This is a genomic window from Corallococcus sp. AB032C (assembly GCF_003668935.1).
Taxonomy (GTDB): domain Bacteria; phylum Myxococcota; class Myxococcia; order Myxococcales; family Myxococcaceae; genus Corallococcus; species Corallococcus exiguus.
The window spans coordinates 1-57,671 of the sequence record NZ_RAWP01000054.1 but is presented as its reverse complement, the minus strand read 5'-3'; the positions used below and the strand labels follow the sequence as shown (position 1 = coordinate 57,671).

The window sequence follows — 57,671 nt, the reverse complement described above, 5'->3', positions numbered from 1 at the left end:
CGTGACGGTGTTGCCACCCTTGATCTCCTGCACCGTGGGCACGGCCACCAGCTCACGCAGGTAGGTCTCGAACTCCACCCGGACGTCCGCGGTCTGCTGGATGCAGGCGTCCTTGGCGTTGACCAGGTTCTGGCTGCCCTCGCGGTAGCTCAGGTCCGGGTTGCGGGACATGGCCTCCTCGAAGGTGTGGGTGCGGTCCTTCAGGGAGGAGTACAGGTTGACGTAGTCCACCAGCCGGTCGGACTCCGGGCGGTTCACGTCCCGGGCCTTGTTGAGGGGCGCGGAGGTGTCGTCACAGGTGAGCTTGGACAACGCCTCGACCCCGGGCGCGTCCTTCACCGCGACGCTGCGGGTGTCACGCTCCAGACGCTCGTCGGAGGTGATCTCCTTCACGCACCCCGAGGCGGACAGGAGGAGCATGGCTGCTGCAGTGGAAGCGGACAGGCGGCGCACGAACAATTGACGGCCTTTCAGCGTTGATTTCCCGAAGTTTGTAGCGATAAGGGCCCCCACCCGTCAACGACGCCCCCTGGGAGAATCGCCGGTGGACCTGCACTCCGAGAAGATCCTGATCCTTGATTTCGGGAGCCAGTACACCCAGCTCATCGCCCGCCGTGTGCGCGAGCTGGGCGTCTACTGCGAAATCCACCGCCCGGACCTACCCGCCGCCGACATCCGGCAGTTCGCGCCGAGGGGCATCATCCTCTCCGGCGGGCCGGCGTCCGTGGAAGCGCCCGGCTCCCCGCGCTGCGACCCCTTCGTCTTCGAGGCCGGCGTCCCCGTCCTGGGCATCTGCTACGGCCTCCAGCTCATCTCCAAGCTCCTGGGAGGCCGCATCGACCGGGGCGCCCACCGCGAGTTCGGCAGCGCGGCGGTGGAGGTCCTGAGCGCGCGAGGCCCCTTCGCGGAGTTCCGCCCGGGCGACCAGGTGCAGGTGTGGATGAGCCACGGCGACCGGGTGGACGAGCTGCCGCCCGGCTTCGAGGCCATCGGCCGCAGCGGCAACTCGCCCTTCGCGGCGGCGGCCCACAAGACGAACCCCTGGTACGGCTTCCAGTTCCACCCGGAGGTGGTCCACACGCCGCAGGGCAAGGCCATGCTGCGCGCCTTCCTCTTCAACGACTGCAAGGTCTCCGGCTCGTGGACGATGAAGGGCTTCATCGACGAGGCGGTGGAGACCATCCGCAAGCAGGTCGGTGAAGAAGGCCGCGTCATCTGCGGGCTGTCCGGCGGCGTGGACAGCTCCGTGGCGGCGCTGCTGCTGCACCGGGCGATTGGCCCCCGGCTCCAGTGCATCTTCGTGGACAACGGCGTGCTGCGTCAGGGCGAGCGGGCCCAGGTGGAGGCGCTCTTCGTGGACCGCTTCCACGTGCCGCTGAAGACGGTGGACGCGCGCGAGCGCTTCCTGTCGAAGCTGGCCGGCGTCACGGATCCGGAACAGAAGCGGAAGATCATCGGCCGGGAGTTCATCGCCGTGTTCGAGGAGGCCTCGCGCGACGTGCAGGACGCGGGCTTCCTGGCGCAGGGCACGCTGTACCCGGACGTCATCGAGTCCGTGTCCTGGAAGGGCCCGTCCGTCACCATCAAGAGCCACCACAACGTGGGCGGCCTGCCGGAGCAGATGAAGCTCAAGCTGGTGGAGCCCCTGCGCGAGCTCTTCAAGGACGAGGTCCGCGCCCTGGGCCGCGAGCTGGGCCTGCCGGACGAGATGGTCTCCCGTCAGCCGTTCCCGGGCCCGGGCCTGGCCATCCGCGTGCTGGGCGAGGTGAACGAGAAGCGCCTGGACCTGGTGCGCCGCGCGGACGCCATCGTGCAGGAGGAGATCCACAAGGCCGGCCTGTACAAGGAAGTGTGGCAGGCCTTCGCCGTATTGCTGCCGGTGCAGAGCGTGGGCGTGATGGGCGACGAGCGCACCTACGAGTCCACCTGCGTGCTGCGCGCCGTCACCAGCGTGGACGGGATGACGGCGGACTGGGCCCGCATCCCGTTCCCCATCCTGGAGAAGATCTCCTCGCGCATCACCAACGAGGTGCGCGGCATCAACCGCGTCGTCTACGACATCTCCTCCAAGCCGCCCGCCACCATCGAGTGGGAGTGAGGCGGTAGCGCTTCACGTCACCGCGCGCCGGATGGATTCCTCCACCGGCGACGTGTCCTCCGGGAGCCGGGCCAGGCTCAGGGGCTCCCGGGGCAGCAGTGGCGGCTGCGCCATGAAGCGCGGCCGCGTTCCTTTGTGGGGTTGGGCCGAGTGCACGAGGAAGGGGTGGCACAGGTACACCGTGCCCGCCTCGCCCGTGGCGAGGACCTCCCGCCGGTGGGCGGACTCCGCGAAGCCGTTGGCCGCGAGCTGACGGAGCGTGAGGCCTGCTTCGCCCGCCGGTCCCAGCAGCCGCGCGATGTCCTGGTGCGAGCCCACGCGGATGCGGGTGGGCGCGTCGTCCTCGCCCACGTCGGAGAAGAGGAAGAGCATCAGCAGCGCCCGGCCCTTGGAGGCGACGTTGGCGCGCCAGTCCATGAAGTCCGGCTTGTCGAAGTCGAACCCCACGTCGATGTGCCACCCCGCGTCGCCCGGATCCTCCGGGGAGGGGAAGCGCACGGGGAACGTGCCCATCGCCCCGAGCGGCAGCCACCGCCCGGCACCGACGAGCTCGTCGTACGCCGCGTGCAGCACCGGCGTGTTCGCCGCGTCCACGAAGGGCTTCTGGGTGTACATGCCCAGGCGGATGACGGGGCGGGTCCAGGTGGAGGGCCGGTCCGGGTCACACCCCGTGTCCCGCCAGAGGAGGGCCCGGGCTTCGTCCGCGACCTCCCGGGGGAAGGCCCCGTCGATGCGAAGGAACCCGTCCCGCATGAACTGCTCGGCGCGCGCGTCCATCTGTCTCCTGTCCCCGGGGGAAGTGCCGGGGCGCCGTGACCTCACTCCAGGTAGCCACTCTCCCTGACAAAGGTCTTCACCGCCGCGGTGTCCGCGTAGTCCAGCTCGATCATCCGCTGGAGCGCCGCCTGCTTGTCCGGGGCCTTCGCATGGTACGCCCGAGCGATGGCGTAGCCCACGTAGTAGCCCAGGTCCGCCACGCCGTCCGCGTTGTCCGGGCCCGACCAGAGCCACGGTGAGAAGCGCGTCGAGTCCTGGGCCTCGCGGAACCGCTCGCGCAGCTCCGCGTCGTGCTGGGGGCCGTAGGTGACGTAGGCCAGCGCGGGCAGCCGGCCGGTGACCTGCTCGGCCACGAAGTCCGCCACGCCCTCGTAGACGACCCAGTCCACCAGCACGTCCGCGGGGGCCTTCTGGCGCGTGTGCACGGCCTCGTGGGCGATGAGCAGGTCCAGGCCTTCATGGGGGCGGCTCTGGAAGTAGGCGCCCAGGCCCGCGCGCAGCTTCGGCGGCAGCTCGGACACGTCCACCCGCGCGTCGCCGGTGGCCAGCTCCGCGCCCAGGAGCACCCGGCCGTCCAGCGCGGTGCCGCTGGAGTTGAGGGCGCCCACGGTGAAGTACACCTCCGCGCTCCCCAGCCGGGGGTAGAGGGCCCGGAAGCGCTCCAGCGTGGGGGCCACGTGGGCCACGGCGTCCCGGGCGCGCGCCGTCAGGGGGCGCACGGACTCCCAGAACCGGGGGTAGTCGCGGATGGCGTCCACGTAGCCCTGCGCCGTGTAGCGCCTGGCGCGCATGAAGCTGTGCAGCCCGGGCGTGCCCCGGTCGACGTAGAGCGCCTGGAACCGGGCCAGCTGCCCGGATGGATCCGTCGTGGCCCGCACTGCGTCGTAGGCCTCCCAGAAGTGGTCCACGTCCACCGTGGAGACCACGTCCTGGACCGTGGCGGGCGCCGGCTCCACGGGCTGCCTCGCGGCGCAGGCCGGCAGCGCGAGGGCGGCGGCGAAGAGGGCAGGGCGGAGGCGCATGGAGTTCCTGGAATGGGGATGAACGAAGAGGCTGCCCGGAGCGAACCGGGCAGCCTCTGGGGTGCTTCAGGAAGCCAGGGGGAAGACTACCCCGCCGGGTTCGCCTTCACCGGCGCGACCTTGGTGCTGCCGGGGCGCAGCTCTTCCAGGACGCGGTTGGCGCCGTAGATCTTCTGGAGCGCCTCGATGATGGCTTCCGAGTGCACGGCCACCGTGCGGTTCACGGACTCGTCGAAGCCGTACTCGCCGCCCAGCGACTGGATGTTGCCGTCGAACACCAGGCCGACGACCTCCTGGTTCTTGTTCAGCACGGGCGAGCCGGAGTTGCCGCCGATGATGTCGTTGGTGCTGACGAAGTTCATCGGCGTGGTGCCGGTGATGACCTTCTCCGACTTCACCCACGACTTGGGCAGCGCGTACGGCTCCTGGCCCGTGGCGTGCTCGAAGGTGCCGGACATCTGGGTGATGGGGGCGACCTGCTGGCCCTCATCCGTGTAGCCCTTCACGGAACCGAAGGACACGCGCGGAGAGAAGGTCGCGTCCGGGTACTGGCTGGTGCCGTAGATGTCGAACTTCGCCTTGGCGACCAGCTCGCTGTTCTTCTTGATGATGGACTCGACGTCGTCCTCGAACTTCTTGCGGATGGCGCGGGCGTCCGGATCCGCCAGCAGGGCCAGCTGGACCATCGGGTCCTTGGACGCGTCCACGGCCTTCTTGCCGCCGTCCCAGAGCGCCTTGCGGGCCTTCGGGTCCTTCAGCGTCGTGCCCTTCACCACGCGGGTGGCGAGTTGCTCCGGGGACTCCTTGCCCAGCACCTTCTTCACGAACGGGTGCTTGGCGCCCAGCTCCTCACGCATCTTGGTGAGGCCGAACGTCAGGCGGGCGATCTCCAGCTCCGGGTAGATGGGCGCGGGGCTGAAGAGCTGCGCCTTGAGGGCGGTCAGGTTGGCGTCGTTGAACTCGCGCAGCCGCTGGCCGTTGTCCTTGGGCAGCTCGTCGCCGGCGCGCACCAGCGCCCGGGCGGTGTGGAACAGGCCGGAGGACAGCCCATTGCCCTGCTCGAGGAAGTTCAGGTCCTTGCGGAGGGTGATCAACTGGGCCTCCGCCTTGGCGATCTCGTCCCAGGCGGCGGCGTACTTCTTCTTCAGCTCGGGGTTCGCGTCGACCTTCTTGCGCAGCTCCTGCTCCGCGGCGACCTTGGAGGCGAAGAACTTCTTGTCGAGCAGCGCCTCGTGGCGGCCCTTGGACGCCTTCAGGCCGTTCTCCACGCCGAACAGGAGGTTGCTGGAGATGCGCTTCTGCTCGGGGCCGCGCTTCTGGAACTCGGTGAGCATGCCGCGCAGCTCGGAGAGGTACATGAGCGTCTTGGGCAGGGACACGTCGCGGGTGTACTCCAGCTCCGCGATGGTCAGCGCGCGCGAGGTGCGGCCCGGGTTGCCGGCCACGAACGTGAGATCGTTCTCCTTCGCGCCGCCCTCGGACCACTTGAAATAGTCCGGCGTCTTCACCGGCTGCTTGTCCTGGTAGACGCGCACGAACGTCACGTCCAGGTCGTAGCGGGGGAACTCGAAGTTGTCCGGGTCACCGCCGAAGAAGGCGATGGCGTGCTCCGGGGCGAACACCAGGCGCACGTCCTGGAAGCGGCGGTACTTGTACAGGTTGTACTTGCCGCCCTGGTACAGCGTGACCAGGTCGCAGCGCACCTTGTCGTCGCCGTTGGAGCAGGCCTTCTCCACCTTGGACATCTCGGCCTTCAGCGTGTCCGAGTACTGCTTGCCGGTCAGCGACGCGGTGGCCTTGTTGAGCTGCTCGGTGACGTCGGTGATCTCAACGAGCTGGTTCACCTCCATCGCCGGGCACTGCTTCTCCTCGGCCTGCGCCTTCGCGTAGAAGCCGTTGGCCAGGTAGTCCTGCTTCGCGGTGGACAGCTGCTCGATGCAGCCGCGCGCGCAGTGGTGATTGGTCATCACCAGGCCGTCCGGCGACACGAAGCTCGCCGAGCAGCCGCCAGCCAGACGCACCGCGCCCAGGCGGAGCTTGTCCATCCACTGCTGATCCGGCTGGAAGCCGTACTTCTCCTTCACCTTGGCGGCGGGGAAGTTGTTGTACGTCCACATGCCTTCATCGGCGAGCGCCGGAGCGGCACCCACGAGGGCGGCGATGACGACCAATCGCTTCATTGAATGGGATCCTTTCGGGCCGCGGGACGGAGCTCCGCGGGGACGGGGCGTTTGTGAGGGATGGCCCAGCGTCGGTCAAGCTGGGAAAACGCCTCCGCGAGTCGGTCAACGTACGAGCGACGAAACGATTCCTTGGGGAGCATCCAAGGGCGCGGATTCTCCACATCCGGCGACGACGCGCCGCGTCCGCCGCGGCAAGCCACCCTCCGTCGTGACTGAAGAATTCTTCAGCAGGAACCGGAAGCCGGCCAAATGGGTCACGGAGATGCCGGTATTCCCGCCGCGGCGCGTCCTGGCGGGCTCAGGCCGCGCGAGCGCGCGCCCATGCACCCGGCGTGGTGCCGAGCACGGCCCGGAAGTCCGCGATCAGGTGGGCCTGATCATAGTAGCCCGCACCGGCGGCGATGCTTCCCCAGTCCGGCCGTGCGCCCTGGCCAGTAGAGGCCTGAAGCGCGCGCTGGAAGCGCACGATCCGGGCGAAGGACTTGGGTCCCATGCCGAGCACGTCGTCGAACGCGCGGCGCAGGTGCCGTTCGCTCACGCCCAATGTGCGAGCCAGGTCCGCGACGCGAGGGAGTTCCCCAGGGCCGGAGAGCAGGCGGACACCGCGCCGCACGAGGTACGCGGCGGCCGGTTCATAGACATCGTCCCGGTGGAGCCGGTCCACGAGCGCGGCCTCCACCGTGCGCAGACGGGCCTGGGAAGACGGAGCTTCCGCGAGCGCTTCACGGAGCCGGGAGCCGTCCGCCTTGCCCCAGAGCGTGTCGATGGAGAGCGACCGGTGGGCCAGCTCCGACATGGGCAGGCCGAAGAAGGGGTAGGCGCCGCCGGGCTTGAACTGGATGCCCAGCGTGTCGGGCGGCACCTCCGAGGGCGCTTTGCGCACCACGTGTTCCCGGGGGCCCAGGGCGTGCACGTCACAGGTGGTGGAGGTGACGCGGATCACCAGCTCCACGGTGCCGTCCGGCACGCGGACGTAGTCGCCCGAAGAGGGACCACGCCAGAGCACGCGCACGCGCTGGACGAAGCGGGACAGGTCGGCCCGGGGGGCCAGCGCGTTGTCTGCGAGGGCGGCCATGCGGGAGGAAGCATGGGACGGACGGACCCTCGCTTCAACCCGGGGCCCGGGCAGGATGGCCGATTCCTCCAATCGGGCGGCGGGCCCGGTCCGTACCTTGCCGGACATGCGAATCCATCACCTCAACTGTGGAACCCTGTGTCCCGCCAGTGCCCGGTTCGTCACGGGCTCGGGCGGCCTGTTCGAGCGGGCCCGGATGGTCTGCCACTGCCTGCTGCTGGAGACGTCCCAGGGGCTCGTGCTCGTGGACACGGGTCTGGGGACCCGGGACGTGCAGGACGCGCAGGGGCGTCTGGGACAGCGCTTCGTGAGACGGAACACGCCCCGGTTGGACCCGGCGGAAACGGCGCTGGCCCAGGTGGAGCGGCTGGGCTTCCGGCGCGAGGACGTCCGGCACATCGTGCCCACGCACCTGGACCTGGATCACGTCGGCGGCCTGTCGGACTTCCCGGACGCCCAGGTCCACATCTTCGGGGACGAGCACGCCGCGGCGGTGGTGCCCCCGGTGGCGGGCGCGAGGCAAGGCTACAAGCCAGTGCAGTGGGCCCACGGCCCGAAGTGGAGCCGGTACGCGGTGGAGGGTGAGCGCTGGTTCGGCTTCGAGGCGGTGCGGCTGATTCCAGGCCTGGACGCCGAGGTCCTGCTGGTGCCGCTGACGGGCCACACCGCGGGCCACTGCGGCGTCGCGGTGAAGGGGCCCGGAGGCTGGGTGCTGCACGCGGGGGACGCGTACTTCAGCCACCACGAGGTGAACCCTGTGGCGCCGCGAAGCCCGTTGGGACTGGCGCTATTCCAACGGCTGTTCTCCGAGAACAACGCCGTGCGGCTCCAGAACCAGGAGCGGCTGCGAGGGTTGGTGCGCGCCCACGGGCACGAGGTGAAGGTGTTCTCAGCGCACTGCTCCGTGGAGTTCGATCGGATGCGAGCGGGCTGAGGCAACGCGGCAACACGGTAGCATGGAGGGACCTTGCGACGCGCTCTGCTCTTCGGCTCCCTCCTGTGGTCTCTGTCCTCCGCATCCGCCGCTGAACCCGCTCGGGTCCAGGTGCTGAAGGCCGCCCGCCTGTTCGATGCGAAGGCGGGGAAGATGATCACCCCGGGCGTGGTGGTGGTGTCGGAGGGAAGGGTGGTGGGCGTGGGCCCGAAGACGCCCGTGCCGGAGGGCGCGAGCATCGTGGACCTGGGCGACGCCACGTTGTTGCCGGGCTTCATGGACGCGCACACGCACCTGACGGTGGAGCCCGGTCCGGACTGGCGCAAGGATCTGGTCGACAGCTTCCAGCGCACCATCCCGGAGCAGACGTTGGACACGCTGCCGTGGGCCAAGGCGACGCTGATGGCGGGCTTCACCACCGTGCGCAACCTGGGCGCGGAGGACTTCATCGACGTGGGGCTGCGCAACGCGACCGCGCGCGGCATCGTGGTGGGGCCGCGCATCCTCGCGGCGACGTCCAGCCTGAGCTCCACGGGCGGGCACTGCGACTACGGCAATTCGTTCCGCAAGGGACTGCTGGCCCAGGACGCCAGCCGCGGCGTGGCGGATGGGCCGGACGCGCTGCGCGCCAAGGTGCGCGAGAACGTGAAGTACGGCGCGGACGTCATCAAGGTCTGCGCCACGGGAGGCGTGATGAGCCTCAACGCGGATCCGGACGCACCGCAGTTCACCCAGGCGGAGCTGGACGCGGTGGTGGACGAAGCGCACGCGCACCGGCGCAAGGTGGCCGCGCACGCGCACGGCGCGGAAGGAGCGAAGCGGGCCATCCGAGCGGGCGTGGACTCCATCGAGCACGGCACGTTGATGGACGATGAAGGCGTGGCGCTGATGAAGCAGAAGGGCACCTGGTACGTGCCCACGGCCTTTGCGTTCTTCGGAATCAAGGAGCTGGCGGATCAGGGCAAGCTCCCGCCGGACACGGTCGCCAAGCTGCGCGCGGTGGACCGGAGGCGGGAGCACGTGTTGCGCAAGGCGATCTCCTCGGGCGTGCGCATCGCCTTCGGTACGGACGCGGGCGTGTTCGCCCACGGGCGCAACGCGGAGGAGTTCGCGCTGCTGGTGCAGGCCGGCCTGACGCCCGCGGAGGCCCTGCGCACCGCGACGGTGAACACGGCGGAGCTGCTCGGGGTGTCGGACAAGCTGGGGACGTTGGAGCCGGGGAAGCTGGCGGACGTGGTCGCAGTGCCGGGCAATCCGCTCCAGGACATCCGAGTGACGCAGAAGGTCTTCTTCGTGATGAAGGAAGGCGTCATCCACCGCGACGACACAGCGACCGGTTTACGCACCGCGCCGTAAGGTTCACGGTCCGGAACGCCGGGCTGACCGACCGCGTCACGCTCCGGGCCAGCGCGCCCCCGGGCCGCGAGGACCGCGAACTTGTCCGACTGTCGGACAGCTTTTCATCGCCCGTCGAGCCAGCGCGCCCCGGGGCATCGGGCACCGCGAACTTGTCCGACTGTCGGACAGGTTTTGGCGCACGGCGCTCCGGGCGGGCGGTTCGGTCCGTGTGGGGTCAAAGGGGCTTGTCCTCCAAGAGGACGACACGGCGGCTGTTTGCGCAGCGCGCCATGGGGATCACTTCCGGATGAGGACGTCACTCAGCAGGAAATCGAGTGTGTCGCCCGTCAGCCAGCGTTCGCTCACGCCCGCGAAGTCCGGCTCCGCTTCGGCATCGGCCTGGCGCCAGAGGTCCTCCAGGCGGTAGCGCGCGGCGGTGCAGTAGATGTCCGCCAGCGCGTCGGCTTGAGGCTGTCCGCGTGAAGCCAGGGCCGACGCATGGGCCAGCGTCACGGACATCGTGAACAGCTCGTTGCAGAGCTGGTTCATCAGGATGAGCGTCCGCTGCCTCGCGTGCAGGGCTCCCGCATCCGGGTAGCGGTGCGACAGGTCCAGGCTTCGCTTCGCGAGCCGGTGCACCTCCCGAGCTGTGTGCTGGAGATGGTCGCGGTTGCGGGGGGACAGATGCTCTTCCACGGGGAGGGGAGCAGGCGGCGACTCCAGCTCCACTGCGTGCGCGGCCGTCGGGTAGTAGAGGGAGAAGAGGCCTTCCCTCGCGGCCTTGTGGTCCACCAGGAAGTCCACGCCTCCCGCAACCCGAAAGGCTCGGGCATCGCGCAGCGTGCGCTCCAGCGGGGCCGGTGCGGCGCCCCGGGCGGCCTTGCTTTCCGACGTCTCGTAGCCCTCGGCGGCGAGCAGCGACATTGTCCGGTCCGCGATGCGCGCGCACGTCAGGGACGCGATGTTCTTGGCCGCCACCTGTTCGAACCAGCGCAGGGGCAGTGTGTCCGCCGTCACGCCCGTGAGGCTCCAGCGGGCCACGCTCTCCATGGCGAAGACCTCCGCCGCCGTGGCGGACACCTGGCGCTGGATCTCGTCGAAGTCACCGAGCCTTCGCCCCTGCGCGAGCCGCCGGTGGAGGAACTCGCGCGACCACTGGAGGCACTTCTTGGAGAGCGCCATCGACGCGGCCACGATGATGTACATGCGCCCCAGGGCGCTGAGCGGCTCCAGCAACGGCGTGTTCCGCCAGTGCTCCTGCGACATCGCGAGCATCCGCTCCTTCGGCACTCGCACGTTGTCGAAGCTCAGCGAGGCGATGGGAAGTCCTCGCAGGCCCATCAGGCCGTGCTCGGCGCGGACGTGGAAGCCAGGGCTGGAGGTCTCCACGACGAAGAGGCTGATCTGCTCGCGGCCGTCTTCCTGGAGCGTGGCGGTGACGTTCAGCAGATCCGCGATGGAGCCGTTGCCGATGAAGACCTTCTCCCCGTTGAGGACATACGCCGTTCCATCCTCCGAGGGCACGGCGGTGGTGGACGCGCGCCGCACGGAGGCTCCGATGGGCTCTGTGTCCGCCCAGCCGGAGATGACTCCGTCTGCGACGCGGCCTCGGACGTAGTCCTTGAGCGGACCGTCCTGCACGGCTTCGATGATGGCTCCCGCGCCCAGGCCACTGTGGATGGCCAGCGTGTAGCCCACCGGCAGGCACACGCTCATCACGGCCTCGATGACGCGGAAGGTGTTCAGCATGGAGAGGCCCCGGCCTCCCAGCGCCCGCTCCACCTGGAGCTTGTAGTAGCCGCGTGAACGCAGGGCTTCGCGCAGCTCCGGCGGAATGCGGCCCGTGCGTTCAATCTCGTCCGGGTCCACGTGCGACTGGAGGAACTGTTCGACCTCCGCGATGACGGCGTCGCCTTGACGGCGTTCCTCCGCGTCCTGTTCGGGGAACGCGCGGACGAGGTCCCAGCGGAGCTTCCCCGCGAAGAGCTGGCCCAGGAAGCCCTCGCGGCTGCGGGTGGCGGGGTGCAGTGGCTCGTGGCTCATGGGGTCGGCGTCCTTCTGGTGAGGGTTTCCGCGATGAGGCGCAGGAGGGTGGACTTCGGTTCGGGATCCCGAAGGTAGAAGTGGCCACCGGGCAGCAGGTGGAGCGCGAAGGGCCCGGAGGTGTGGACGCTCCACGGCTCCAGCTCGGCGCGGTTCAGGTCGTCCTGGGTGCCGCCCGTGACGGTCATCGCGCAGGAGAGGGGGGCGCGGTCCTCGTGCCGGTGGGACTCCACGAGCTGCAGATCCGCGCGCAGGCCGGGGAGGATGAGCTCACGCAGCTCTTCGTCCTCGCGCAGTTCGTGGATCAGCTCGCCGTAGGTGGGCTCCAGGGCGGTGAGGAGCCCGGCCTCGTCCAGGTGGCTCGCGGGGATGCCTCGCGGTGGGAGCTGTGGGGCTGGAGCCGCGGAGAGGAACAGCGCATCGGGAGGCACGCGGCCCAGGTCGCGCAGTCGGCGGGCCGTCTCGAAGGCCACGAACGCCCCCAAGCTGTGACCGAAGAACGCGAAGGAGGATCCGAAGTCCACCGCGTGCACCAGCGCGTCCACCAGTTCGTCCAGCCGCGTGAACGGCGCTTCTTCCGCCCGAGCCCCGCGCCCCGGAAGCTGCACGCCCCAGACCTCGCTGTCCGGGAGCAGGTCCGCCCAGCGGACGTATTCGCCAATGGAGCCGCCGCTGTGCGGGAAGCAGTAGAGGCGCACGGAGGCTTCCGGGCGCCGGATGCGGCACGCGAGCCAGGGAGAAGTCGAGGTCATGCCGGGGAGGACTCCGCGATGAAGCGGGTCAGGCGGGCCACGGTGGGCGCGCGGAAGAGGGCCTTCACCTTGAGGGGCGTGGCGACATGCGGACGCAACCGCGCGATGACTTGCGCCGCCATCAACGAGTCGCCCCCCAGCGCGAAGAAGTTGTCGTGGAGCCCGACCCGGGCCAGCCCCAGGACCTCCGCGAATGCGGCGGCGACCCGGCGCACGACTTCGTCCTCGGGCAGCTCCGGCACCTCCATCATGAGTTCAGGTTCGGGTAGCGGTGACACCGACGTGGCCGGGAGCGCCACGGTCGCGGCTGCAGCAGGGGCTTCGACGAGGTAGCGCTGACGTTCGAACGGATACGTTGGCAGCGGCACCCGGCGACGGGCGACGCCTCCATGAAGTCCCTGCCAGGAGATCGCGACGCCCGCGCACCACAGGCGCCCCGCGGCTGTGAGCGCGCTGACTGCATCGGACGTGTTGTCCGCGGGATGGGGCAGGGTGGCCGCCGTGAGGTGTGGCCCTGCCGCGGGGTTCTGGCGCGCGAGCGTCGCCAGGGTCCGTCCGGGCCCGACCTCCAGGAACACGGCGGGCGGACCGGCGAACAATGTGTTCAGCGCATCGCCAAAGCGCACGGTGTGACGCAGGTGCGCAGCCCAGTACGCCGGGTCCACGGCCTCTTCCGCCGTGACCGCCACACCCGTGCGATCGGAGATCCACGTGAGCTGTGGAGGACGCCGTTCGACGCGCTGAACGCAGGCGGTGAACGCGGTCAGTGATGGCTCGACGAGCGGCGAATGTCCCGCGCCCGGAATGCGCAGCAACTTCGACTCCACTCCGCGCTCCATCAGTCGCGCCTGGAACGTTTCGATCTCCGCCACCGGCCCCGACACCGCGCACTGCGCCGGCCCGTTCACGGCCGCCAGCGCGAGTCCTCCGTGAAGCAGGGGCGCCAGCTCCGGCTCGGGCAACGGCACCGCCAGCATGGCGCCCGCGGGCAGACTCGCGAGGATGCGCGAGCGCTCCAGGACCAACCGCAGCGCGTCCTCCAGACGGAACACCCCGGCCACCGTGGCCGCGGCATAGGCCCCCAGGCTGTGGCCCACGACCGCGGAGGGCTGCACGCCCCAGCGCTTCCACAGCCGCGCCACCGCGTACTCGATGACGAACACGGAGAGCTGACCGGTGACGAACTCGCCCATCCGGGCGGAGGCCTGCTCCAGCGCGGCGGCATCCGTGGGATCCGGATGGAGCACCGTCCCCAAATCGAACCCGAGGAGCGGCGTCAGGTGCGCACGGCACGCGTCCACGGCCTCACGGAACGCCGGCTGCGAACCGTACAGCTCCCGGCCCATGCCCACGTGCTGCCCACCGTGGCCAGGGAACATGAACACCACCTGGCGCTCGCAGGCCTCGTGTCGTGCGGAGCCATCCTGTTCCGACAGGGCGCGAAGGACGTCCGGGGTGTCCTGGCCCACCGCGAACGCTCGGTGCTTGTGCGCGGCACGCCCCATCTGGAGCGTCCAGGCGACGTCACCCAGCTCCACCTCTGGATGCGCGCGCAGGTGGCCTTCGAGCCGCTCCACCGCGCGGGTCAGCGAGGCGGGACCGTGGGCCGACAGCACCATCAACCGCGGTGCGCGCGAACGCTCGGAGCCGGGCAGGGTGGGTGCCTCTTCCAGCACGGCGTGCGCGTTGGTGCCGCCAATGCCCAGCGAGCTGACGCCAGCCCTACGCGGATGACCGTGGGTGTCCCAGTCCCGCAGCTCCGTGTTCACGCGGAAGGGGCCGTGCTCGAAGTCGATCTCCGGGTTGGGCCGTTCGAAGTTCAGACTCGGTGGCACTTTCCGGTGCTCCAGCGCGAGCACCGTCTTGATGAAGCCCGCCACGCCCGCCGCCGCGTCCGTGTGGCCGATGTTCGTCTTCACTGAACCCAGCCAGCAGGACCGGGGCTCAAGTGCACCGAAGGCCTTCGTCAGCGCGGCGACCTCGATGGGATCACCCAGCCGGGTGCCGGTGCCATGCGCTTCCAGGTAGCTGATGCTCGCGGGGTCCACGCCCGCGGCATGCAGGGCGGTCTCGATGACGCGGGACTGGCCCTCCACGCTCGGCGCGGTGAAGCCGATCTTCCCGGCGGCGTCGTTGTTGACGGCGGTGCCTCGGAGGACGGCGCGGATGGTGTCCCCATCCTCCAGCGCATCTGCGAGCCGCTTGAGCACCACGATCCCCGCACCGTTGCTGCCCACCGTGCCCTGTGCCCGAGCATCGAACGCGCGGCAGCGGCCGTCCGGGGACAGCGGCCCGCCCTCGCTGTAGTGACCGAACCGGGGCGGCACATGCACCGACGCGCCCCCCGCCAGCGCGATGTCACAGTCCCCCGCGAGCAACGCCTGCGCGGCCAGATGGATCGCGACCAGGGACGTGGAGCACGCGGTCTGCACCGTGACGGCGGGCCCGCGAAGACCCAGCTTGTAGGCCACGCGGCTGGTGAGGAAGTCCACGCCCGTGGCCAGCCGGAGCTGCCAGTCACTGGCACCCGCGAGCAGGTCCCTGCGGGCCCGAAGCGCGGACAAGTAGTCCGTCTCACTGCCACCCGCGTAGATGCCAATGGCGCCCCGGTACCGAGCCGGATCATACCCGGCGTCCTCCAGCGCCTCCCGCGCGCACTCCAGGAACACCCGGTGCTGCGGATCCAGCATCAGCGCTTCCTGCGGCGACATGCCGAAGGACTGCGCGTCGAACCGGTCCGCATCCGTGACCAGCCCGAACGCGGGCACCGCCTCGCCCACGGTGCGCTCGGTGGGAGGTTCGGCACAGGGTTGGCCGTCCGGACCGAAGAAGGTGATGGATTCGACACCGCCAGCCAGGTTGGACCAGAACTCCGCCGCGTTGGCCGCACCCGGAAGCCGGCATGCCAGGCCCACCACCGCGAGGTGCGCCGAACGGTCCTCCTCCTCCAGCACGTCGAGCGACGCGCTCATTCTACTTCCTCCCGCGAGCGGTCCGACGACAGCCGCCCCTGACGCCCCAGCAGGCGCGCACGTCCACTGAGCCGTTGCTCCTGGCGCTGTGCCTGCGCGGCCGCGGCCTCGCCGCCATCGTCGCGGCCCTGGAGGTGCCCGGCGAGCGCACGAACCGTGGGGAACTCGAACAGCGTCACCATGGGGACGTCATGGCCCATGCGGTGCTTCAGGAGGTACTGCACCTGGGCCAGCAGCAACGAATGGCCACCGAGGTCGAAGAAGTTGTCCTCCGCGCCCACGTGCTCCAAGCGCAGCGTCTCGCACCAGATGGTGGCGATCCGCCGCTCGTGCTCGTTCGCGAGCGGGACCCGAGGCGCCTGGGTTCCAGGCGTGGGTTCGGGCAGCGCCCGTTCATCCACCTTGCCACCCTGAGTGAGTGGCAGCGCCTCCAGCTCCACGTACGCGGAGGGAATCATGTACGCAGGCAGCTCGCGCGCCAGGTGCTCACGCAGCCGCGCCGGTGTGGGCAGGGGCTGACCCGCGAGGGGCACCAGGTAGCCGACCAGTTGGGGTGCTCCGCCGGGAGGGCTCCACGCGCGGACGTGCGCCTCCGCGAGTCCGGGATGCGTGCGCAGGCGGACAGCGACCTCCGCGGGCTCCACGCGGAAGCCTCGGATCTTGAGCTGCGCGTCCATGCGGCCCAGGAACTCGAGCATCCCGTCCGGACGGCACAGGACGCGGTCGCCCGTGCGGTACATGCGCGCGCCTGGCTGTGCCGCGTATGGGTCGGGGACGAAGCTCGCCGCGGTGAGGGCCGGGCGGTTCAGATAGCCGCGCGCTACGCCCGCACCGCCGACGTACAGCTCTCCCGCGACGCCCGTGGGAACAGGTTGCAGCTCCGCGTCCAGGACGTAGGCCGTGGTCCCGTCGATGGGCTGGCCGATGGCGGGGCGTGTCTCGACGGGCCCCGAGGGCAGCACTTCGCCGGAGGTGGCTGTGACGGTGGTCTCGGTGGGGCCGTACTGATTGAACAGCCGCCACGGCAGTCCGGGCACGGGACGCGCGTGGAGCCGGTCACCGCCCGCGAGCACCGTGCGCAGTTCACATGACGCCGGCCATGGCAGAGCCAGCAGACGTTCCGCGAGCGCGGTGGGCAGGTCCGTGAAGGTGATGCGCTCGGAGAGGAGCCAGGCCTGGAGCCGTTCCGGGGACAGGCGCACGTCCTGTCCGGGGACATGCAACGTCGCGCCCGCGGTGAGGGCAGGCCAGAGCTCCGCGACAGATGGATCAAACGCGGGCGAGTAGAGCAGCGTGGTGCGGCTGCGCGGCTCCAATCCGAATGCGCGCCGATGCCACCCGACGAGGTGGGCCAGTGCGCCGTGCTCCACCACCACGCCCTTGGGGACGCCCGTGGACCCAGACGTGTACATGACGTAGGCCCGCTGTCCGGGCCGCACCTCCGTGGGCAGACCTCCCTGGGGCGTGCCGGGACCATGGAAGGACTCGATGCGCACGCGCTTCACCGTGGCAGGGAGTCGTTCCGCGAGCGGCCCGGTGGTGATCACCTGACGCACGCCAGCGTCACCCAGGATGAGCGCGATCCGTTCGGCCGGATGCTCTGGATCCAGGGGCAGGAAGGCGGCTCCGGACAGCATCACGCCCAGCTCGGCCGTCACGAGCTCCGGGCCACGAGGCGCGAAGACGCCGACAACCGACTCCACGCCCACGCCGTGCGCGTGAAGATGCTCGGCGAGCAGCGTCGCTCGCCGGACCAACTCCACGTAGGTGAGGGCGCCTGTCTCGTCGCGCACGGCCACGGCGTCAGGGGTCCGCAGGGCCTGAGCCAGGACCTGCTGATGCACGGGCGGATCCGCGCTGACGTGCTTGGTGGAGCCATTCGCGAGGAGGCCCTGTCGCTCCGCGTCCGCAAGCATCGGCAGTCGCGACACCGGCATGCCGGGACTGGCCACCGCGGCCTCGAGCAACCGGAGGAAGTGCGCGGCCATCCGCTCCATGGTCGAGCGGTCGAACAGGTCCCGGTTGTACTCCCAGATGAGCGAGATGCGCGCGTCACCGCGCTCGCGGTCGCCCAGGTGCCGGCCCGCGTGCGGAATGGCGACGACGTCCAGGTCGACCTTCGACGACCCATTGCCCCGCTCGAAGATGGTGCACGAGGCATCGCCCAGCCGGGGGCTCCGCACGGCCGAGTCATGGAAGCTGAACATGGCCTGCACGAGCGGATTGCGGCTGGGATCGCGCTTCACGCCCAGGCCTTCGATCAGCTTGAGGAACGGATACGTCTGATGCTCGGCCGCCGCCACGGTGAGGTCGCGCACCTGACGGACCAGCTCGCGGAATGATGGCGCGCCGGAGACGTCACACCGGAGGACCACGGCGTTGACGAACATCCCGATGACGTTCTCGATGTTCCGGACACCCGCCCGGGCCGCGAATGCCGAACCGATGCACAGGTCCTGCTCGCCGGTGTAGCGATGCAGCAGCGTGGCGAAGGCGGCGAAGAGGGCGTTGAACAGGGTCACGCCCTCCTGCTGGCAGAACGTGCGCAAAGCGCCGGGCAGGGCGGGCGGCAACTCCAACCGGAGCAGATCGCCATTGAAGGTCTGCACGCGGGGGCGCGGGTGATCGGTGCGCAGCGGCAGCACCTCCGGCGCACCGGCCAGCCGCGTCCGCCAGAAGTCGAGCTGGGCCTTCATGGCCGGACCATCGAGCGCCTCGCGCTGCCATGCCGCGAAGTCGCGGTACTGCACCGGAAGCTCCGGGAGCGGCGAGGATTCACCGCGCAGATACGCGTTGTAGAGCGCGTCCAACTCCCGCATCAGCACGGAGAAGGACACGCCGTCGTGGACGACGTGGTGTTCCACGAGGACCAGCTCGTGATCATCGGGATCCAGACGGACCACGGTCCAGCGCACGAGCGGCGGTTCGAAGAGCGACAGGGGCCGCCGTAGCTCCTGGCGGAGGGCCTCCTCACGCCGGTGTTCCCGCTCGACCGAGGGCAGCCCGGACAGGTCGATCAGCGGGACCTGCACCGGCGTCACGGGAAGGACGCGCTGCCACGGCCTACCGTCGACTTCCTCGTAGGTCGTCCGCAGCAGTTCATGTCGCCGGGTGATCTCCGTCAGCGCGCGTTCGAGCACCGGCAGGTCCAGCCCACCCAGCACACGGACGGTCGTCTGCGCCTGGTAGGAGATGCTGCCGGGAGACAGCTTCTGGAGGAACCAGACCTGCTCCTGTTGCACGGACAGAGGAGCCCGTTCGGGGTCGGCGGCGCGGACCACGGGAGGCAGCACGTCCTTCGAGGGCTCGGCGCGACGCGGCTCCAGCACGTTCGCCAGCTGGGAGATACGACGGTGCGCGAAGAGCTCCGTCAGAGACAGCGGGAGCCCCAGCACCTCCGCGACCCGCGCGGTGATCCGCGTGGCCAGCAACGAGTGGCCACCCAGCTCGAAGAAGTCGTCCTCGATGCCGATCCGCTCCAGGCGCAGCTCCTCCTGCCACACCTGGACGAGTCCACGCTCCAGCGCCGTGCGAGGCGCGACATAGGCGCTGCTTCGGGTCGCGTGGGCTTCGGGCGTGGGGAGCGCCTGGGCGTCGACCTTGCCGGTGGGGGCGAGGGGTAGGGCGTCCACGACGACGAAGGTCCGGGGCAGCATGGCCTCGGGGAGCCAGGTGCAGAGGTGCTCGCGGAGCTGCTCCGTCCCGGGGACAGCCCGAGCGTCCTTGGGCGCGAACCACGCCACGAAGAAGACGTCCTGGCCCTCGCTCCGCGCCATGACGTGCGCGGCTCCGACGTGCGGATGGGTCAGCAGCGCGGCGGTGATCTCCGCGGGCTCGATGCGGATGCCACGGACCTTCACCTGCCGGTCGGAACGGCCATGGAACTCCAGCGAGCCATCCGGCAACCGGCGGCCCATGTCCCCCGTGCGATACAGCCGTTCGCCGCCGAACCGGGAGAACGGATCCGGAATGAAGCGGTCCGCGGTCAGGTCCGGCGAGCCCACGTAACCACGAGCCAGTCCGGGGCCGCCGATGAACAACTCCCCGGTCTCGCCATCCGCCACGGGCCGCAGCTCCGGACCGAGGACATGCACCTCCACGCCACCGATGGGACGGCCAATGGAAGGCAGCCGTTCCCCGGTCGATGCGTCACCAGGAGGGACGACACCGGACGTGCTGTAGATGGTGCACTCGGCGGGGCCGTAGCCGTTCACGAGCTGGAATGGCAGCCCGGGCCTGGGGTGCAGGTGCAGCCGGTCGCCGCCGGTGAGGATCAGGCGCAGGGCGCAGGACTCGGGCCAGGACAGCGGGAGGACGCGTTCGGCCAGCGGCGTGGGAAGGAAGACGCAGGTGATGTCCCGAGCCAGGAGCCAGTCCTGCAGCCTCTGGGGCGACAGTCGGGTCTCCTCGTCGGGTGGCAGCTCCAGTCGAGCGCCCGCGGCCAGCGACGGAAGGAGCGTCATGACGAAGGCGTCGAAGCCGGGCGAGGCCACCACGCCAATGCGATCCGCGGGCGACAGCCCAAACGTGCCGAGGTGGTACTCGGTGAACGCGGACAGCGCCCGGTGGCTGATCATCACGCCCTTGGGCAGTCCGGTGGAGCCCGAGGTGTGGATCACATAGGCAAGGTGGTCCGGCTGCACGGTGACGCTCGGGTTCGCGTCCGGGAACGACTGAAGCTCCAGGGCCTCCAGAGCCAGGACCTGGATGCCGTCCGCCGCGAGCGGCTCCACGACCGGCCCCGAGCCGATGACAATCCGGGCCCCCGCCGAAACGGCCATGTATCGCAGGCGTTCGGGAGGGGCGGACGGGTCCAGGGGAAGCCAGGCCGCTCCGGCCTTGAGGACGCCCAGGACGGACGCGACCAGCTCCACGCTGCGCGGAAGGCAGACGCCGACGAGGACATCCGGTCCGGCGCCACGGGCGCTCAGCGCATGGGCCAGCCGGTTCGCCTGCGCATTCAGCGCGGCATGAGTGAGGGAGCGGATCCGGGAGGCAACGGCGATCTGGGAGGAAAGTTCGGTCGCTCGTCGCTCGACGAGCTGGTGGACGGGGGGCAGCAAGAATCCTCCAACCGGCGCCACACCCGTCCGAAGAAAATCAAGCGTTTAGCGGATTTGGGCCGTTTTCAGGATTTTACATGACCCGGTGACACACCGTGAGACACGGCGGTTGTTTCATGAGCCCGGGAGCCGCATGACGTGCTTCATGCCCCGCCTTCGTCGACGACCGCCTGGATGGCCTGCTCCAGCCAGCGGCGGGTGGAGGTGTTGCCCGACGCGGACAGGTGATAGCCGGGCATCAGCCGGCAGCTGATGAGAAAGCCGCTCCAGAGGATGTTGAGCCGGGCCGCGCGCCCCTCGCCATCCGGTGGGCCAAGCCAGCGCGCCAGCGGCTCCAGCGCCTTCTCCCGCAGCAGTTCGACCGTCGTCGCGTAGGCCTCGGGATCCGTCGCCGAGAGGATCAACATCGCCAGGGGCCCCGGTGCGTCCTCCGCGCCGAAGAAGAGCGACACCACCTCCTCGCCGAAGCGCCGACGCTCCACCTGCAACAGGGGAGTGATGTCGAGCACCTGCTCCAACGTCGCCCGGTACAGCCCCTGCTTCGAACCGAAGTAGCGGCCCACGAGCGAGGAGTTCACCCCCGCCAGGTCCGCGATGTCGCGCACCCCCGTGCTGGCGAAGCCACGCGTGGAGAACAGCGTCCGGGCGGCATCGATGAGCGCGGCACGCGTGCGCTCCGCGTCGCGTTGACGCGTCGACAACCTGGGATCGGAGGGAGGCGGGATGTACACGGCTGTTTACCTATCCAAGGAATTCGGGTATGTCCGGAGATGTACACGGCCGTGTACATCATATGCGGCCGCTCAGCCGAAGGGACGTGCGCGGATGACTGCGACGACGAAGGGCGAGCTGTCTTTCTCTCCAGAAGCGTTGAAGGAGAAATACCGGCAGGAGCGGGAAAAGCGGCTGCGCGCTGATGGCAATGCCCAGTATCGCCCCCTCCAGGGCGTCTTCGAGGACTTCGACAAGGATCCCTACGTCGAGCCCGGCTTCACCCGCCCGGCGCTGACCGAGCGGACGGATGTGCTGATCGTCGGCGGTGGCTTTGGCGGCATGCTGGCGGGTGCGCGCCTGCGTCAGGCGGGGGTGGAGTCCTTCCGCATCGTCGAGAAGGGGAGCGACTTCGGCGGCACCTGGTACTGGAACCGCTACCCGGGCGCGGCCTGCGACGTGGAGTCGTACATCTACCTGCCGCTGCTCGAGGAGACGGGCTACATGCCCCGGGAGAAGTACGCCAAGGCGCCGGAGATCTTCGCCCACTGTCAGCGCATCGGCCGGCACTTCGACCTCTACAAGGCCGCCTTGTTCCAGACGCTGGTGCGGACGATGGACTGGGACGAGGGCACCCGTCGCTGGAACATCACGACGGACCGGGGTGACCTCATCGCGGCGCGCTTCGTGATCATCGCGGGCGGCATCCTCCACAAGGCGAAGCTGCCGGGCATCCCAGGCATCGAGACCTTCCAGGGCCACTGCTTCCACACGAGCCGCTGGGACTACGCCTACACGGGTGGCAGCCCTACGAGCCCCATGACGAAGCTGGGCGACAAGCGCGTGGGCATCATCGGCACGGGCGCGACGTCGGTGCAGGCCATTCCGCACCTGGGCGCCACGGCCCGGCAGCTGTATGTCTTTCAGCGCACCCCCTCGGGGGTCGGCGTGCGAGCCAACCAGCCGACGGACGAGGCCTGGGCGAAGTCGCTCCAGCCGGGCTGGCAGCAGGAGCGCATCCGCAACTTCTCCGCGATCGTCTCCGGCCGCCAGCAGCCCGTCGACATGGTCAACGACGGCTGGACCTACATCTTCCAGGGACTGGACCTCACGAGGGCCGGGTCGCCGGAAGAGGCTGCCGAGCTCGCGCAGCTGTCTGACTTCCGCAAGATGGAGGAGATCCGCGCGCGCGTGGGCGCCCTCGTGAAGGATCCCGCGACGGCCGAGGCGCTCAAGCCCTATTACAACCAGATGTGCAAGCGGCCCTGCTTTCACGACGAATACCTGCCGACGTTCAACCGGCCCAACGTCCAGCTCGTCGACACCGAGGGAAAGGGCGTGGAGCGCATCACGCCCACCGGCGTGGTGGTCAACGGAAGGGAATACCCGGTCGACTGTCTCATCTACGCCTCGGGTTTCGAAGTGGCGGGAGAGTACACCCAGAAGCTGGGCTTCGACATCCGCGGGAGGGGAGGGCGGTCGCTGCGGGATGCCTGGGCCCAGGGCCCGGCCACGCTGCACGGCATGCACAGCCGCGGCTACCCCAACCTGATGCTGTTCACCACGACCCAGAGCGGCTGGGCGATCAACTTCGTGCACATCCTCGACGAGCAATCACAGCACGCCGCCTTCATCATCGCGCGGTGCCTGCAACAGGGCGTCGAGGTGTCCGAACCCTCGGAGCAGGCGCAACAGCAGTGGTGGGACGTCATCCTCGGCCGGCTCAAGACGAGCGCCACCTTTGGCGGGGCCGAGTGCACGCCGGGCTACTACAACAACGAGGGAATGCAGGCGGGCCCGGAGATGATGAAACTCGCCACCTTCGGCGGCGACACGCTCGCGTTCATCGACGTGCTGCGCGAGTGGCGCAAGGGCGAGGAGCTCGTGGGCCTGGAGCTCACGCGCGGCGGGGCGGAGGTCCAGTCATGAGCGCGCCCCTGTTCCGATTCCTCTCCAAGTCCCTGGCCGTCAGTCTGGTGTTGGCCGGGGCTCCGGTGCTGGCCGCTCCGCCCAAGGCCTGGCGCCAGGAGGTGGTGGTGGCCGGCTCTCCCTTCCAGGGCGTCCACGGGCTCGTCGTCGACGGCAAGGGCCACCTGCTGGCCAGCAACCTGTTGGGCCAGACGGTGCACTCCGTCGACCTGAAGACGGGCGCGGTGAGCACCCTGGTGGGGCCTCCACTGGGCGGCGCGGATGACGTCACCCTGGGACCCGACGGCTCGGTCTACTGGACCGGCTACTTCACCGGCCAGCTGATGCGGCGCACGCCGGAGGGTAAGACGCGCGTCATCGCCCGGGGGCTGCCGGGCCTCAACTCGCTGGCCTTCCGCGGCGATGGCCGGCTCTACGCCACCCAGCTCGGCGCGGCGGATGTGCTGTGGGAAGTGGACCCGAACGGCAGGAAGCCGCCACGCAAGGTCATCGACGGGCCCGGCTTCCTCAACGGCTTCGAGTTCGGCCCGGACGACAAGCTCTACGGACCGCTCCTGCTCAAGGGGCAGATCGCCCGCATCGACGTGGACACGGGCGGCATCGAGCCCGTGGCCCAGGGGTTCGCGATGCCGACGGCCGTCGACTTCGACGCGCGGCGCGAGAACCTCTACGTGGTCGACGCGGCGAGGGGCGAGCTGGTGCGGGTGCGGCTGCCCTCGGGCGACAAGGAGGTCGTCACGACGCTGCCCACCGGACTCGACAACCTGGCCGTGGGTCCCGACGACCAGGTGTACGTGTCCAACATGGTCGACAACGACATCCGCGTGGTCAACCCCGCGGATGGCTCGGTGCGGGTGCTGGTCGAGGCGCGCTTGAGCGTGCCCTCGGGCATCGCCGTGGCGCCGGATGATCCGGACGAGCGGGTCTACGTGGCGGATGTGTATGCCCTGCGCCAGGTGGGCGGCCTGGATGGGAAGATCCACCAGACGGACCGGGTGCTTTCCTCCCCGACGAACTTCCCCATGAACGTGAGCGTGAGCGCCTGGCACGTGGTGCGGAGCACGTCCTATCTGGGCGGCCTCAGCAGCGTGCAGGTGCTGGAGCGGGCCACGGGAAAGCTCCTGCGGACCCTGCCCAACACCCACGGCGTCCAGGGCGTGGTGGAGCTCGCCGACGGCACGCTCATCCTCGCGGAGGGCGCCACGGGCCGGCTCGTGCGAGTGGACACGGCCGAGCCCGCGGTCACCACGGTGGTCGCCGAGGGGCTGGAGGGCCCGGTGGGGCTCGCGGCCGATACGGACGCCCAGGAGCCCGGCGTGTACGTCACCGAGGTGCGCTCGGGGAAGGTGACCCGGGTGCGGCTGTCGGATGGCGCCAGGCGCACGGTGGCCAGGGGCCTCAAGGGCCCCGAGGGCATCGCCCGGCATCCGGACGGTGGGCTCTTCGTCGCCGAGGTGGGCCGCAAGCAGTTGGTGCGCATCGATCCCGCCACGGGCAGGTCGACGGTGGTCGCGAGCGGGCTGCGCATCGGACTGCCCGAGAGCGCTCCGTTTCCACCGGGCTACCTGCCCACGGGCGTCGCCGTGGGGCGCTCGGGCACCGTCTACCTGACGTCCGACATCGAGAGCGCTCTGTACCGCTTCGTCCCCGTGCCCTGAGAGGACAGGGACCGCACGGCGGTGACGGCGGCGCCGGAGACGAGCGCCGCCGCGCACCAGCGTACGGGGCGACCGAGCTTCACGCCTCGCCCCTTGCCCGCTTCGTCGCCCGTTCGAGCGCCTCGACCATGCGCGGTCCGGTCGCGAAGCCGCTCGCGAGCACTTCGAGGCCGGCGCCGCCACGGAAGAGCACGGTGGGGAACCCGCTCACGCCCAGGGCCCTGACCTCCTGGAACTCGTTCGCCGTCGCCCGCTTCGTGTCCGCATGGTCGAACCGGTTCAGGAACACCCTGAAGTCGAGCCCGTGCGCGGCGCAGATGCTCTCGTAGAAGGACGCCACGGTCGGGTCCTCTCCGTCGGCGTAGAACTTCCGCTGGATGGAGGCAAACACCTCGTACGCGCGCGTCTCCGGTCCCGGCATCTCCTCGAGCATCCCGCGCATGACGAGGAACGCACGGCACGCAGGCTCGGTGTCGTAGTTGAACTCCGCCCTGTCGAGAAACCGGGTGGAGAACGGCTGCCCGGTGCGCGCGGCAATCTCCTCCCAGTGGTGGCGCAGGAAGCCTTTGAACCGCTCGTTCCAGGGGTCCCCGCCTCCCGCGCGGAGCCCGCCCACCCGGATGCGGAAGGGGATGCCTCTATGGTTTGCCTCCGCCTCCAGTTGAAGCAGGCCGGGCGAGCCTCCCCAGCACCAGGAGCACATCGGGTCCCCCACGTAGAGCACCTCTCCCATGGGCCCCTCGGTGCTCGGCCCGGCGCTCTTCTGCGCCGCGCCGGGGAGCGCGCACGTCCCAGTCTCGGGGTCACACAGCGCCTGCACGTCAGGGGGCGGCTCGTTCTCGTTTCTGGGGGTCTTCATGGTCATCTCCGGGTGGCGTCACTGCATTGCCACTCCCCGAGAGATAGCCCCAGCCCCCTGCGTTGACGACTCGCGCGGACGCGCACAGCATGTGCGTTCATGCACATCGCCTGGGACGACCTGCAGACGGTGGAGGCGCTGGTGCGCACGGGGAGCGTCGTGGGCGCGGCGCGCGAGCTCTCGCTGCGCCACTCGACCATCTCGCGGCGGGTGGACGCCCTCGAGCGCGCGCTCGGGGTGCCGCTCTTCCTGCGTGGGGCGTCGCTGCGCCCGACGCCGCTCGGCCTCGCCATTGCCGAGCGCGCGGGCCGCATGCACCCCCACGCCCTGGACGTGGGGGCACTCATCGAGGAGCAGCGCCGGGCGCGCGCAGGCCGGCTCGTCATCACCACGAACGAAGTGCTGGCGTCACTGCTGTTCGGCGCGCTGCGCACGTGCGGCTTCACGCAGCGGATCCAGGTGCGCATCTCCGAGAGCGAACTGGCGCTGGAGCCCGGGGTGACGGACCTGGCCTTGCGGCCGAGTCACACGCCGGGCGGTGCGCTGCGGGGACAGCAACTGGGGCGGCTGCGGCTTGGAGTGTTCCGGGCGCGGGCCGCAAGGCAAGACTCGGCGGCCTGGGTCCTGCCATCAGGGAACCTGCGCACCCGATCCTCCATGCGCTGGTGGAAGGCTGTCCCTGAGGACGCGGAAGCCCTCGTGGAGTGCGACACGCTGCTCGGCATCAGGGATGCCTGCGTCGCGGGCCTGGGGCGGAGCGTGCTCCCGGCGCTGCTCGCCGAGGGGGACCCGCGCCTGGTGCTGGAGAAGGAACTCCCGGGCGGCCCACCGGTGTGGCTGCTGTCCGCCGCCACCCGGCGCGCGGACGCGGCCCTCCGGCGGGCGCGGGAGTCACTCTCCGAAGCCCTCCAGAGCGCCCCGGGCGTGTGGGAGGCCTGAGGTCCCTCGTTGCCATAGAAATGTGTAAAGGCTTCACAACCCAGCCAACAGCAGCCCGGCGGCGGCACCGCCCAACACCAGCCAGGCCGAGTTGACCCGCCAGCGAAGAAGCAACACCGCGCCGAACACGGCCAGGGCCACCGTCCAGCCATCCACCAATGCCGCGCGTCCCAGCTGCCAGGTCACCACGGCCATGAGGGCCAACGAGGCCGCGTTGACGCCGTCGAGCACCGCGCCCGCTGTCCGAGACCGGCGAAGCCGGGGCACCAGGGGGCCGCTCAGCGCCACGAAGACGAAGGCGGGCAGGAAGATGCCCAGCGTCGCGAGCCCCGCGCCGGGCGTGCCGCCCACCAGGTAGCCGATGAACGTCGCCGTGGTGAACACAGGGCCCGGTGTGAGCTGGCCCACGGCCACCGCGTCCAGGAGCTGGGCCTCGGTGAGCCAGCCCCAGCGCTCGACGAGGTCCGCTCGGAGGAAGGCCAGCAGCACGTAGCCGCTGCCAAACAGCACGCTGCCGACCTTGAGGAAGAACAGGAAGAGGCCGCCGAGGCTGAACGGCGCGGCGGCAGTGGCAGCCATGACTGTGACGCCGTGGAGGGCGAAAGGCGTCAGGGCGAGCGTCGATCTGGGCGCCGAGGAGGATCGAAAATGGCTCCAGACCGCCAGGGAACCGCCGGCCAGGGCCAGGATGAGCAGTTCGTTGACGCCAAGAGCACTCGCCACGGCTGAACCGGCGGCCACGGCGATCCGGGGGCGCGTCGTCAGGGCCGTCTTACCGAGGCCCCACAGGGCCTGGAGCACCACGGCCAGGATGACGGGTTTCACGCCGTACAGCAGGGCGCCGGCTTGCGGCAGGGTGCCAAAACGCACGTAGGCCCACGCCGCCGCGAGCGTCAGGAGCATCGCCGGGACGATGAAGCACGTGCCGGCCACGAGCAGTCCGGGCCAGCCGGCACGCCGGTGGCCGAGGTGGATGGCCAGCTCGGTGGAGTTCGGGCCCGGGATGAGGTTGGTGGCGCCAAGCAGGTCGAGGAACTCCTCAGGGGACAGCCACCGGCGCCGCCGAACGAGTTCGTCTTCCATCATCGCGATGTGCGCGGCAGGGCCCCCGAAGGCCGTCAGACCCAGCCGGAGGAAGACCCGCGCGACCTCGCCAAGCGAGCCCCGGGTGACGTCGCCGGAATGAGGGGAGTCCATGCGCCGAAGGAGCCTCGTCGTGAACCAGAACCGGCGGAAAGCGCGGCCATGGTGCCACGGCGCCGGGCAGGGAACGGGCCTCAATGAACCCCACCCAGGACCCCAGAGGCTTAGTTTACATAACGCTTCTTATCAGACGTTCAGACTGGGGGTTCCCCAAGGATTCAAGGCGCTTCCCCGGCCCGCCCAGGGCCTCCATGGGCGTCCGCGTAACCGGCCCAGCCCGCGCCTTGGTTCCGCCGTTCATGTGTCGTCGGGCTCATCGACGTGGGCCAGAGGTACGCCTCCGGCCATGCGTCCGACCATCGCCGAACATACCGTCGGCCACCAACCGGCCGGCATCGGCCGTGGAATCTCGTGCTTCCCGAGCCCGGTTCCGGAACGTACCTTGCCGCCCCATGCGCCTCTTCCGACGAACCGGACTCGCCGCGCTTTGCGGCCTCACCGCGGCCCTGCTGACGGGCTGCCCTGACAAGACGGCCCAGGCCCCCGTGGACGGCGGCGTCACCAGCGCCACGGCGGCCCCGGACTCGGGTCCCGAGGCCGTGGTCTTCACGCTCCAGTACCTGTCGCCGGATGGTGGCTCCGCGCTCATCCCCCTGGCCCTGGAGGAAAAGCCGCTCGTGGAGCCCACCTCCGACCTGGAGCTGCGCAGCACCCTGGGCCTCAAGAACTACCGCGTCCGGCTCATGGACGAGGCTGACCGGGCCATGGTCTCCGACGACTCCGTGTCCGAGGCCGATGATGGCCTCGTGTACCGCATCCACCTGCCGCAGCCGCTCAAGACCGGCTACTCGTACACCCTCGTCGTGGACTCGCAGACCGGCACGTCGTTCCAGGACTCGCTCGGCCGCGACGTCGAGGACCTCCGGGCCTCTTTCCAGATCATCGGCGACAAGGAAAAGCCCAAGCCGCCTCCGCCGCCCGCCAAGGGCGGCAAGAAGAAGTCCAGGTAGCCGTCACTCCTGGGTTTCGGACTGTCCCGGCGCCTGGTCCGGCAACGGCTCGGGCGTGGCTGGCGCCGGGGTCGGCAGGTTCAGCGCCGTGCGCAGCTCCCGCAGCTTCGCCTGGATGAGCCGCATGTTCCCCGGGCCCATCCGCAACAGGTGCTTCTGGGCCTTGCTCAGCCCCTCCAACTCCGGCGACGCATAGACATACAGCGCGCCCTTGGACTCCACCTCCACCGGCACCTTCGGCACCGGCACCACCAACAGGTGCTGGATGGCCCGGCCAAACGCCGTCTCGAAGTGCTGATCCGGCGGCGCTATCTCCCGGTACGCCTGGTCGAAGAGCGGCTTCAGCTCCCGGTACACCATCGCCGCGCCGGACGCGTCCAGCGAACCCAGCACCCGGGCCACCAGGTCGTAGCGCGCGTAGCTCAACGGCGCGATCTCCGAGCGCCCGTTCGCCCCGGCCGCGCCCACCTGGAACGCGCCCACGGGCGCCATGAACAACAGCGAAGCCCGAGGACTCTCGCCTTCAGCGATGTTGCTCACGGACGCGGTGAACCGGCGCGCCAGGTCTCGCTCCTGGAGCCACTTCGCCAGCTCCGGGTCCACCGACAGCTTGCCCACCAGATCGCGGATGCGTCCGTCGCTCTCCGGCAGCGACACCTCCGGAGGCACCTCCGCCACGCCCGCGTCCACCACGGGCGGTGCCGTCACCACCGGCGCCTCGGACTGCCTCCTCAAGCCGAAGTACGAACCGACCACGCCCACGACCATCAGCGCGACCAGGATGCCCAGGACCTTGCCCCGCGACGGAGCCTTCGGCGGCTCGGCCTCCGGCGACGGCGGAATGGCTCCAGGGCCCTGATTCACGAAGTTCGGATCGCTCATGGTGCCGGACCTTACAGACAGGCCTCCGAGCCATTCCACGCGCGCGTGAACAATCCGCGCCGCCTGTGTTCACCGCGCGGAGAGGACCTCGTCCGGCAGGCTCCAGAGCTGGCCGTCCTCCGGCGACAGAATGAATCCGCCGGGCAACAGGTGCACCGACGTGACGACCTCCGTGGACAACGGCAGCTCCCACGCGCACACGGGCCGCAGCGACGCGGGGTCCAGTTGAAGCAGGTACCACTCCCCCGCCTCCAACAGGTCCTCCACCGCCACCAGCACCGACTGCTCCGTCACCAGCCCGCTGTACCCCGTGGCGAGCGTGCCCTGCTCCGGCAGCAGGAACTCCGCCGCCAGCGTGGCCTCCGGGTACGTCCAGCGCCGCACCCAGGTGCCTCCCACGCCAACGAAGCCCGAGCCGTCCGGAAGGAACCCCGCCGGATAGAACGGCGCCTCCACCGAAGCCACCGCCGCGCCACGCACGAGCCCCGTGCCGCCGCGCTCCACGAACGTGAGCCACGTGCCCTCCTGGCCCAGGCTCACCGCGACGCCCATCACCGGCAGGCTCGGATGCGGCATCCATTCGTGCAGCCCGTCCAGGTCGTCCTCACCCAGCGCCGGCGCCCCGAGCTCGAGCCCCGCCTCCGTCCCCGCCACGTCCGATAACGTTCGGGCATCCAGGACTCGCAGCGACGCCCGCCCGTCCTGGACGCCGCTCGTCCACAGGCCCTCGCCGGTGACGTCGAACCCCAGGGCCTGCGTGTTCCGCGTCCAGGTCCGCGCGGGCGTGTCCACCGGACTCCCGTCCAGCGCCCGGCCCACCATCTCGATGCGCCCCGGGCCCAGCACCGCCGCGCACCCGAGCGACGGATGCAGCGCCACGAGCCCCGCGGTCCTGGGCAGCTCCAGCGCACGTTCCGGCGGCCAGGACTCCCGCGCCCCGAGCACGGCCAGACGCCGCATTCCCACGGCCAGCCCCACCGAATCGCCTGAGGGAGGCAGCACGAAGCCGTCACCCGCCCACTCCGCGTCCGTCACCGGCAGGGTCGTGACCCGGGTGAGCGCCACGCGGCGGCTGGGGATGCCCCACGGCGTGCCGGGCCGCGGCCTGCCCACCCAAGGCACGACCTGGCCGCTCAGGAATCCTGCTCCATGGCCCGCACGCGCGCGAGCGTGTCCACGTCGCGCTCGGTGGGGCCCAACTCCAGGAGCACCCGGCTCACGTCGTAGAGCAGGTCCCCGCGCTCGAAGACCTTCAGCCGGGGGACGTCCAGGTTCAGGTCGTCCGCGCCCTTGTTGTACGCAAGGTCCATCAGCGACCGGAGCTGGAACGAATCGTAGAGGTTGTACTCGACCAGGTAGCGCAGGGCCTCCACGTCGCCACGCCGCAGGTACGCGCGCCACAGCAGCACCGCGTCGTAGCCATTCACGCCCTTCAGGTGCGGCGGCCGTCCCACGCCCAGCTTGTCTTCAATCTCCTTCAGCCCGCCGCCCATCCCCAGTCGCCGCGTCACGAAGCGCAGGTCGATGTGCGCCTCCGGCACCGGGAAGTTCTTCTCGCCGAAGTACTCCTTCAGCACCGGCACGTCGAAGCACGAGCCGTTGAACGTCACCCACAGCCGCCGCTTCGCCATGGCCGCTGGCAGCGCGTCCATGTTCCGGCCCTGGATGAAGACGTGCAGCCCCGCGGCGTCGAACAGGCTCACCACCGTGGGCACCTGCGTCTTGCTGCCGTCCGTCTCGATGTCGAAGTAGACGGCGTCGTCCTGGAACTCCGGGAACAGACGCCAGTGCTCGCGCGACGGCACCATGCGGGCCAGGTCCTTCAAGTCCTTTCGGGCCAGCGCCGCGCGGGCCTCCGCGATGCGCTCGCGGGCCGCCGTGTCCGCCTTGCGGCTGATGACGATGCCGCCGTCCGGGAAGTCATCCCAGGTCCGGATGCCCTTGGACCACAGGTCCTTCTCGCGCCACGGCCCCACGCCGGGGATGAGCTGGAACGTGTGCAGCAGCATCAATCGAGCGCACCCAGCCTTCCCGCCAGCAAGTCATCCAGGAGCGGCACGTCCGCCTCGCAGAACGGCAGCGCCTGCATCTCCGTGGGCGTGTGGAACGCCAGCTGGTGCGCGCCCAGCGGCTTCGGCTCACCGGACACAATCGTGGCCGCGAGCAGCACCAGCTCCACCGTGAGGTCCGGGTACGTGTGCCGGCCCTCCCAGAGGCGGCGGCCCACGGACAGCTCCACGTCCAGCTCCTCGCGGCACTCGCGCGCGAGGGCGGCCTCGTCCGTTTCGCCCGACTCCACCTTGCCGCCGGGGAACTCCCAGAGGAGCGCGCGGCTCCCACCGGGAAGGCGCTGCTGGACCAGGTACCGCGGCCCGCCGTCTTCCGGACCGGGCCGGGGAATCAGCGCGGCCACCACCCGCACCGTCCGGGGCACTGCGCGCGTCACCCGCGCGGCCCCTTCTTCACGTCGTTCATGTCCAGCGCGTACAGGTACGCGTTGTTGGACAGCACGTACACCCGCGAGCCCACCACGAACGGCGGCGCGGAGATGCCCACGCCCGGGTTCCACGCCAGGCGAGACTTGCCCGTCGTCGGATCCACGAACAGCAGCGCACGCTCGTTGGGCACCAGGAGCATTCCCCGCGCCAACACGGGAGCGAACGCCGTCTTGTCCTTGAGGGGGAGCGACCAGATGAGCTTCCCCGTCTCTCCCAGGTAGGCGTCCAGGCGGCCGTCGCCGGTGGCGAACACCACCTCGCCGCGCGACAGGAGCGACGTCAGGCCCCCCACGCTGGCGTTCCAGATGACGGCGCCGGTGTCCGCCTCCAGGGCGTACAGGCCGTTCTTGTACGAGGCCACATACAGCCGCCCCGCCGAGTCGATGGCGGGCGTGGTGTCCACGTCCAGGAACTCCGTGCCCGTGCCCGACAGGGACTTCTCCCAGACGACGCCGCCGTCCTCCACCTTGAGGGCGACGAGGAAGCCGTCGGAGAAGCCGACGTACGCGGTGCCCTGGTCCACCTTCGGAGCGGAGGCGCCCCGGATGGTGAAGCCGGACGGAGGATCGCGCCGGTACTGCCACACCCAGGTGCCGTCCGTGGCCTTCACCGCGAACACCGTGTCGGTGTCCGTGGTCACCAGCACCAGGCCGTCCGCGAGCACCGGCACCGTGGCCAGGGACTCGCTGGTGGCGTACTTCCACTTCACCGCGCCGGTGCGGCCGTCCAGCGCGTACAGCACGCCGTCACCGCCCGGCAGGTAGACGACGCCCTCGCTGACCATGCCGCCCGCGAGCGCACGGGCCCCCGTGCGGAAGGTCCAGGACACCTTCGCGTCCGGCCCCACCGCGCGGACGTAACCGTCACGCGTCTGCACGATGACGTTCCGGCTGTCCGGGTCGTACACCGGAGAGGCGGGCTCGCGCGGCGAGTACTCCAGCAGCGGGACCTTGTCGACGAGCCCCGTCCACCAGTTCACCTGGAAGAAATCCACCGGCGGCTGACGGGGCGCCGCGGGCAGCTCCGGGTTGCCGTACAGCGGCGCCGTCGCGCACCCGGCCAGGAGCCCTACCCCGGCCACCATTCCCACCCACCGCTTCCACCGAGCAAGCCGCATGGTCATGAGCGCGCTACGGCTGCCCCGAGTCCGTGGCCGGCGCGGCGGGCGGTGCCGGCGTGGGCACCTTCACGCCCTCCGCGGCCAGCACCGCCATGCGCTCGGTGGCCTGACGGGCCGCGGCGCTGCTCGGGTGGTCCGTCGGAATCTTCGACAGCACCTGGGCGGCGTCGTCCTTCTTGCCCTGGAGGATCAGCATGCGCGCCTTGTGGTACGCGCCCATGCCGATCAGGTACTCGCCGGTGTCCGCCTTCTCCATCGCCTCGAAGGAGGTGATGGCCTGGGCGTAGTCACCCTTGGCCTCGTAGGCGTAGCCCTGGCCTTCCAGGGCGCTCGCGCGCAGGGCGTCGTTCTCCGGGGCGCCCTTGAGGAAGACGTCCAGGGACGCCAGGGCGTCGTCGCTCTTGCCCAGCCGGAACTCGGCCTTGGCCTGCGGCAGGGCGGCCGTCGTCGCCGAGCGCGTGCCGCCGTGCTCCTTGCGGAAGGCGGCCAGCTGCTTCACGACCTCCTCGTCGCGGGCCCGCTCCGTGGGGAACGGGGGCTCCGTGGCGGACGGGTCCGCCGGGTCCACGCCCGTCACGGGGCGGTCCAGGACGGTGAGCGCATGGCCCAGGGCCATGGAGGCAGTCTCCTCGCCGCGCTTGGAGACCTCACTGGCAATGGCGACGCCCACCGCGCCCAGCACGAGCACGCCCGCGCCGATAGCGAGGAACTTCTGGCGCTGCATCAGCCAGTCCCGCGCGTCCGCTCCCACCTTCTGGAAGGCGTCCGGCTGACGAAGCTCCTGCTGGCGAATCTTCTCGGTCTTCTGCTGGGCCACGATGAAGGGACCTCTCTCCGGCGCTACGGTGCTCTTCGCTCTGGGAAAGCGGCGCACTGTAAAGAGCGCCCGCTGGGAGTGTCAACGCGCGAGCGCGGTCAGTCGCGCCCTGCCCGCTTCCCGCCCTTGCCACCCTTGCCGGCCAGGTGCGGCTTCTTGCGCGCCTCGCGCTTGGCCTTGCCTGGCCGCTCGCGGAAGAGCAGGCGGATGGGGACCCGCAAGTCGAACGTCTTGCGGATCTGGTTGGTGATGTACCGCTTGTACATGTCCGGCACGCCCTGCGGTTCGTTGCAGGTGAGGGTGAAGGTCGGCGGGGCCGCCGCCACCTGGGCGATGTAGTACAGGCGCAGCGGCTTGCTCTTCACGATGGGCGCCGGGTTGTTGTCCACCATGTAATCCAGCAGCTTGTTGAGCTGCGGAGTGGGCGCCCGGAAGCGGAACTGCTTGGCCAGCTCCACCGCCACGTCCACCACCTTCTCCACCTTGGAGCCGTGCAGGGCGGACGTGAAGATGACCGGCGCGTAGCCCACGAACTTGAGGGCGATCTTGAGATCCTCGCGGAAGGCCTCCTGGCGACGCTTGTCCTCCGCGATGAGGTCCCACTTGTTCACCACGATGACCAGCGCGCGGCCGCGGTCCATGGACAGGCCCGCGAGCTTCGCGTCCTGGTCCACCGCGGGCTCCGTGGCGTCCATCAAGAGCACCGCCACGTCGCTGCGCTCCAGCACCTTCAGCGCCGCGATGACGGAGTACTGCTCCACCTGGTGCGCGATGGTCTTCTTGCGCCGGATGCCCGCGGTGTCCGTGAGGATGAGCTGATTGCCCTTGTACGTGACTTCCGAGTCGATGGGGTCACGCGTGGTGCCGGCGACCTCGCTGGTGACGACGCGCTTCTCCTTGAGGATGGCGTTGACCAGGGTGCTCTTGCCCACGTTGGGCCGGCCGATGATGGCCACGCGGATCTTCCCGTCGTCCGGCGGCGCCTCCGAGTCCTCGCCCTCCTGCTTCTCCGGGAGCTTGGACACCACGGAGTCCATCAGGCTGCCCATGCCGAGGTTGTGCTCGGCGGACATGGCGTTCACGTCGCCCAGGCCCAGGCGGAAGAACTCGCCGGACAGCGACTGCATCAGCCCGGACTCGTTGTCCAGCTTGTTGGCCGCCACGACGACGGGCTTGCCCGACTTGCGCAGGTAGTTGGCGACGGCCTCGTCCGCCGTCGTCATCCCCGCGCGGGCGTCCACGACGAAGATGATGACGTCGCACTCCTCCACCGCGAACTGCGCCTGCTCGCGCACCTGCTTGAGCAGCGTGTCCTTCTCACCGGGGACGAAGCCGCCCGTGTCGATGAGGGTGAAGGCGCGGCCCTCCCACTCCGCGTCGGAGTAGTGCCGGTCGCGGGTGACGCCGGGCTCGTCCTGCACGAGCGCGATTCGGCGGCCCACCAGGCGGTTGAACAGCGTGCTCTTGCCCACGTTGGGGCGACCGACAATGGCGACCAGCGGCTTCATGGAGTCTCTTTCGACAGCGACGACGACTTCGAATGCAACGACGTCAGCGACACAAACTTCCGCGGCGACATCACTCGTAACCCAGCTTCCTCAAACCCGCGGCGCGCTCGCTCCAGCGGGCCTCCACGCGCACGCGCAGGTCCAGGTACACATGCGCACCCAGCAGGCGCTGCACGGACTTGCGAGCGTCCGTGCCAATGAGCTTCAGCATCTGCCCCTGCTTGCCAATCAGGATGGCCTTCTGGCTGTCGCGCTCCACGTAGATGGACGCCGCGATGCGGATGAGCCCGCCCAGCTGGCCGGGGGGCGTGCCGGGGCGCGGCTCGCGCTCGGATTCGTCGAACACGTCCACCAGCACCGCGGTGGAGTACGGGATCTCCTGGCGGCAGTGCCGCAGGACCTGCTCGCGGATGTACTCCGCCACCAGCACGCGCTCCTGCTGGTCCGTGAGCATGTCCTCCGCGAAGAGGGGCTCGCCCTCCGGCAGGTGTCCCAGCACGACCTCGAACAGGTGCTCCACGCCGTCCCTCTCCCGCGCGGAGATGGGCACCACCTCCGCGAAGGGGAACTCCTGGCCGTAGAGCGCGATGAGCGGCAGCAGCTTGGCCTTGGGGATGGAGTCGATCTTGTTGATGACCAGGAAGGTGGGCTTGCCCACCTTCTGCAGCCGCTCGAGGATGGCGCGGTTGCCCGGCGTCACGTCCAGCGTCTCGCCCTGGGGAGGCTCGATGAGGAAGAGGACCAGGTCCACCTCCTCGGCCGCGGAGATGGCGGCCTCCACCATGTAGCGGTTGAGCTCTCCCTTGGCCTGGTGGATGCCGGGAGTGTCGATGAACGCCACCTGCCCTTCCGGGCGCGTCACCACGCCCAGGATGCGGTTGCGGGTGGTCTGCGGCTTGGGCGAAACGATGGCGATCTTCTCGCCTGTAAGCACGTTGAGCAGCGTGCTCTTGCCCACGTTGGGCCGGCCGATGAGCGCGGCGAAGCCAGCGCGAGGGGTCTTCTTCTGGGACTGAGAGGCCATACTTCCGGAGATGATCAGTGGGCCTTCCGACTCCGACGACGGGAAGGCCCCGTGGGAACTGCCAGGGTACGGCGGCGGACTGCTTACGAAGGCCGCGCCGTGGAGATGGTCAACGTCTGGATGCGCACGTCCCGGCGGGGACGGTCGCTTGAATCCTTGGGAAGCTCGTTGGCGATGCGGTCCACCACGTCCTGCCCTTCCACCACCTCGCCGAAGATGGTGTACCGGTTGTCCAGGTGGGGCTGCGGCGCCGCGGTGATGAAGAACTGACTGCCGTTGGTGTTGGGGCCCGTGTTGCCCATGGCCAGGACACCCTTCTTGTCGAAACGCCGGCCGCTCTGGAACTCATCCTCGAAACGGAAGCCCGGCCCGTTGTTGCCACGGCTGGTCGGGTCCCCGCCCTGGATCATGAAGTCCTTGATGCAGCGGAAGAAGAGCGTCCCGTCGTAGAGCGGGCGGCCGTGCTGGGGCTGGAACGTCACCGGGTCCTTCCAGGGCTTCTCCCCGGTGGCCAGCCCCACGAAGTTCTCCACCGTCTTGGGCGAGTCCTTGGAGAACAGGCGCACGACGATGCGCCCCTCCGTGGTCTGGAAGGTGCCGAACAGCTCCGTGCCCGCATGGGCCAGCTCCATGAAGCTCATTGCGGGGTGCCCTTGTTGGGGGCGGCGGGCTTGGGCGCGGCCGGCTTCTTGGGCGCCTTCTCACTCAGCGTAATCGTTTCCAGCACCACGGGCGTCTGCGGGCGGTCCTGCGCGCTGCGCGGCACGGTGCCAATCTTCTCCACCACGTCGTAGCCGGTGACGACCTCGCCGAAGATGGTGTGCCGGCCGGTGAGGTGCGCGGGCGTGGCGGTGGTGATGAAGAACTGGCTGCCGTTGGTGTTGGGGCCCGCGTTGGCCATGGCCAGGACGCCCGGCTTGTCGAAGCCGCGGCCGCTCTGGAACTCGTCCTCGAAGCGGTAGCCCGGGTCGCCCCGGCCGGTGCCGGTGGGGTCGCCGCCTTGAATCATGAAGCCCGGGATGACGCGGTGGAAGACGGTGCCGGCGTAGAGCGGCTTGCCCTTCACCGGGTCGCCCGTCTTCGGATCCGTCCAGGCCTTCTCGCCCGTGGCCAGGCCCACGAAGTTCTCCACCGTCTTGGGCGCGTCCTTGGAGAAGAGCTTCACGGTGATGACGCCCTGGCTCGTCTTCAGCGTCGCGTAGAGGTCCTTGCCGGCCTGGACCTTCTTCGTCCAGGGGCCCGCGACGGGCTCGGCGGCCAACGCCGCGACGGCGGCCAGCGCCACGGTGAGACCGAGAAGACGGTGCATACGGAACAAACTCCAGGGCAGGAAGGCGCGGACCCTACCCCCCACCCCCCTCCCCCTCCAAGGGCTTTCACGCCGGAGGGTCGTCCGGTGAAGGACCTCCCGGGATGGGCGCCACGACAGCCGGGGATGCCAGGGAAGCCGACTCCTCCTTCAGGCGCTCCAGCGTGGTGCGCGCGGCTGCCTGCTCGGCCTCCTTCTTGTTCCGGCCGCTGGCCCGGGCGTACACGGCCTCCCCGATACACACCTCCACCTCGAACACCTTGGAGTGCTCCGGGCCCGTTTCCGCCACCACGCGGTAGCGCGGCGACAGCTTGAGCTTCTCGTGGGCCAGTTCCTGGAGGAGCGTCTTGTAGTCCAGGCGGCCCGCGCCGGAGGCCACCTCCTCCACCAGCTCCCCGAAGATGCGGTCCACCAGGGACAGCGCCGGCTCCAGGCCGCCGCTCAGGTACACCGCGCCCAGCACCGCCTCCATCGCGTCCGCGAGCAGCGAGTTCTTGTCGCGGCCTCCGGACTGGGACTCGCCCCGGCCCAGCAGGAGCAGCTCGCCCAGGCGCAGGCTCCGGGCCACGCGGGCCAGGCCCTCCTCGTGGACGATGCGGGCGCGCATCTTGGTGAGCTCGCCCTCGGGGACGCCGGGGCAGCGGTCCATCAGCCGGTGGCTCACGGCCAGGTCCACCACGGCGTCGCCCAGGAACTCCAGGCGCTGGTTGTCCTTGAGGTTCTGGTCCCGGTTCTCGTTGACGTACGTCTTGTGCGTCAGCGCTTCCAGGGCCAGGTCGCGCTTGGAGAACTGCACGCCCAGGCGCGTCTCCAGGGTCTGCACCCGCTCCACCAGGGTCATCTTCTCCACGAGGCTCACTCCTGGGGGGCGTCCGGGCCCACGAGTCGCACGGCCTCGGGAGCGACCTTCAACAGCTCGGCCACCAGCTGCACGACGCCGGGGAACTCATCCAGTTCGAAGCGGCCCGCCCACACCTTGCCCTGGGTGCCCGCCAGGAGCCCCCGGAAGGTGCGCCCGGCGATACGCGCGGCCGCGAAGCGGTAGGCCTTGCCCTCCACCTGCAGCTGCGCCAGCAACTCCAGGCTGCTGCGCGGCGGCACCAGCGACTGCGGGCCGAACTTCTCTACAATCTCCACGAAGCGCACCGGCTCCGCGCCGGAAGCCGCCTGCGGCGTGCGCGGCACGGGCTCGCCGAGCAGCGCGGACAGGTAGCCCGTCAGCGCGGCCTTCTCGCGGAACTCCGACAGCTCGATGACGTGCCCGGCGGCGGTGACCAGCTCCTCGAGCCCGCGGATGGCCTGCGCGATGCGGAAGTTGCCCTGCCGGTCCGCCACCAGCTTCACCGCGAGCTGGCCCTCCCTCACGTCCGTGGACAGCACCAGCGACTGCGGATCCACGTCCGCCGGCAGGCCCAGCAGCTGCAGCTCCTCCGAGCGGCGCTGCAGGTGGAAGACGTGGTCGCTGAAGGTGTCCAGCAGGAGCGCCTGCATCTCCTCCGCCGCGTCGATGGCGGACAGGAGGATGGGCGTCATGCCCACCACGGCTGGCGGCGCGATGGGGATGAGCCGGTCCCCCATCACCTGGAAGGTGATCTCGGTGATGAAGTCCTTGGTGATGGGATTCACCAGGGACGCGGCTTCCAGGTCCAGCACCACTTCGACGCCGGACGGCTCCTCACGAACCTGGAGCCCCAGCTCTCGCAGCCGAGCGGTATCCATCAGGCGCCTTTGAAGGTCTCGCGGGCGATGATGGTCCGCTGGATCTCGCTCGTGCCCTCGCCAATCTCACAGAGCTTGGCGTCGCGCAGGTAGCGCTCCACGGGGAACTCGCGCGTGTAGCCGTAGCCGCCGTGGATCTGCACGGCCTTGTTGCACCCGCGCATGGCCGCCTCGGACGCGAACAGCTTCGCCATGGAGGCCTCCTCCGAGTACGGCTGCCCCGCGTCCGCGAGCCGCGCCGCGCGGTGCACCAGGAGCCGCGCCGCCTCCAGCTCCGTCTTCATGTCCGCCATCATCCAGCGCAGGCCCTGGAACTCGCCAATGGGCTGGCCGAACGCGGTGCGGTCCTTGGAGTACGCCACCGACTCCTCCAGCGCCCCGCGCAGGAGGCCCACCGACAGCGCGCCGATGGTGATGCGGCCCTTGTCGAGGATCTTGAGCGTGTCGATGAAGCCGCGGTCGACCTCGCCCACGATGGCGTCGTCACCGACCTCCACGTTCTCCATGATGAGCTCGGCCGTGTCCGACGAGCGCATGCCCAGCTTCCCGTGGATGGAGCGCTGGCTGAAGCCGGGGATGCCCTTCTCCAGGACGAAGGCGGTGATGCCCTTCTGGCGCTTCTCCGGAGACGTGAGCGCCAGCACCACGAACACGTCACCCACGGTGCCCTGGGTGATGAACATCTTCGCGCCGTTGAGCACCCACTTGTTGCCCTTGCGCACGGCGGTGGTGCGCATGCCGGACGCGTCCGAACCGGATCCCGGCTCGGTGAGGCCCCACGCGCCCAGCCACTCACCGGAGGCGAGCTTGGGCAGGTACCGCTGGTGCTGCGCCTTGTTGCCGAACACGCGCACGTGGCTGGTGCCCAGGCCGTTGTGGCTGGCCACCGTGAGCGCGAGCGAGCCGTCGTAGCGGGCGATCTCCTCCACGGCCACCGCCACGGCGAGCGAGTCCATGGCCGCTCCGCCGTACTCGTCGGAGACGAGCATGCCCAGCACGCCCAGCTGCCCCAGCTCCTTCACCACCTCCATGGGGAACTTCTCGTCCTTGTCCCACTCGCGCGCGTACGGCTTCACGCGGCGTTCGCAGAATTCACGGAGGGAGGCCTGCAGGGCGCGGTGGCTTTCAGGAAGTTCGAAGTCCATGGTCGGGTGCGGAATCTAGAGCGTGAATGCTGGTGGGGGAACTTCAGACGGGGTGGACGCCGTGCTTCTTCTCCGCACGGGGCTGGAACCGGTCCGCATAAAGCGAATAACGCTGCATCAATTCCCCGCGCAGGGAGTCGCCGGGGACCACGGCGTCGATGATGAGCTCGCTGGCCAGCTTGAAGATGTCCACGTCCTGCTTGTACTCGTCGCGGAGCTTCTGGACGAAGGCTGGCCGCTCGGCCTCCGGCAGTTCCTGGATCTTGTTGAAATAGACGGCGTTCACCGCCGCCTCCGGGCCCATCACGGCGATCATCGCCTGGGGCAGCGCCAGCGTGGCCTCCGGGGCGAACCCGGGCCCGCTCATGGCGTAGAGGCCGGCGCCGTACGCCTTGCGCACCACCACGCAGATGCGCGGCACGCTGGCCTCCGACACCGCGGAGATCATCTTCGCGCCCGCGCGGATGATGCCCGCGCGCTCCACCTTGGTGCCGATCATGAAGCCCGGCACGTCCGCCAGGTACAGCAGCGGGATGTTGAACGCGTCACACAGCCAGATGAACCGGGCCGCCTTGTCCGCGCTGTCCACGAACAGCACGCCGCCCTTGTACTTGGGCTGGTTCGCGACGATGCCCACCGGCCGCCCGCCAATGCGCGCCAGGCCCGTGATGATCTCCTGCGCGAAGAGCTTCTTCACGTCGAACCAGCTGCCCTCGTCGATGAGCTCCGCGATGAGGGCGTGCATGTCGAACGGCTTGTTCTGATCCGGCGGGATGATCTCATCCACGCGCTTGCCGCTGTGCTTGGGCGCCTTCAGCTCGACCGTCGGCGGGGCCTTGGAGAAGTTCTCCGGGAAGAAGGCCAGGTACTGCTTCGCGGCGGCGATGGCGTCCTGTTCGGTCTTCACCAGCACGTCGCCCACGCCGGACACGGAGCAGTGCATCTTCGCGCCGCCCATCTCCTCCAGGGTGACCTTCTCGCCGATGACCATCTCCGCCATGCGGGGGCTGCCCAGGTACATGGAGGCGTTGCCCTCCACCATGATGACCAGGTCGCAGAACGCGGGGATGTACGCGCCGCCCGCGGCGGAAGGGCCGAAGAGCAGACAGATTTGAGGGACGAAGCCCGACAGGTGGACCTCGTTGTAGAAGATGCGGCCCGCGCCACGTCGGCCGGGGAACATCTCCACCTGGTCCGTGATGCGCGCGCCCGCGCTGTCCACCAGATAGAGCAGCGGGCAGCGCAGCGCCTTCGCCGTCTCCTGGATGCGGAGGATCTTCTCCACCGTGCGCGCGCCCCAGCTGCCCGCCTTCACCGTGGAGTCGTTGGCCATGATGGCCACCGCGCGCCCGTCGATGCGAGCCACGCCGGTGATGACGCCGTCGGAGGGCAGGTCCGGGTCCAGGTTGTTGGCGAGCTTGCCGTCCTCCACGAAGGAGTCCGCGTCCACGAGCAGCCGGATGCGCTCGCGCGCGAAGAGCTTGCCCGCCTCCGCGTTCTTCGCGTGGTACTTGGGCGCGCCGCCCTTCTCCACCTGGGAGACCTTCTCGAGCAGTTTCTGATCTGAGGACATGGCCGTCGTCCCATACCAAGAAACCCCTGGCCTGGCTGCCTTCTTGCCATGCCGGCCGCCAGCCGTGCCGTCCAACGGACGACGCATGAGGCCACGGAGGAGCGCTTCGGGGGGTGTCGCTTGGGGCTTCCCTGCCTACCTTCATGCTGCACGGGGGGTGTGCACCCAGGCGGGCCACACTCGCCCCGTGAACCGCATCCGGCCCAGGAGGGACCCATGTTCAGAGCGAAGAAGGCGACGTGGCAGGCGAAGGCTTTCGCCAAGAGCAAGCTGTACCGCCAGTTCCTTGCGCACCAGCTGCTGGATCAGCTGCCCGACTACGCGGACAAGGCAGGCAAGGTCGCGCGGAAGTCCTGGGACAACTTCGACCCGGACGACGCGCTGCGCTATGTGGGATTGACGACGTACAAGCCGGTGCGCTCGGGCCTGGGCGGCCTGGGGGCGTTCCTGCTGGGCGCCGCCGCGGGCAGCATCGTGGCCCTGCTGATGGCCCCGAGCCGCGGCACGGAGCTGCGCACCACCGTCAAGGACAAGGCGATGGGCTACATCAACAAGCAGGGCGTGAACATCGGCGGCGAGAAGACCGCCAGCGCCTGAAGCTGAGTTGAGGGAAGCAACCAGGGGCAGCATGTCCGCGGGCAACCGCGGGCCTGCCGCCCCTGTCGCTTTCGGAGGACTCAGCGGCCTTTATAGACAGGAGGACGCTTCTCCGCGAAGGCGCGGAGCCCTTCCAGCCGGTCCTCCGTCTTGAGCACCTCCTCGTACTTCTTGAGCTCCAGCGCCAGCGCGTCGTCCAGCTCCAGGCCGGTGCCCTCGTCGATGGCGTGCTTGGCGGTGGCCACTGCCACGGGGGCGTTCTCCACCACGGCCTCCGCGAGCTGGAAGGCGACCTCCAGCAGGTGCCCTTCCGGGGCCAGCCGGTTCACCAGGCCGATGGTGAAGGCCTCCGCCGCGTTCACGCGCCGGGCGGTGAGGATGAGGTCCTTGGCGCGCCCGGGGCCGATGAGCCGCGTGAGCCGCTGCGTGCCGCCGCCGCCGGGGATGATGCCCAGCTTCACTTCCGTGAGGCCCATCTCCGTGGCGGGCGAGGCGACGCGCAGGTCGCACGCCAGGGCCAGCTCCGTGCCGCCGCCGAAGGCCGCGCCGTTGATGGCGGCGATGAAGACGCAGTCGCTCTTTTCGATGGAGCGCAGGGTGACACGCAGGCCGTTGAGGAAGGCGCGCACCTCGTCTTCCGACATGGTGGTGCGTTCCTTGAGGTCCGCGCCGGCGCAGAAGGCCTTGTCGCCCGCGCCGGTGAGGATGACGGCGCGCACGGCGCTGCCGGAGGACACGCGGGACACGAGCGCGTCCAACTCCTGGTGCATCGCGCGGCTGATGGCGTTGCGGCGGCTCTCCCCGTCGATGGTCCAGATCTCGATGGCCCCTCGGGCCTCGACCTTGAACTCCGGCATCTTCGCTCCCCGTGACGGGCCGCACCGGGCGACCCGCGTGAATGGCGCGCAGCCTGAAACCTGTTCCCCAGTCTGGCAAGCCGTAAACGGATAGGATCCTGCCCATGCCTTCGTGCTCAACAGCGAAACGCCCGTGGCGGTGGCTGCCCGGCCTGCTCACCGTGTCCGCCCTGCTCGTGCTCGCCCTGCCGCTCGTGGCCCTGGCACGCGGCGGTGGAGGCGAGCACTACACGTCCGGCCGCGACCGGAGCAACGGCGGCGGCGGGGGCGACGGCCTGCCCCTCTGGCTGATCTTCGACCTGATCCGCCTCCTCTTCCTCTACCCGAAGGTGACCGTCCCGCTGCTGATCATCGGCGGCGTCGCGTACTGGCTCTACAAGCGCAACCTGCACCCGGACGCCACCACCCGGCGCGCGTTGGATCAGCGTGAAGCGGAAGTGCGCACGGAGGTGTCCGGCCGCGATGTGCAGGGTTGGGTGAACGCGCTGAAGCTCAAGGACCCGTCCTTCCAGTTGGAGCCCACGCTGGAGAAGGTGCGCTGGCTCTTCATCGAGCTGCAGAAGTCGTGGTTCCGCCGGGACATGACGCCGGTGCGCCCCTTCCTGTCGGACGCGACGTGGCAGCGCTTCAACGTGCAGCTCGGGCTGATGCAGGCGCAGGGCGTGCGCGACGCGCTCGCGGACATGAAGGTGCTGGACGTGCAGCTCATCGGCCTGCACCAGACGCAGTGGTACGACAGCATCCACGTGCGCGTGCGCGCCAGCATCCGCGACACGGACGTGCCCGCGAACCAGACGGACGCGCAGGCCATGGCCGCGGCCAGCAAGGTGGCGCCGGAGACGTTCACGGAGGTGTGGACCTTCGTGCGCAAGCCCGGCGCGCAGACGCGCATCGGTGAGGACCTGTTCCAGGGCAAGTGCCCCAACTGCGGCGCGCCCTACAAGGGCGGCGCGTCCAACACCTGCGAGTTCTGCGACGCGGTGGTCAACTCCGGTAACTACGACTGGACGCTCTCTGAAATCACGCAGGGCGTGGAGCACGTGCGCCACCACAAGCAGGTGGATGGCCTGATGCAGGCGCGCGCGGATGACCCGGCGCTCAACCTGGAGATGCTGGAGGACCGCGCGTCGCTGCTGTTCTGGAAGTGGATCGACGCGCAGAGCCGCAACGAGACGCAGCGCCTGTCCAAGGTCGCCAACGCGGACGCGCTCACGAAGCTGGACGCGGAGCTGGGCCAGCTGGCGAAGCAGGGCCGGCGGCGCGTCTTCCTGGAGTGCGCGGTGGGCGCGGTGGACGTGCGCGCGCTGGAGGTGCACCCGGAGTCCTTCGACGAGGCACAGGTTGAAATCCGGTGGAGCGCTCGCATGGGCATTGGCCCCGCGAACGAGAAGCCGCCTGGCCTGCCCACGGTGCCGCAGCGTTGGGTCTTCACGCTGCTGCGTCGCCACGGCGCGAAGACGAACACGGACACCGGTATGTCCACGGACCGCTGCCCGCAGTGCAACGCGCCCACCACCAACAGCGCGGCCAACACCTGCGAGTTCTGCGGCACGGTGTTGGGCAACGGCGAGCGCGACTGGGTGCTCGCGTCCGCCCTCCCCTTCGAGTCCTGGAACGTCCACCACGCGCAGCGCACGTCCCGCAACGCGGCCCGCTACCAGGAGGCCCGCCGGTCCGAGCGCGGCACCGTGGCGCCCCCACCCGTGGACGTCGGCGGACATGGCGTTGACGATGGCGACCGGGTGGTGACGGACGTGAAGGAGCGCGAGCGGCTGCTCTACATGATGGCCGCCATCGCCGCCGCGGACGGCGAGGTCTCGAACGCGGAGCGCCGCCTGCTCAAGCTGTGCGCGGAGCGCTGGAGCGTGTCGTGGGCCAACGTGGAGATGGCCCTCAACGCCGGGCCGCAGCTCTTCGAGCGCCTGGTGCCGCGAGGCAGCCCGGAAGCGGAAGTCTTCCTGCGCCACATCGTGGAGATGGCCCTGGTGGACGGCCGCATCGACCGCAAGGAGCGGAAGATGCTGCAGATCGCCGCCCAGCACCTGGGCCTGGAGGAGAAGCTTCCGGCGCTGATCGGGGACCACTAGTCACGGGGTCCCCGGTGGGGCGGCTCAGGTCTGCGCGCGGCGGGTGGCCTTCTTGTCCCGCTCGCCGAGCGCGGCCTGGAGGTACTTGCCCGCGAGCTTCCGTCCGATGAGCTCCTGGGCGATCTCCCCGGCCTCCACCAGCTTGTCCAGGTCGATGCCGGTGTCCACGCCCATGCCGTGCATCATGAAGACGGCGTCCTCGGAGGCCAGGTTGCCCGCGGCGCCCGGCGCGTAGGGACAGCCGCCCAGCCCGCCGATGCTCGCGTCGAACGTGGTGACGCCCGCGGACAGGCCCACCAGCGCGTTGGCCAGCGCGGTGCCTCGCGTGTCGTGGAGGTGTAGCGCCAGCGTGTCCACCGGCATGTGCTGGAGGAGCGCCGTGAGGATCTCCTCCGTCTGCCGGGGCGTGCCCACGCCAATCGTGTCGCCCAGGCTCAGCTGGTAGATGCCCGCGTCCACCAGCTGCCGGCAGATGTCCACCACGCGCTCCACCGGGACGTGGCCCTCGTAGGGGCAGCCCCACACGGTGGACAGGTAGCCGCGCACGCGCATGCCGGCCTTGCGGGCGGCGGCCGTCACTTCCTTCGCGCCGGCCAGCGCCTCCGCGATGGTCTTGTTGATGTTCTTCTTGGAGTGGGCCTCCGACGCGGAGATGAACACCGCGGCCTCCTCCAGGCCCGCCGCCTGCGCGCGCTCCAACCCCTTGAGGTTGGGCACCAGCGCGGAGAAGACGACGCCGGGGCGGCGGCCCACCTGCTTGAGCAGCTCCTCCGCGTCCGCCAGCTGGGGGATCCACTTGGGTGACACGAACGACGTCACCTCGATGCGCTTCTCCCCCGCGGCGACCAGGGCGTTGATGAGCCGCGCCTTGTCTCGGGTGGGCAGCGTGCGGAGTTCGTTCTGCAGGCCGTCGCGGGGGCCGACCTCGTACACGTCGACCCGGCGGGGCAGTTGCCCCAGCAGGCCGACCCGCGTTCGCGATGTCTCTTTCGGATCCACTGGACGTGTCCCGGGCCCCGTCAACGGCGCCCGGCTCCCACGATGAGGTCGGTCGACTCGGGTGTCATCGGCGCGGAGTCCAGGCCGCCGTGCACCCACTGCACCGAAAAGCCCGTGCTTTCCAACAGCCCCTTCAGTTCCGCAAGAGGATAGTAACGAAGCGTGTACGCCGCCCGCAGCACGCGACCGTCAGGCAAGGTGAGCTGACGCTGCCCGACATCCCTTCCACGCGTCGCGTCGAAGCGGCTCTCCTCCTCCAGGAGACTCCCATCCGGTAACCGCTCGCTGAACGACGCGCCCGGACTTCCGGCCAGCCGCTCGTAGGGAACCGTCTGGAACACCAACCGTCCGCCGGGCCGCAGCGCCCGAGCCACCTCGCGCAGCACCTGGACGTGCTCCGCGTCGCTGAAGGCGAAGAGTGTCGAATACCAGGCGTAGGCGCCCCCCAGGGTCGCGTCCTGGAAGGGCAGCGCCCGCAGGTCGCCCCGCACCACGGGGAAGCCGGGGCGGCGCAGACGCAGGGACAGCGGATCCAGCTCCAGGCCCACCACCCTGCCCGCGAGCGCTCCCTCCGTGTTGAGCCGCGCCGCGTGCCGGCCGTGGCCGCAGCCCAGGTCCACCACCGGGCCCTCCACGTCCGCGAACGCCCGGGACAGGTAGTCGACTTCCCGGGCCGTCACCGCCTCGGAGAGGTACGGCAGCGTGCTGCGCAGGTACAGCTCTCCGAAGAAGTCGCTCACGGCCGTGCGCGCTTCAGCGCTTGAGGGCGGGCAGCTTCTCGCGCAGGCGGCGCACGGCTTCGTCCAGCACGCCCTCCGTCTTGCAGAAGGCGAAGCGGGCGAAGCGCTGTCCCAGGTGCCGGTGCTCCGGGCCGTAGAAGACGCTGGGCGGGATGCCCGCGACGCCCACCTCCGTCACCAGGTGCCGGCAGAACGCCACGTCGTCCGCGAAGCCGTACCCGGCGATGTCCGCGAGGATGAAGTAGCTGCCCTCCGGCGAGAAGGCCTGGAGCCCCGCCTCGCGCAGGCCCGTGAGCAGCCGCTCACGCTTGGACGTGTAGAGCGCCGTCAGCTCCTGGAAGTAGCTGTCCGGCAGCCGCAGCGCCACGGCCATGGCGGCCTGGAACGGCGACGCGGTGGCGAAGGTGACGAACTGGTGCGCGCGCTGCACCGCGTCCCGCAGCGGCGGCGGCGCGATGATCCAACCGACCTTCCACCCCGTCAGGCTGAAGGACTTGCCCGCGCTGCTCACCGTCACCGTGCGGTCCGCGAGCACCGGCACCGTGGCGGCGCGGATGTGCTTCGCGGGGGCGAAGACGATGTGCTCGTAGACTTCATCCGCCAGCACCTTCACGTCGTGCTCGGCGCAGAGGTTGCCCAGGAACTCCAGCTCCTCGCGCGTGAAGACCTTGCCCGTGGGGTTGTGCGGCGAGTTGAGGATGAGCAGCCGCGTCTTCGGACCGAAGGCGGCGCGCACCTCGTCCCGGTCGAACCACCACGTGGTGTGCTCCGCGTCCGGCGGGCGCAGCGGCACGAAGCGCGGCGTGGCGCCCACGAAGGCGATGTTGGCGTCGTACGAGTCGTAGAACGGCTCGAAGGCCACCACCTCGTCGCCCGGATCCACCAGGCCCAGGATGACGTCGAGGATGGCCTCCGTCGCGCCGCTGGTGACGGTGACCATCGTGTCCGGATCCACGGCGTGGCCGTAGAAGCGCTGCGCGTGCTCGGCGATGGCGTTGCGCAGGTCCTTGGCGCCCACGCCGGGGGCGTACTGGTTGACGCCGCCCTGGATGGCCTTCCACGCCGCGTCCTTCACCGCGTCCGGCCCGTCGAAGTCCGGGAAGCCCTGCCCCAGGTTCACGGCCTGGTGCTTCAGGGCCAGCGCGCTGAACTCGGAGAAGACGGTGGTGCCGAAGCGGGAGACGCGTTGCGCGAGCACGGGCCGGGGGGACATGGGTCAGGCCTCTGGAGGCCAGCGCACGTCCACCCCGAACCCCGGGGCGACCGGCTGGCGGTTCAGGGCCGGACGATAGCGTCCGCGGGAACGGAACGCGCGCCTTGTTCCACCGCGCGCTGCCTCGCGGAGCGGGACAGGGCCAGCGCCAGCCCCGTCACCACCATCACCAGGGGCACCGCGCAGATGAGGTCGATGGCGTAGTGGAACCGCCCCGCCAGCGTCGCGAAGATGAGCCCCATGCCCGGGAAGAGCATCACCCAGAAGAAGCGGCGGGCGAACCGGAACGCGTAGAAGAGCACCACCAGCATCACCCCGGTGTGCCCGGACGGGAAGCAGTCCCGGGTGTACACCGGCGTGCGCATCATGGACTCCAACAGCGGCGTGAGGATCCACCCCTGCGTCGCCGGCCCGTCGAACGCGCCGATGAGGAAGTACCGGGGCCCCACCGCGGGCACCAGCGAGTACGCCGCGTAGTTGAAGCCCAGGAGCAGGCCCAGACCCAGCAGGTACTCGTCGAAGGCGGGCGTAGTCCCCCTGCCCCGGGCGTACAGGTAGACGCCCAGGAGCAGCGGCCACATGAAGTGCCCGTAGTAGCAGAGCATCAGCACGTCGTTGACCCAGGGCGGAATCACGTGCGCCAGCGCCACCGCGGTCTGGAAGCCGAACAGCTTCTGATCCACCGCGATGAGCTGGGCGTCCTTCACCACCGGGTTCATCCAGTCCACGATGGGACCCAGCCACCCGTGGGCCAGCGCCGACACCGGCAGGAGCCAGAAGTCCGCCACGATGGCGATGAGCGGCTGGCGCGGGAAGCGCGCCTCCAGCATGCGCATGGCCGGCAGGCCCAGCGCGAAGAAGAGGAAGAGGAGCGCGTTGCGGCCGGAGTGCGGCGCCCAGCGGGCCGGGCCCACGCACACCAGAGCAGCCACCGAGCAGGCCACCATGAGGACGAGGTCCACCTGCCGGAAGCGCACGAGCGCTTCGTCCGACGACGTCACGACGGGCCGCACGCGGCCTTCGCTGAATGACCAGATGCTCACGCCGATTTGCGCTCCCCCGGCGATTCGGCCGGCAGCTCGCCGGCCCCCCCGAGATTGAGGCTCCGCACCACCGCGCCCGACTCCGGCGCCACCGCGGACCGCCGCCCCCTCCACCGCTCCAACAGCGCCAGCATGGCCGGGAAGAACACCGTCGTTCCCAAGAAGGTGCTCACGACCCCTAGTAGGGCAATCTGTCCGATGCTGCGCAAGCCCTGGTGGTTCGCCACGAGGAGCGCTCCGTAGCCCGCCGCGTTGGACAGGGTGGCCACCACCGCCGCGAAGCCGGTGTTGCGCACCACCCGGCCCAGCGACCCGGGGCCCTCTTCCTCGTACCGGTGGAACAGGTGCACCGAGTTGTCCACCGCGATGGCCAACAGGTTGGGCAGCACCACCGCGTTGATGAAGTTGAGCTGGACGTCGAACAGGTACATCCCGCCCGCCAGGCACGTCATGCCCAGGAACAGCGGGCCCGCCACCAGCAGCGCGCGCTTGAAGCTGCGCAGGCTGGCGAGGATGACCAGGAACACCACCACCGCCGCGGACCAGAGGATGAACGGCCCGTCCATGCGCACCAGGGAGAAGATGCGCGCGGCGATGCGGTTGCTGTCCAGCACCGCCAGGTCGATGCCCTTCGCCTTCGCCCCGGTCACCACCTCATCCAGCTGCCCCGCCCAGCGGTGCAGGTCCTGCGTGTCGTAGTTGGACACGGACGGGAACAGCAGGAGGAACATCCCCTTGCCGTCCAGCGCCTCGAAGCGGCGGCGCGCCTCCACCGGCAGCTGGTCCAGGACGTAGGGCTTCGCGTCCACCATCTCCCGCAGGTCCTTCACGCGCGGGTCCTCCTGGGCGGACTTCGGCAGCCCGTCCAAGAGCGTCCGGATGCGGCCCATCTCCGCCTCGTGGCCCTCCACGTCGGACGGCACCAGGTCGCTCAACGACGCGGTGCGCAGGAACACGGAGTTGGCGCCGTTCTTCGCCTTCACCTGGGCGATGACGGCCTCCACCTCGCGGACCTGCTCCAGCGTGTCCACGGAGAGGATGGCCGGGTTGAGCGGCGCGCCAATCTGCTCCGTGATGTGGTCGTCCAGCCGCGACGCCGGCGAGTCCCCCTTCAGGTTGCGCAGGTTGGTCTCGAAGCCCAACCGGGGCGCGATGCCCACCGAGTACGCCGCGAAGCCCACCACCGACAGCGCCACCGCGACGATGACGCCCGTGGGCCAGCGCCGCCACTCCTTCGCGGGAGCCGGAGCCGACTCCACGACCGGCGCGGAGGTCTGGGCGGTGGCTGCCGCATCGCGGCGGAACGGGCGGATGCGCTCCGCGATGGCGAGCAGCGGCGGGCCCAGCGCGTACGCGGACAGCACCGCCATCAGCACGCCCACACCCGCGAGCAGGCCGAACTGCTGGAACGCGTGGAACTGCGCCAGCACCAGCACGAAGAACGCCGCCGCGTTGGTGAAGGCGGACGTCAGCGCCCCGCTGAAGGTGCCGCGCACCGCCGCAGTGAGCGCCTCCTTCACGCCGAGCCGCTCGCGCTCCTCCCAGTAACGCATGGTCAGGTGGACGCCGTACTCGATGCCCAGGCCAATGAGGATGGCGACCAGGAAGCCCGTCACGATGTTGAGGTGGCCGATGGCGCCCTGCGCGAACGCGAACGTCAGCACCAGCCCCACCATCACCGGCACACCCACCACCGCCAGCGCGGAGATGCGCCGGGTGGCCAGAAGGATGAGCCCTACGGCGATGAGCGCGGACAGCATGCCCGCGTTGGACAGGTCGCCGCGCATCACCGCGTCCTCTTCGATGCGGTTCTGGAAGTTGCCCGTCGCCTCCAGCGTCACGCCCGGGTACTTCTCCGCCGCCAGCTTCCGGCCCGTGTCGAACACCGTGGCCACGAAGTCGCGCGCGAACTCCAGGTCCCCCGCCGTCCCCGACGGCTTGATCATCAGGTAGACCTCGGTGCCCTCCTTGTTCGCCAGCGTCTCCGGCAGCGCCGTGTCCGGGGTGTGCTTCTTCGCGATCTCCTCGAAGGTGGGCGGCGCCTCCTCCGTGCCCAGGTCCACGAAGAGGGGGCTGGCGCGCTCCCGCTCGTAGCGGACGCGGGCCTCCAGGTCCTGACGCAGGGAGGCGACCTCCGCCGTGGGCAGCAGAAGCAGGCCGTGGCGGCGGAAGAAGGCCACGTCATAGTGGTGCTCGACGTAGCGGACCGTCGGCAGGGCCTCCAGGCGCCGCTGGAACTCCGTGGCGTAGGCCTTCAGGGCCTCCGGGGCCGCCCCCTTGGCCATGATGACCAGGTAGCCGTCTCCGCCCGCCTTCTCTGACACGCGTGTCAGATCCCGGACCTCCGGGGCACCCTCCGGGAGCAGCTCCACGAAGGAACCCCGGAACTCCAGACGCGAGGCGAAGAAGCCCGCGGCGGCTGTCACCAGGGCGACAGCGAGCAGCACCTGCCAGGGGCGCGACATCGCTGCCTGGATGAAGCCCTCGAACCACCGCTGCCGTCGTGCTTGGGACACCGTCTGCTCCTCTGATGCTGGCCGGCGAAGCAATAACCCAGCCATGATTCAGGCCCCCGGAACAGACGGCCCCTCTCAACCCATTCCCCGTGTGAACCCATGTGTGCCCTGGGTGCAGAAGCATCCACTGGCGAACAAAGGGCCGGGGGCGCGGCGTGCCACCAATGCGGCATGACTGTCAAGGCGCGCCCTGACACGGATGCCCCACACCCGGTGCAATGGGACCGTCCCCGCCTTGACAGTGCGGATTTCCCTCTTTATTGACCCCCACGCGTCGTCCCCCTGGGTGTTCGCGCGGCTGGGCAATCCGAACCTGGAACGCGCCCTGCACATGGAAAGCGGCTCGGATCACACCCTCCGACGCGTAAGAAAGACCACCATGAGCGACGTGTTCGACAAGTGCCGTACCTGGAAGGACTACCGCATCGCCAAGGCCACGGGGCTGTATCCGTACTTCCGGGCCATCGAGGCGTCGCACGGTTCCACGGAGGTGGAGATCGAGGGGCGGCGGGTCATCATGGTGGGTTCGAACAACTACCTGGGGCTGGCGGCGGATCCGCGCGTGAAGGAAGCGGCCATCAAGGCGACGGAGAAGTTCGGCACCACGTGCTCCGGTTCGCGCCTGCTCAACGGCACCCTGGCGCTGCACGAGGAGCTGGAGGCGCGGCTGGCGAAGTTCCTCAACCGCGAGGCGGCCATCGTCATCTCCACCGGGTTCCAGACGAACCTGGCGCTGGCGTCCATCCTGGGCCGGCACGACATCGTGTTCAGCGACCGCGCGAACCACGCGTCGCTGGTGGACGGCGTGCGCCTGTCGTTCGCGACCGAGCGCAAGTTCCGCCACAACGACATGGAGCACCTGGAGCAGCTGCTCGCCGCGGCGGAGCCGGGCGCCGGGAAGATCATCGTCACGGACGGCGTGTTCTCCATGGAGGGCGACGTCTGCAACCTGCCCCGCATCGTGGAGCTGTCCAAGCAGTACAACGCCCGCGTGATGACGGATGACGCCCACGCCATGGGCGTGCTGGGCGAGCTGGGCCGGGGCACGTCGGAGTACTTCGGCCTGGAGAAGGACGTGGACCTGGTGATGGGCACGTTCTCCAAGAGCTTCGCGTCGCTGGGCGGCGTGCTCGCGGGCCCCTTCGAGGTCATCAACTACATCCGCCACAAGGCGCGCTCGGTCATCTTCTCCGCGTCCATGACGCCCGCGTCCATCGCGGCGGCGCTGAAGTCCACGGAGATCATCGAGGCGGAGCCGCAGCGCCGCGAGCGCCTGCTGGACATCGCGGAGAAGATGCACAACGGCTTCCGCGCCATGGGCTTCGACACGGGCGTGTCGGTGACGCCGGTGGTGCCGGTGCACATTGGCGACCAGGTGAAGTGCTTCCGCTTCTGGCGCGCGCTGCACGAGGCGGGCGTGTTCGCGAACCCCGTGATTCCGCCGGCGGTGGAGGCGGGCCACGCGCTCATCCGCACCAGCTACATGGCCACGCACACGGACGCGCAGCTGGATCAGGTGCTGGACACGTTCGAGAAGATCGGCCGCAAGCTCAACGTCATCCCGGAGACGCGCCCCACGGTGTACGAGCCGGTGAAGATCGCCCGGCCGGGCAGCGCGGTGCGCAGCAACAAGGCGAGCGAGACGTGGGCGGCGGGCAGCGCGGGCCTGCTCGCGGACAAGGGCTTCAGCCTGGAGCAGCTGTCGCGGATGTCGTCGCGGGAGATGGCCGGGAAGTTCTTCGACGCGGTGGAGCAGCTCACCTGGCGCGCGGCGAACCTGCAGCCGGAGGACCTGCGGCGTCTGGGCGGCGCGCCCAAGAAGCTGTGGGATAAGCGCAGCGAGCTGGGCGGCGTGCTCCTGGAGAAGGGCGCCCAGCTGTTCATGCGCAACGGCAGCGACAGTTCCGACGGCGGCAACCAGGCCGAAAGGAACTGATCCCCACCCATGGCCCACCCCGCCCAGCACGAAGACGCCTCTGCCTCCCCTACTTCCATGACCACCGACGTGCAGGTGACCCCAGTGCGCGGCGCGGCGGACCGGACGGCGTTCATCCGGCTGCCGTACTCGCTCTACCGTGACGACCCGAACTGGGTGCCGCCGCTGGAGATGGAGCGCCGCGACTTCCTGGACCCGAAGAAGAACCCCTTCTTCGACTACGCGGAGGTGGAGCTGTTCCTCGCGCGCCGCGGGCAGGACGTGGTGGGCCGGGTGGCGGCCATCAAGAACCCGCGCCACATGGAGTTCCACGGCACGAAGGAGGGCTTCTTCGGCCTCTTCGAGTGCGTGAACGACGCGGGCGTGGCCCGGGGCCTGCTGGACGCGGCCAGCGCGTGGCTGAAGGCGCGCGGCATCGACACCGTGCTGGGGCCGGCCAACTTCTCCTCCAACCAGGACTGGGGCCTGCTCGTGGAGGGCTACGAGAGCCCTCCCGCGCTGATGATGCCCTACAACCCGGCGTACTACGCGGGGCTGCTGGAGACGTGCGGCTTCACCAAGGCGAAGGACCTGTTCGCCTTCGAGCTGTCCGCGTCCACGCCGCCGCCGGAGAAGGTGGCGCGCATCGCGGAGAAGATCCGCCAGCGCGAGGGCGTCACCGTGCGCGCGGTGAACCTGAAGGACTTCCCCGCCGAGGTCGCCCGCATCAAGCAGATCTACAACGCGGCCTGGGAGAAGAACTGGGGCTTCATCCCCTTCACGGACCGCGAGTTCGAGCACATGGCCAAGGAGATGAAGGCCATCGTGCGTCCGGAGCTGGTGCTCATCGCCGAGGTGAAGGGCGAGCCCGTCGCCTTCTCCATGACGCTGCCGGACGCCAACGAGGCGTTCAAGGCGGCCAACGGACGGCTCACGACGTTCGGCCTGCCCATTGGCCTGGTGAAGCTGGTGCTGGCGTCACGCAAGCTCAAGCGGCTGCGCCTGCTCACGCTGGGCATCAAGGAGGGCTACCGGCGCCGCGGACTGGACGCCATCCTCTACCTGGACACCCTGCGCAACGCGAAGGAGCTGGGGTACACGGGCGGCGAGATTTCGTGGACGCTGGAGGACAACCACCTGGTCAACCGCGCCATCGAGTCCATGGGCGGCCAGCGCTCCAAGACGTACCGCGTCTTCCAGCGGCCCGTCTGACGTCCTGAAACGCTTTCCGCCCGGGCGCTGGTGGCACCCGGGCGGAAGGAAACACCGTGAAGCTTTCGAAGGCGCCCTGCCCTACTTCACCTGGGGCGCGGCGCCGGCAGCACCGGCGGACTCCTTCACGGAGGCCGCGCTGGTGTTGGCGTTCTCCTTCTCCAGCTGGGCGCGCTTGGCCTTGAGCGTCGTCAGCAGGCCGTCAAAGCCCTTGGTGGAGAGGATCTTCTTGAACTGGCCGCTGTACGTGTCCACGAGGGAGACCTCGTCGGTGATCACGTCGTAGATGCGCCAGTCGGCCTTGGGCGAGGCCTTGAACAGGCGGTAGTTCACGGGCACCTGGTCCGTCTTCACGGTGAGCTCCGTGTCGACCGTGGCCTCGGTCCCCTGCACGCTCTCCTTGCCGTACTTCACGTCCGCCTTCGCCTGGCCGATGGCCTTCTGGGCGTACGAGGCGCGCAAGAGGCCCGTCATGGTTTCGGTGAACTCCTTGCGCTGGGCGGCGGTGAGGCCCGCCCAGGCCTTCTCGCCCAGGGCGCGCTTGGCGAGCTCCTGGAAGTCCACGAAGGACTCCACGACGGTCGCCAGGGACTGCACGGAGGCGCCAGGGGCGTTGGCCGCCTTCTGCACGGCGGCGTTGCCGTTCTTCACCACGTTGAGCGGGCTCACGGGGGCGGCGGCGAGCAGCGTGGCGGCAAGCAGGGAAGCAATCATATCGATGAAGCTCCGGGTTGAAGTTCAGGTGTGACGACACCTGTGAGGACTGGCAGCCGGGAAGGGTTATTCATCCGTCGCGGGGACGGCACCGGTGACGCGGGCGAGTGACGCCAATCCGACGCGCACGTCGTGCCAGCTCTTGCCGCGCTCGGCGGAGGCCTGGGCCAGCGCGGTGAAGGCGTCCACCAGCTCACGCGTGTCGCCGGTGCCCAGGTCGAAGGCGGCGTAGGCGGCGGTGGCCCAGCGCTTCGCGTTCCTCTCCGCCTCCGTGAAGGACTTCGCGCGCGCGTAGGACGCGGCGAGCTGGCTCTGCACCTGCGTCACCTCCAACTGGATGCCGGCCTTGAGCGTCAGCTCCTGCGCGTGCATCTTGTCCAGCTCCGCGCGGGCCTGCTCCAGCTGCGCGTCCTTGATGGGGATGTCGAAGGTGCCTCGGATGACCAGGCCCAGGCCCGCGGTGCGGTCGTTGAACGGGTCGTACGCGAAGGGGCTGCGCTGGCGCGTGGCGCTGCTCGTCCAGCGCACGTCGTAGTAACCCGCGAGCCCCAGGTCCGGGTAGTAGCTGCGCTCGCGGATGATGACCTCCTGCTCGCGCGCGATGATGCCCGCGGCGATGGCCTTCAGCTCCGGTCGGCGCTCGTTGGCCTGCTTCAGCGAGGTCTCCAGGTCGGGCACCTGCACGTCGCCCTGGAGCGGCAGGTCCTCCTCCATCACCTCCACCTGCTCGTCCGGGCCCGCGCTGGCGAGGAGCCGGATGGCGGTGAGCGCGAACTGCTCGCCCTGGACGGCGGTGGCGCGCTGCGACTCCACCAGATGGCGGAAGTACCCCAGCTTGTAGGTGTCCAGCTTCGTCACCTGATCCGAGTCCTCCTTGAGGAGCGCGTCGATCTTGTCGCCCGCGTCCTTGAGGCGCTTGGACACGTCCTCCAGCTGCTTCAGGCCGGTCCGGGCCAGCTGGTAGCCGTAGTACGCCTGCGCGGCCTGGAAGCCCGCTTCCGCGCGCACGCGCTCGCGCAGCGCCGCGCCCACCTTGGGGCCCTGTTCACCCGCCTTCTCCAGCGCGGAGAGCTTGCCGAAGGTGTACAGCGGCAGCACCGCGTTGCCGGTGGAGAACACCGTCACGCCCACCTTGCCGAAGTTCCAGTCGCCCTCCAGCGACGCCTCCGTGGTGGGCGGTCCGCCCAGGCCGTTGTTGCGCGCCTCGGGGACGGGGCCGCCGGCGCCCAGGGTGATCTCGAACTTGGGGAACCAGGCCCAGCGGGCCTGATCATAGAGCGCCTGGAACTTGCGCAGCTCCGCGCTGGCCTCCGCCACGCGCGCGTCCTGCGTGCGCGCCCGCGCCACCAGCTGGGCCAGGGTGATGGGCCCCTTCAGGGGCTTCGTGGCCAGGGAGGTGCCCGGGGCCTCGGCCTGGGTCTCCTCCGGGGAGCCCCTGGGAATGCCAGGGGTGAGGTCGCCCCGAGCGCCGTCTCCCGAGCCGGGGGCGATGGGTGACGTGCCCAGGTCCTGCGTGCCCGGGGTGGCGGAGGCCGGCTTGGGCGTGCCAGCGGTGGCACCCTGGGCGGCGGCGTTGCCCGGCTCGGCGGCTGGACCGGGGTTCACGGCGGTGGGGCTCGGCAGCGGCGCGCGCGTGCCAGGCGTGGGGTTGGCGGCGGACGAACCGGTGCCCGAGGG

Annotated in this window: 45 protein-coding genes (1 of these 45 running past the window's edge); 11 read left to right on the top strand and 34 right to left on the bottom strand. The window is 69.7% G+C overall.

Going from position 1 to position 57,671, the window contains the following annotated elements:
- Positions 1-420 carry the 5' portion of a hypothetical protein gene (locus D7X99_RS23355; RefSeq protein WP_121779704.1) on the bottom strand. It extends 171 nt beyond the left edge of the window, so the window shows 420 of its 591 coding nt (coding positions 1-420); the start codon lies at positions 418-420; its stop codon lies off the left edge, out of view.
- Positions 421-544: 124 nt separating this feature from the next.
- Here D7X99_RS23355 and guaA point away from each other — a divergent pair, with 124 nt between their 5' ends.
- Positions 545-2,098 carry a glutamine-hydrolyzing GMP synthase gene (guaA, locus tag D7X99_RS23350; RefSeq protein WP_120576898.1) on the top strand — a complete coding sequence of 518 codons (1,554 nt, stop codon included), beginning with the start codon at positions 545-547 and terminating at the stop codon, positions 2,096-2,098.
- Positions 2,099-2,110: 12 nt separating this feature from the next.
- On the opposite strand, the gene D7X99_RS23345 is transcribed toward guaA, so the two are convergent.
- The 4 genes from D7X99_RS23345 to D7X99_RS23330 all read right to left on the bottom strand — a co-directional run bounded on the left by D7X99_RS23345 (position 2,111) and on the right by D7X99_RS23330 (position 7,155).
- Entirely contained in the window at positions 2,111-2,875 is a 765-nt protein-coding gene (locus D7X99_RS23345) for a phytanoyl-CoA dioxygenase family protein (RefSeq protein WP_121779703.1), read from the bottom strand.
- A gap of 41 nt (positions 2,876-2,916) precedes the next feature.
- Positions 2,917-3,897: a DUF2268 domain-containing putative Zn-dependent protease gene (locus D7X99_RS23340; protein WP_121779702.1), complete on the bottom strand. Its 981-nt coding sequence runs from the start codon at positions 3,895-3,897 to the stop codon at positions 2,917-2,919.
- 86 nt (positions 3,898-3,983) lie between these two features.
- The gene (locus tag D7X99_RS23335) at positions 3,984-6,077 is read right to left on the bottom strand and encodes a S46 family peptidase (RefSeq protein WP_120576895.1); all 2,094 of its coding nucleotides are present in this window, start codon (positions 6,075-6,077) and stop codon (positions 3,984-3,986) included.
- A gap of 301 nt (positions 6,078-6,378) precedes the next feature.
- The gene (locus D7X99_RS23330; protein ID WP_121779701.1) at positions 6,379-7,155 is read right to left on the bottom strand and encodes an AraC family transcriptional regulator; all 777 of its coding nucleotides are present in this window, start codon (positions 7,153-7,155) and stop codon (positions 6,379-6,381) included.
- Positions 7,156-7,261: 106 nt separating this feature from the next.
- Between D7X99_RS23330 and D7X99_RS23325 the strand changes: the two genes are divergently transcribed.
- Positions 7,262-8,089, top strand: coding sequence for an MBL fold metallo-hydrolase (locus D7X99_RS23325; RefSeq protein ID WP_171805252.1), 828 nt, complete (start codon positions 7,262-7,264; stop codon positions 8,087-8,089).
- Between the two features lie 33 nt (positions 8,090-8,122).
- Complete coding sequence (locus D7X99_RS23320) at positions 8,123-9,445, top strand: amidohydrolase family protein (RefSeq protein ID WP_121779699.1); 1,323 nt, start codon at positions 8,123-8,125, stop codon at positions 9,443-9,445.
- Positions 9,446-9,724: 279 nt separating this feature from the next.
- Here D7X99_RS23320 and D7X99_RS23315 read toward each other — a convergent pair whose 3' ends face one another.
- The 5 genes from D7X99_RS23315 to D7X99_RS23295 all read right to left on the bottom strand — a co-directional run bounded on the left by D7X99_RS23315 (position 9,725) and on the right by D7X99_RS23295 (position 20,958).
- Entirely contained in the window at positions 9,725-11,470 is a 1,746-nt protein-coding gene (locus D7X99_RS23315) for an acyl-CoA dehydrogenase family protein (RefSeq protein WP_121779698.1), read from the bottom strand.
- Entirely contained in the window at positions 11,467-12,222 is a 756-nt protein-coding gene (locus D7X99_RS23310; protein ID WP_121779697.1) for a thioesterase II family protein, read from the bottom strand. Before D7X99_RS23310 ends, D7X99_RS23315 begins: the two co-directional genes overlap by 4 nt.
- Positions 12,219-15,194 (bottom strand): type I polyketide synthase, encoded by a 2,976-nt coding sequence (locus tag D7X99_RS23305; protein ID WP_121779696.1) that lies wholly within the window; start codon positions 15,192-15,194, stop codon positions 12,219-12,221. Before D7X99_RS23305 ends, D7X99_RS23310 begins: the two co-directional genes overlap by 4 nt.
- Entirely contained in the window at positions 15,191-20,257 is a 5,067-nt protein-coding gene (locus D7X99_RS23300) for a non-ribosomal peptide synthetase (protein ID WP_158627057.1), read from the bottom strand. Before D7X99_RS23300 ends, D7X99_RS23305 begins: the two co-directional genes overlap by 4 nt.
- A 143-nt stretch (positions 20,258-20,400) precedes the next feature.
- Positions 20,401-20,958, bottom strand: a complete 558-nt coding sequence (locus D7X99_RS23295) for a TetR family transcriptional regulator (protein ID WP_211483887.1) — start codon at positions 20,956-20,958, stop codon at positions 20,401-20,403.
- A gap of 124 nt (positions 20,959-21,082) precedes the next feature.
- Here D7X99_RS23295 and D7X99_RS23290 point away from each other — a divergent pair, with 124 nt between their 5' ends.
- On the top strand, positions 21,083-22,897 hold the full coding sequence (locus D7X99_RS23290; protein WP_171805253.1) for an NAD(P)/FAD-dependent oxidoreductase: 1,815 nt from the start codon (positions 21,083-21,085) through the stop codon (positions 22,895-22,897).
- Complete coding sequence (locus D7X99_RS23285; RefSeq protein ID WP_171805254.1) at positions 22,894-24,555, top strand: SMP-30/gluconolactonase/LRE family protein; 1,662 nt, start codon at positions 22,894-22,896, stop codon at positions 24,553-24,555. The genes D7X99_RS23290 and D7X99_RS23285 overlap by 4 nt, the downstream gene beginning before the upstream one ends.
- A 79-nt stretch (positions 24,556-24,634) precedes the next feature.
- On the opposite strand, the gene D7X99_RS23280 is transcribed toward D7X99_RS23285, so the two are convergent.
- Positions 24,635-25,414, bottom strand: a complete 780-nt coding sequence (locus tag D7X99_RS23280; protein WP_121779709.1) for a DsbA family protein — start codon at positions 25,412-25,414, stop codon at positions 24,635-24,637.
- Positions 25,415-25,513: 99 nt separating this feature from the next.
- Here D7X99_RS23280 and D7X99_RS23275 point away from each other — a divergent pair, with 99 nt between their 5' ends.
- A complete protein-coding gene (locus tag D7X99_RS23275) occupies positions 25,514-26,353 on the top strand; it encodes a LysR family transcriptional regulator (RefSeq protein WP_121779694.1) in 840 nt (279 codons plus the stop codon).
- 33 nt (positions 26,354-26,386) lie between these two features.
- Here D7X99_RS23275 and chrA read toward each other — a convergent pair whose 3' ends face one another.
- Positions 26,387-27,550, bottom strand: coding sequence for a chromate efflux transporter (chrA, locus tag D7X99_RS23270; RefSeq protein WP_121779693.1), 1,164 nt, complete (start codon positions 27,548-27,550; stop codon positions 26,387-26,389).
- Between the two features lie 398 nt (positions 27,551-27,948).
- On the opposite strand from chrA, the gene D7X99_RS23265 reads away from it, so the two are divergent.
- Positions 27,949-28,506, top strand: coding sequence for a hypothetical protein (locus tag D7X99_RS23265; protein ID WP_121753497.1), 558 nt, complete (start codon positions 27,949-27,951; stop codon positions 28,504-28,506).
- Between the two features lie 3 nt (positions 28,507-28,509).
- On the opposite strand, the gene D7X99_RS23260 is transcribed toward D7X99_RS23265, so the two are convergent.
- The 14 genes from D7X99_RS23260 to D7X99_RS23195 form a co-directional block, all read right to left on the bottom strand.
- Complete coding sequence (locus tag D7X99_RS23260) at positions 28,510-29,388, bottom strand: DUF3014 domain-containing protein (protein ID WP_121779692.1); 879 nt, start codon at positions 29,386-29,388, stop codon at positions 28,510-28,512.
- Between the two features lie 69 nt (positions 29,389-29,457).
- Complete coding sequence (locus D7X99_RS23255; RefSeq protein WP_121779691.1) at positions 29,458-30,501, bottom strand: hypothetical protein; 1,044 nt, start codon at positions 30,499-30,501, stop codon at positions 29,458-29,460.
- A 20-nt stretch (positions 30,502-30,521) separates the two neighbouring features.
- A complete protein-coding gene (locus tag D7X99_RS23250) occupies positions 30,522-31,397 on the bottom strand; it encodes a ribonuclease H-like domain-containing protein (RefSeq protein WP_121779690.1) in 876 nt (291 codons plus the stop codon).
- Positions 31,397-31,834, bottom strand: coding sequence for a (deoxy)nucleoside triphosphate pyrophosphohydrolase (locus D7X99_RS23245; RefSeq protein WP_121779689.1), 438 nt, complete (start codon positions 31,832-31,834; stop codon positions 31,397-31,399). Before D7X99_RS23245 ends, D7X99_RS23250 begins: the two co-directional genes overlap by 1 nt.
- Positions 31,831-32,970 (bottom strand): PQQ-binding-like beta-propeller repeat protein, encoded by a 1,140-nt coding sequence (locus D7X99_RS23240; RefSeq protein ID WP_233613639.1) that lies wholly within the window; start codon positions 32,968-32,970, stop codon positions 31,831-31,833. The genes D7X99_RS23245 and D7X99_RS23240 overlap by 4 nt, the downstream gene beginning before the upstream one ends.
- A gap of 46 nt (positions 32,971-33,016) precedes the next feature.
- Positions 33,017-33,823 carry a tol-pal system YbgF family protein gene (locus D7X99_RS23235; protein WP_121779687.1) on the bottom strand — a complete coding sequence of 269 codons (807 nt, stop codon included), beginning with the start codon at positions 33,821-33,823 and terminating at the stop codon, positions 33,017-33,019.
- Between the two features lie 98 nt (positions 33,824-33,921).
- Positions 33,922-35,331, bottom strand: a complete 1,410-nt coding sequence (gene der / locus D7X99_RS23230) for a ribosome biogenesis GTPase Der (protein WP_121779686.1) — start codon at positions 35,329-35,331, stop codon at positions 33,922-33,924.
- A gap of 70 nt (positions 35,332-35,401) precedes the next feature.
- Complete coding sequence (gene era, locus D7X99_RS23225) at positions 35,402-36,355, bottom strand: GTPase Era (RefSeq protein ID WP_121779685.1); 954 nt, start codon at positions 36,353-36,355, stop codon at positions 35,402-35,404.
- Between the two features lie 83 nt (positions 36,356-36,438).
- Positions 36,439-36,996, bottom strand: coding sequence for a peptidylprolyl isomerase (locus D7X99_RS23220; RefSeq protein WP_120576875.1), 558 nt, complete (start codon positions 36,994-36,996; stop codon positions 36,439-36,441).
- Entirely contained in the window at positions 36,993-37,664 is a 672-nt protein-coding gene (locus D7X99_RS23215; RefSeq protein ID WP_121779684.1) for a peptidylprolyl isomerase, read from the bottom strand. The genes D7X99_RS23220 and D7X99_RS23215 overlap by 4 nt, the downstream gene beginning before the upstream one ends.
- A 67-nt stretch (positions 37,665-37,731) precedes the next feature.
- Positions 37,732-38,505 (bottom strand): ribonuclease III, encoded by a 774-nt coding sequence (gene rnc / locus D7X99_RS23210; protein ID WP_167548050.1) that lies wholly within the window; start codon positions 38,503-38,505, stop codon positions 37,732-37,734.
- A 14-nt stretch (positions 38,506-38,519) separates the two neighbouring features.
- The gene (locus D7X99_RS23205) at positions 38,520-39,383 is read right to left on the bottom strand and encodes a hypothetical protein (protein ID WP_169827167.1); all 864 of its coding nucleotides are present in this window, start codon (positions 39,381-39,383) and stop codon (positions 38,520-38,522) included.
- Positions 39,383-40,528, bottom strand: a complete 1,146-nt coding sequence (locus D7X99_RS23200; protein ID WP_120579422.1) for an acyl-CoA dehydrogenase family protein — start codon at positions 40,526-40,528, stop codon at positions 39,383-39,385. The genes D7X99_RS23205 and D7X99_RS23200 overlap by 1 nt, the downstream gene beginning before the upstream one ends.
- Before the next feature lie 43 nt (positions 40,529-40,571).
- Positions 40,572-42,101: an acyl-CoA carboxylase subunit beta gene (locus D7X99_RS23195; protein ID WP_121779683.1), complete on the bottom strand. Its 1,530-nt coding sequence runs from the start codon at positions 42,099-42,101 to the stop codon at positions 40,572-40,574.
- Between the two features lie 216 nt (positions 42,102-42,317).
- On the opposite strand from D7X99_RS23195, the gene D7X99_RS23190 reads away from it, so the two are divergent.
- Positions 42,318-42,698 carry a YtxH domain-containing protein gene (locus tag D7X99_RS23190; protein ID WP_121779682.1) on the top strand — a complete coding sequence of 127 codons (381 nt, stop codon included), beginning with the start codon at positions 42,318-42,320 and terminating at the stop codon, positions 42,696-42,698.
- Between the two features lie 80 nt (positions 42,699-42,778).
- Here the strand turns inward: D7X99_RS23190 and D7X99_RS23185 are convergent, their stop codons facing one another.
- Positions 42,779-43,555, bottom strand: coding sequence for an enoyl-CoA hydratase-related protein (locus D7X99_RS23185; protein ID WP_121779681.1), 777 nt, complete (start codon positions 43,553-43,555; stop codon positions 42,779-42,781).
- 104 nt (positions 43,556-43,659) lie between these two features.
- Here D7X99_RS23185 and D7X99_RS23180 point away from each other — a divergent pair, with 104 nt between their 5' ends.
- On the top strand, positions 43,660-45,642 hold the full coding sequence (locus D7X99_RS23180) for a TIM44-like domain-containing protein (protein WP_121779680.1): 1,983 nt from the start codon (positions 43,660-43,662) through the stop codon (positions 45,640-45,642).
- Between the two features lie 24 nt (positions 45,643-45,666).
- On the opposite strand, the gene D7X99_RS23175 is transcribed toward D7X99_RS23180, so the two are convergent.
- The 5 genes from D7X99_RS23175 to D7X99_RS23155 all read right to left on the bottom strand — a co-directional run bounded on the left by D7X99_RS23175 (position 45,667) and on the right by D7X99_RS23155 (position 52,102).
- The gene (locus D7X99_RS23175; RefSeq protein ID WP_120579417.1) at positions 45,667-46,641 is read right to left on the bottom strand and encodes a hydroxymethylglutaryl-CoA lyase; all 975 of its coding nucleotides are present in this window, start codon (positions 46,639-46,641) and stop codon (positions 45,667-45,669) included.
- A gap of 20 nt (positions 46,642-46,661) precedes the next feature.
- A complete protein-coding gene (locus D7X99_RS23170; protein ID WP_121779679.1) occupies positions 46,662-47,381 on the bottom strand; it encodes a methyltransferase domain-containing protein in 720 nt (239 codons plus the stop codon).
- Positions 47,382-47,394: 13 nt separating this feature from the next.
- Positions 47,395-48,594, bottom strand: a complete 1,200-nt coding sequence (locus D7X99_RS23165) for an aminotransferase class I/II-fold pyridoxal phosphate-dependent enzyme (protein WP_121779678.1) — start codon at positions 48,592-48,594, stop codon at positions 47,395-47,397.
- A 62-nt stretch (positions 48,595-48,656) separates the two neighbouring features.
- Positions 48,657-49,637: a phosphatase PAP2 family protein gene (locus D7X99_RS23160; RefSeq protein WP_169827169.1), complete on the bottom strand. Its 981-nt coding sequence runs from the start codon at positions 49,635-49,637 to the stop codon at positions 48,657-48,659.
- Positions 49,634-52,102 carry an RND family transporter gene (locus tag D7X99_RS23155; RefSeq protein WP_121779677.1) on the bottom strand — a complete coding sequence of 823 codons (2,469 nt, stop codon included), beginning with the start codon at positions 52,100-52,102 and terminating at the stop codon, positions 49,634-49,636. Before D7X99_RS23155 ends, D7X99_RS23160 begins: the two co-directional genes overlap by 4 nt.
- Positions 52,103-52,532: 430 nt before the next feature.
- Between D7X99_RS23155 and D7X99_RS23150 the strand changes: the two genes are divergently transcribed.
- Both D7X99_RS23150 and D7X99_RS23145 read left to right on the top strand, forming a co-directional pair.
- Positions 52,533-54,089 carry an aminotransferase class I/II-fold pyridoxal phosphate-dependent enzyme gene (locus D7X99_RS23150; RefSeq protein ID WP_121779707.1) on the top strand — a complete coding sequence of 519 codons (1,557 nt, stop codon included), beginning with the start codon at positions 52,533-52,535 and terminating at the stop codon, positions 54,087-54,089.
- A 9-nt stretch (positions 54,090-54,098) separates the two neighbouring features.
- Positions 54,099-55,280, top strand: a complete 1,182-nt coding sequence (locus tag D7X99_RS23145; protein WP_121779676.1) for an N-acetyltransferase — start codon at positions 54,099-54,101, stop codon at positions 55,278-55,280.
- Positions 55,281-55,361: 81 nt separating this feature from the next.
- On the opposite strand, the gene D7X99_RS23140 is transcribed toward D7X99_RS23145, so the two are convergent.
- Together D7X99_RS23140 and D7X99_RS23135 are read right to left on the bottom strand one after the other, a co-directional pair.
- The gene (locus D7X99_RS23140; protein WP_121779675.1) at positions 55,362-55,994 is read right to left on the bottom strand and encodes a phospholipid-binding protein MlaC; all 633 of its coding nucleotides are present in this window, start codon (positions 55,992-55,994) and stop codon (positions 55,362-55,364) included.
- 66 nt (positions 55,995-56,060) lie between these two features.
- Positions 56,061-57,671 (bottom strand): TolC family protein (locus tag D7X99_RS23135; RefSeq protein ID WP_147476234.1); only part of this gene is annotated, 1,611 nt, incomplete at its 5' end.

Coding starts and splice junctions, on each gene's coding strand:
- der (WP_121779686.1), bottom strand. CDS start 35,331: ATGAAGCCGCTGGTCGCCATTGTCGGTCGCCCCAACGTGGGCAAGAGC.
- D7X99_RS23315 (WP_121779698.1), bottom strand. CDS start 11,470: ATGAGCCACGAGCCACTGCACCCCGCCACCCGCAGCCGCGAGGGCTTC.
- D7X99_RS23325 (WP_171805252.1), top strand. CDS start 7,262: ATGCGAATCCATCACCTCAACTGTGGAACCCTGTGTCCCGCCAGTGCC.
- D7X99_RS23240 (WP_233613639.1), bottom strand. CDS start 32,970: ATGGTGGCCGGGGTAGGGCTCCTGGCCGGGTGCGCGACGGCGCCGCTG.
- D7X99_RS23290 (WP_171805253.1), top strand. CDS start 21,083: ATGACTGCGACGACGAAGGGCGAGCTGTCTTTCTCTCCAGAAGCGTTG.
- D7X99_RS23335 (WP_120576895.1), bottom strand. CDS start 6,077: ATGAAGCGATTGGTCGTCATCGCCGCCCTCGTGGGTGCCGCTCCGGCG.
- D7X99_RS23145 (WP_121779676.1), top strand. CDS start 54,099: ATGGCCCACCCCGCCCAGCACGAAGACGCCTCTGCCTCCCCTACTTCC.
- D7X99_RS23165 (WP_121779678.1), bottom strand. CDS start 48,594: ATGTCCCCCCGGCCCGTGCTCGCGCAACGCGTCTCCCGCTTCGGCACC.
- D7X99_RS23140 (WP_121779675.1), bottom strand. CDS start 55,994: ATGATTGCTTCCCTGCTTGCCGCCACGCTGCTCGCCGCCGCCCCCGTG.
- D7X99_RS23190 (WP_121779682.1), top strand. CDS start 42,318: ATGTTCAGAGCGAAGAAGGCGACGTGGCAGGCGAAGGCTTTCGCCAAG.
- D7X99_RS23260 (WP_121779692.1), bottom strand. CDS start 29,388: ATGAGCGATCCGAACTTCGTGAATCAGGGCCCTGGAGCCATTCCGCCG.
- D7X99_RS23220 (WP_120576875.1), bottom strand. CDS start 36,996: ATGAGCTTCATGGAGCTGGCCCATGCGGGCACGGAGCTGTTCGGCACC.
- D7X99_RS23330 (WP_121779701.1), bottom strand. CDS start 7,155: ATGGCCGCCCTCGCAGACAACGCGCTGGCCCCCCGGGCCGACCTGTCC.
- D7X99_RS23150 (WP_121779707.1), top strand. CDS start 52,533: ATGAGCGACGTGTTCGACAAGTGCCGTACCTGGAAGGACTACCGCATC.
- chrA (WP_121779693.1), bottom strand. CDS start 27,550: ATGGACTCCCCTCATTCCGGCGACGTCACCCGGGGCTCGCTTGGCGAG.
- rnc (WP_167548050.1), bottom strand. CDS start 38,505: ATGACCCTGGTGGAGCGGGTGCAGACCCTGGAGACGCGCCTGGGCGTG.
- D7X99_RS23310 (WP_121779697.1), bottom strand. CDS start 12,222: ATGACCTCGACTTCTCCCTGGCTCGCGTGCCGCATCCGGCGCCCGGAA.
- D7X99_RS23185 (WP_121779681.1), bottom strand. CDS start 43,555: ATGCCGGAGTTCAAGGTCGAGGCCCGAGGGGCCATCGAGATCTGGACC.
- D7X99_RS23195 (WP_121779683.1), bottom strand. CDS start 42,101: ATGTCCTCAGATCAGAAACTGCTCGAGAAGGTCTCCCAGGTGGAGAAG.
- D7X99_RS23250 (WP_121779690.1), bottom strand. CDS start 31,397: ATGCTGCTGCACACGTTCCAGCTCATCCCCGGCGTGGGGCCGTGGCGC.
- D7X99_RS23275 (WP_121779694.1), top strand. CDS start 25,514: ATGCACATCGCCTGGGACGACCTGCAGACGGTGGAGGCGCTGGTGCGC.
- D7X99_RS23200 (WP_120579422.1), bottom strand. CDS start 40,528: ATGGACTTCGAACTTCCTGAAAGCCACCGCGCCCTGCAGGCCTCCCTC.
- era (WP_121779685.1), bottom strand. CDS start 36,355: ATGGCCTCTCAGTCCCAGAAGAAGACCCCTCGCGCTGGCTTCGCCGCG.
- D7X99_RS23285 (WP_171805254.1), top strand. CDS start 22,894: ATGAGCGCGCCCCTGTTCCGATTCCTCTCCAAGTCCCTGGCCGTCAGT.
- D7X99_RS23305 (WP_121779696.1), bottom strand. CDS start 15,194: ATGAGCGCGTCGCTCGACGTGCTGGAGGAGGAGGACCGTTCGGCGCAC.
- D7X99_RS23180 (WP_121779680.1), top strand. CDS start 43,660: ATGCCTTCGTGCTCAACAGCGAAACGCCCGTGGCGGTGGCTGCCCGGC.
- D7X99_RS23215 (WP_121779684.1), bottom strand. CDS start 37,664: ATGCACCGTCTTCTCGGTCTCACCGTGGCGCTGGCCGCCGTCGCGGCG.
- D7X99_RS23265 (WP_121753497.1), top strand. CDS start 27,949: ATGCGCCTCTTCCGACGAACCGGACTCGCCGCGCTTTGCGGCCTCACC.
- D7X99_RS23205 (WP_169827167.1), bottom strand. CDS start 39,383: ATGGATACCGCTCGGCTGCGAGAGCTGGGGCTCCAGGTTCGTGAGGAG.
- D7X99_RS23340 (WP_121779702.1), bottom strand. CDS start 3,897: ATGCGCCTCCGCCCTGCCCTCTTCGCCGCCGCCCTCGCGCTGCCGGCC.
- D7X99_RS23280 (WP_121779709.1), bottom strand. CDS start 25,414: ATGAAGACCCCCAGAAACGAGAACGAGCCGCCCCCTGACGTGCAGGCG.
- D7X99_RS23155 (WP_121779677.1), bottom strand. CDS start 52,102: ATGTCGCGCCCCTGGCAGGTGCTGCTCGCTGTCGCCCTGGTGACAGCC.
- D7X99_RS23345 (WP_121779703.1), bottom strand. CDS start 2,875: ATGGACGCGCGCGCCGAGCAGTTCATGCGGGACGGGTTCCTTCGCATC.